The organism is Streptosporangium roseum DSM 43021 (assembly GCF_000024865.1).
Taxonomy (GTDB): domain Bacteria; phylum Actinomycetota; class Actinomycetes; order Streptosporangiales; family Streptosporangiaceae; genus Streptosporangium; species Streptosporangium roseum.
The window spans coordinates 8001085-8058755 of sequence record NC_013595.1 but is presented as its reverse complement, the minus strand read 5'-3'; the positions used below and the strand labels follow the sequence as shown (position 1 = coordinate 8058755).

General features: G+C 69.5%; 46 protein-coding genes, 3 tRNA genes and 3 rRNA genes (2 of these 52 only partly in view). 42 read left to right on the top strand and 10 right to left on the bottom strand.

The features are described 5' to 3' along the window. Nucleotides 1-1568: the 5' portion of a phytoene desaturase family protein gene (locus SROS_RS35205; protein ID WP_012893716.1), read on the bottom strand. The gene continues 19 nt to the left of window position 1, outside the view; the window shows 1568 of its 1587 coding nt (coding positions 1-1568); it begins with the start codon at nucleotides 1566-1568; the stop codon falls past the left edge of the window. A 262-nt stretch (nucleotides 1569-1830) separates the two neighbouring features. On the opposite strand from SROS_RS35205, the gene SROS_RS35200 reads away from it, so the two are divergent. Beyond that, nucleotides 1831-2517, top strand: a complete 687-nt coding sequence (locus SROS_RS35200) for a class I SAM-dependent methyltransferase (protein ID WP_012893715.1) — start codon at nucleotides 1831-1833, stop codon at nucleotides 2515-2517. Nucleotides 2518-2618: 101 nt separating this feature from the next. Here the strand turns inward: SROS_RS35200 and SROS_RS35195 are convergent, their stop codons facing one another. From SROS_RS35195 to SROS_RS35185, 3 genes are all read right to left on the bottom strand, one after another. Further along, nucleotides 2619-3191 carry a DUF3995 domain-containing protein gene (locus SROS_RS35195; protein ID WP_012893714.1) on the bottom strand — a complete coding sequence of 191 codons (573 nt, stop codon included), beginning with the start codon at nucleotides 3189-3191 and terminating at the stop codon, nucleotides 2619-2621. Beyond that, the gene (locus SROS_RS35190; RefSeq protein WP_043657469.1) at nucleotides 3178-3630 is read right to left on the bottom strand and encodes a hypothetical protein; all 453 of its coding nucleotides are present in this window, start codon (nucleotides 3628-3630) and stop codon (nucleotides 3178-3180) included. Before SROS_RS35190 ends, SROS_RS35195 begins: the two co-directional genes overlap by 14 nt. Before the next feature lie 317 nt (nucleotides 3631-3947). Further along, nucleotides 3948-4018: transfer RNA gene (locus SROS_RS35185), tRNA-Gly, on the bottom strand. 89 nt (nucleotides 4019-4107) lie between these two features. On the opposite strand from SROS_RS35185, the gene SROS_RS35180 reads away from it, so the two are divergent. Continuing rightward, a tRNA-Pro gene (locus tag SROS_RS35180) sits at nucleotides 4108-4181 on the top strand. Nucleotides 4182-4515: 334 nt separating this feature from the next. Here the strand turns inward: SROS_RS35180 and SROS_RS35175 are convergent. Continuing rightward, on the bottom strand, nucleotides 4516-5025 hold the full coding sequence (locus tag SROS_RS35175) for an ATP-binding protein (protein ID WP_245564384.1): 510 nt from the start codon (nucleotides 5023-5025) through the stop codon (nucleotides 4516-4518). A gap of 243 nt (nucleotides 5026-5268) precedes the next feature. Here SROS_RS35175 and SROS_RS35170 point away from each other — a divergent pair, with 243 nt between their 5' ends. The 5 genes from SROS_RS35170 (at nucleotide 5269) to clpX (ending at nucleotide 10895) form a co-directional block, all read left to right on the top strand. Beyond that, nucleotides 5269-6135 carry a helix-turn-helix domain-containing protein gene (locus SROS_RS35170; RefSeq protein ID WP_012893710.1) on the top strand — a complete coding sequence of 289 codons (867 nt, stop codon included), beginning with the start codon at nucleotides 5269-5271 and terminating at the stop codon, nucleotides 6133-6135. Nucleotides 6136-6343: 208 nt separating this feature from the next. Further along, entirely contained in the window at nucleotides 6344-7750 is a 1407-nt protein-coding gene (gene tig / locus SROS_RS35165) for a trigger factor (protein ID WP_012893709.1), read from the top strand. 370 nt (nucleotides 7751-8120) lie between these two features. Next, nucleotides 8121-8765 (top strand): ClpP family protease, encoded by a 645-nt coding sequence (locus SROS_RS35160; protein WP_012893708.1) that lies wholly within the window; start codon nucleotides 8121-8123, stop codon nucleotides 8763-8765. An 11-nt stretch (nucleotides 8766-8776) separates the two neighbouring features. Continuing rightward, nucleotides 8777-9421 (top strand): ATP-dependent Clp protease proteolytic subunit, encoded by a 645-nt coding sequence (locus SROS_RS35155; protein ID WP_012893707.1) that lies wholly within the window; start codon nucleotides 8777-8779, stop codon nucleotides 9419-9421. Nucleotides 9422-9614: 193 nt separating this feature from the next. Beyond that, nucleotides 9615-10895, top strand: a complete 1281-nt coding sequence (gene clpX, locus SROS_RS35150) for an ATP-dependent Clp protease ATP-binding subunit ClpX (protein ID WP_012893706.1) — start codon at nucleotides 9615-9617, stop codon at nucleotides 10893-10895. Nucleotides 10896-11003: 108 nt separating this feature from the next. Here clpX and SROS_RS35145 read toward each other — a convergent pair whose 3' ends face one another. Continuing rightward, nucleotides 11004-11753 (bottom strand): GntR family transcriptional regulator, encoded by a 750-nt coding sequence (locus SROS_RS35145; RefSeq protein ID WP_012893705.1) that lies wholly within the window; start codon nucleotides 11751-11753, stop codon nucleotides 11004-11006. Between the two features lie 80 nt (nucleotides 11754-11833). Between SROS_RS35145 and SROS_RS35140 the strand changes: the two genes are divergently transcribed. The 28 genes from SROS_RS35140 to SROS_RS35005 all read left to right on the top strand — a co-directional run bounded on the left by SROS_RS35140 (nucleotide 11834) and on the right by SROS_RS35005 (nucleotide 46978). Further along, nucleotides 11834-14419, top strand: coding sequence for a valine--tRNA ligase (locus tag SROS_RS35140; RefSeq protein WP_012893704.1), 2586 nt, complete (start codon nucleotides 11834-11836; stop codon nucleotides 14417-14419). Between the two features lie 563 nt (nucleotides 14420-14982). After that, nucleotides 14983-16507 (top strand): 16S ribosomal RNA (locus tag SROS_RS35135). 389 nt (nucleotides 16508-16896) lie between these two features. Continuing rightward, nucleotides 16897-20023: ribosomal RNA gene (locus SROS_RS35130) — 23S ribosomal RNA — on the top strand. A 74-nt stretch (nucleotides 20024-20097) separates the two neighbouring features. Continuing rightward, nucleotides 20098-20214: ribosomal RNA gene (rrf, locus tag SROS_RS35125) — 5S ribosomal RNA — on the top strand. Together the 16S, 23S and 5S rRNA genes form the textbook arrangement of a ribosomal RNA operon. 123 nt (nucleotides 20215-20337) lie before the next feature. Then, nucleotides 20338-21630: a bifunctional folylpolyglutamate synthase/dihydrofolate synthase gene (locus SROS_RS35120; RefSeq protein ID WP_043653596.1), complete on the top strand. Its 1293-nt coding sequence runs from the start codon at nucleotides 20338-20340 to the stop codon at nucleotides 21628-21630. 26 nt (nucleotides 21631-21656) lie between these two features. Further along, nucleotides 21657-21995, top strand: a complete 339-nt coding sequence (locus tag SROS_RS35115; RefSeq protein WP_012893702.1) for a DUF4233 domain-containing protein — start codon at nucleotides 21657-21659, stop codon at nucleotides 21993-21995. 11 nt (nucleotides 21996-22006) lie between these two features. Then, complete coding sequence (locus SROS_RS35110) at nucleotides 22007-24010, top strand: MFS transporter (protein WP_012893701.1); 2004 nt, start codon at nucleotides 22007-22009, stop codon at nucleotides 24008-24010. A gap of 95 nt (nucleotides 24011-24105) precedes the next feature. Beyond that, nucleotides 24106-24516 (top strand): nucleoside-diphosphate kinase, encoded by a 411-nt coding sequence (gene ndk / locus SROS_RS35105; RefSeq protein ID WP_012893700.1) that lies wholly within the window; start codon nucleotides 24106-24108, stop codon nucleotides 24514-24516. A gap of 194 nt (nucleotides 24517-24710) precedes the next feature. Further along, nucleotides 24711-25742 (top strand): rod shape-determining protein, encoded by a 1032-nt coding sequence (locus SROS_RS35100; RefSeq protein ID WP_012893699.1) that lies wholly within the window; start codon nucleotides 24711-24713, stop codon nucleotides 25740-25742. Between the two features lie 23 nt (nucleotides 25743-25765). Then, nucleotides 25766-26695, top strand: coding sequence for a rod shape-determining protein MreC (mreC, locus tag SROS_RS35095; protein WP_245564382.1), 930 nt, complete (start codon nucleotides 25766-25768; stop codon nucleotides 26693-26695). Between the two features lie 2 nt (nucleotides 26696-26697). Next, nucleotides 26698-27228, top strand: a complete 531-nt coding sequence (gene mreD, locus SROS_RS35090; RefSeq protein ID WP_012893697.1) for a rod shape-determining protein MreD — start codon at nucleotides 26698-26700, stop codon at nucleotides 27226-27228. 67 nt (nucleotides 27229-27295) lie between these two features. Next, on the top strand, nucleotides 27296-29359 hold the full coding sequence (gene mrdA, locus SROS_RS35085; protein WP_043653586.1) for a penicillin-binding protein 2: 2064 nt from the start codon (nucleotides 27296-27298) through the stop codon (nucleotides 29357-29359). Between the two features lie 55 nt (nucleotides 29360-29414). Next, nucleotides 29415-30578: a rod shape-determining protein RodA gene (gene rodA, locus SROS_RS35080; protein WP_012893695.1), complete on the top strand. Its 1164-nt coding sequence runs from the start codon at nucleotides 29415-29417 to the stop codon at nucleotides 30576-30578. A 114-nt stretch (nucleotides 30579-30692) separates the two neighbouring features. After that, nucleotides 30693-30917 (top strand): hypothetical protein, encoded by a 225-nt coding sequence (locus SROS_RS35075; protein WP_012893694.1) that lies wholly within the window; start codon nucleotides 30693-30695, stop codon nucleotides 30915-30917. Between the two features lie 103 nt (nucleotides 30918-31020). After that, nucleotides 31021-32448, top strand: a complete 1428-nt coding sequence (locus SROS_RS46420; protein WP_012893693.1) for a hypothetical protein — start codon at nucleotides 31021-31023, stop codon at nucleotides 32446-32448. Continuing rightward, a complete protein-coding gene (locus SROS_RS35065) occupies nucleotides 32445-33341 on the top strand; it encodes an aminoglycoside phosphotransferase family protein (RefSeq protein ID WP_012893692.1) in 897 nt (298 codons plus the stop codon). Before SROS_RS46420 ends, SROS_RS35065 begins: the two co-directional genes overlap by 4 nt. A gap of 18 nt (nucleotides 33342-33359) precedes the next feature. Further along, nucleotides 33360-35270, top strand: a complete 1911-nt coding sequence (locus SROS_RS35060) for a TIGR03960 family B12-binding radical SAM protein (protein ID WP_012893691.1) — start codon at nucleotides 33360-33362, stop codon at nucleotides 35268-35270. A 103-nt stretch (nucleotides 35271-35373) separates the two neighbouring features. Beyond that, nucleotides 35374-36153, top strand: coding sequence for a TIGR03936 family radical SAM-associated protein (locus SROS_RS35055; protein ID WP_012893690.1), 780 nt, complete (start codon nucleotides 35374-35376; stop codon nucleotides 36151-36153). A 95-nt stretch (nucleotides 36154-36248) separates the two neighbouring features. Next, nucleotides 36249-39017: a ribonuclease E/G gene (locus tag SROS_RS35050; RefSeq protein ID WP_012893689.1), complete on the top strand. Its 2769-nt coding sequence runs from the start codon at nucleotides 36249-36251 to the stop codon at nucleotides 39015-39017. A gap of 219 nt (nucleotides 39018-39236) precedes the next feature. Next, nucleotides 39237-39539, top strand: a complete 303-nt coding sequence (gene rplU / locus SROS_RS35045; protein WP_012893688.1) for a 50S ribosomal protein L21 — start codon at nucleotides 39237-39239, stop codon at nucleotides 39537-39539. A 19-nt stretch (nucleotides 39540-39558) separates the two neighbouring features. Next, complete coding sequence (gene rpmA / locus SROS_RS35040; protein ID WP_012893687.1) at nucleotides 39559-39816, top strand: 50S ribosomal protein L27; 258 nt, start codon at nucleotides 39559-39561, stop codon at nucleotides 39814-39816. Between the two features lie 104 nt (nucleotides 39817-39920). Then, complete coding sequence (obgE, locus tag SROS_RS35035; protein ID WP_012893686.1) at nucleotides 39921-41273, top strand: GTPase ObgE; 1353 nt, start codon at nucleotides 39921-39923, stop codon at nucleotides 41271-41273. A gap of 74 nt (nucleotides 41274-41347) precedes the next feature. Further along, entirely contained in the window at nucleotides 41348-42472 is a 1125-nt protein-coding gene (gene proB / locus SROS_RS35030; RefSeq protein ID WP_012893685.1) for a glutamate 5-kinase, read from the top strand. A gap of 17 nt (nucleotides 42473-42489) precedes the next feature. Then, a complete protein-coding gene (locus tag SROS_RS35025; protein WP_012893684.1) occupies nucleotides 42490-43779 on the top strand; it encodes a glutamate-5-semialdehyde dehydrogenase in 1290 nt (429 codons plus the stop codon). After that, a complete protein-coding gene (locus SROS_RS50210) occupies nucleotides 43758-44090 on the top strand; it encodes a hypothetical protein (RefSeq protein ID WP_148269297.1) in 333 nt (110 codons plus the stop codon). Before SROS_RS35025 ends, SROS_RS50210 begins: the two co-directional genes overlap by 22 nt. Before the next feature lie 112 nt (nucleotides 44091-44202). Beyond that, nucleotides 44203-44394 carry a hypothetical protein gene (locus SROS_RS35015; RefSeq protein ID WP_012893683.1) on the top strand — a complete coding sequence of 64 codons (192 nt, stop codon included), beginning with the start codon at nucleotides 44203-44205 and terminating at the stop codon, nucleotides 44392-44394. Further along, nucleotides 44391-45041, top strand: a complete 651-nt coding sequence (locus SROS_RS52430) for a DoxX family protein (RefSeq protein ID WP_012893682.1) — start codon at nucleotides 44391-44393, stop codon at nucleotides 45039-45041. Before SROS_RS35015 ends, SROS_RS52430 begins: the two co-directional genes overlap by 4 nt. A 152-nt stretch (nucleotides 45042-45193) precedes the next feature. Next, nucleotides 45194-46978, top strand: a complete 1785-nt coding sequence (locus tag SROS_RS35005) for a serine/threonine-protein kinase (RefSeq protein WP_012893681.1) — start codon at nucleotides 45194-45196, stop codon at nucleotides 46976-46978. A gap of 125 nt (nucleotides 46979-47103) precedes the next feature. Here SROS_RS35005 and SROS_RS35000 read toward each other — a convergent pair whose 3' ends face one another. Beyond that, nucleotides 47104-48129 carry a M48 family metallopeptidase gene (locus SROS_RS35000; protein WP_012893680.1) on the bottom strand — a complete coding sequence of 342 codons (1026 nt, stop codon included), beginning with the start codon at nucleotides 48127-48129 and terminating at the stop codon, nucleotides 47104-47106. A 74-nt stretch (nucleotides 48130-48203) separates the two neighbouring features. Between SROS_RS35000 and nadD the strand changes: the two genes are divergently transcribed. The 5 genes from nadD to SROS_RS34975 all read left to right on the top strand — a co-directional run bounded on the left by nadD (nucleotide 48204) and on the right by SROS_RS34975 (nucleotide 53482). Further along, nucleotides 48204-48824, top strand: coding sequence for a nicotinate-nucleotide adenylyltransferase (nadD, locus tag SROS_RS34995; RefSeq protein WP_012893679.1), 621 nt, complete (start codon nucleotides 48204-48206; stop codon nucleotides 48822-48824). A gap of 136 nt (nucleotides 48825-48960) precedes the next feature. After that, a complete protein-coding gene (gene rsfS / locus SROS_RS34990) occupies nucleotides 48961-49368 on the top strand; it encodes a ribosome silencing factor (RefSeq protein ID WP_012893678.1) in 408 nt (135 codons plus the stop codon). Continuing rightward, a complete protein-coding gene (locus SROS_RS34985; protein WP_012893677.1) occupies nucleotides 49365-49997 on the top strand; it encodes a histidine phosphatase family protein in 633 nt (210 codons plus the stop codon). The genes rsfS and SROS_RS34985 overlap by 4 nt, the downstream gene beginning before the upstream one ends. A 124-nt stretch (nucleotides 49998-50121) precedes the next feature. Beyond that, nucleotides 50122-50194 (top strand) — tRNA-Ala (locus tag SROS_RS34980). Between the two features lie 117 nt (nucleotides 50195-50311). After that, nucleotides 50312-53482, top strand: coding sequence for an AfsR/SARP family transcriptional regulator (locus SROS_RS34975; protein ID WP_012893676.1), 3171 nt, complete (start codon nucleotides 50312-50314; stop codon nucleotides 53480-53482). Nucleotides 53483-53595: 113 nt separating this feature from the next. Here SROS_RS34975 and SROS_RS34970 read toward each other — a convergent pair whose 3' ends face one another. Further along, entirely contained in the window at nucleotides 53596-54576 is a 981-nt protein-coding gene (locus tag SROS_RS34970; protein WP_012893675.1) for a helix-turn-helix transcriptional regulator, read from the bottom strand. Between the two features lie 63 nt (nucleotides 54577-54639). Here SROS_RS34970 and SROS_RS34965 point away from each other — a divergent pair, with 63 nt between their 5' ends. Continuing rightward, complete coding sequence (locus tag SROS_RS34965; protein ID WP_012893674.1) at nucleotides 54640-55089, top strand: hypothetical protein; 450 nt, start codon at nucleotides 54640-54642, stop codon at nucleotides 55087-55089. Nucleotides 55090-55102: 13 nt separating this feature from the next. Here the strand turns inward: SROS_RS34965 and SROS_RS34960 are convergent, their stop codons facing one another. Together SROS_RS34960 and SROS_RS34955 are read right to left on the bottom strand one after the other, a co-directional pair. Continuing rightward, on the bottom strand, nucleotides 55103-56443 hold the full coding sequence (locus tag SROS_RS34960) for a sensor histidine kinase (protein ID WP_012893673.1): 1341 nt from the start codon (nucleotides 56441-56443) through the stop codon (nucleotides 55103-55105). Next, nucleotides 56440-57117, bottom strand: a complete 678-nt coding sequence (locus SROS_RS34955) for a response regulator transcription factor (RefSeq protein WP_012893672.1) — start codon at nucleotides 57115-57117, stop codon at nucleotides 56440-56442. Before SROS_RS34955 ends, SROS_RS34960 begins: the two co-directional genes overlap by 4 nt. Before the next feature lie 50 nt (nucleotides 57118-57167). On the opposite strand from SROS_RS34955, the gene SROS_RS51385 reads away from it, so the two are divergent. After that, nucleotides 57168-57671 carry the 5' portion of a hypothetical protein gene (locus tag SROS_RS51385; protein WP_169369447.1) on the top strand. 168 nt of this gene lie beyond the right edge of the window, so 504 of the gene's 672 nt are visible here — the first part of the coding sequence; it begins with the start codon at nucleotides 57168-57170; the stop codon falls past the right edge of the window.

The window sequence follows — 57671 nt, the reverse complement described above, 5'->3', positions numbered from 1 at the left end:
GCCGGGACCGGGGTCCACCAGGGGCTGAGGCCGAGGTCCTCGGCGATGGCGTTGGCGCCGTTGTAGCCGGGGGCCCCGGAGACCGAGCCGCCGGGATGGCTGCTCGCGCCGCAGAGATAGAGGCCGGTGATCGGGGTGCGATACTGCCCGAGTTCGGGGACGGGCCGGTTGCCGCCCAGCTGGGCGGGCTCGTAGGCGCCGACGTGATGACTGCCGCGGACCATGTTGACGCAGTGCCGTTCTATGTCGAGTGGAGAGAAGACCCGTTTGCCGAGTACGGCGCCCCGGGACAGGTTGGGGGCGTATTCCGACCATTCGGCGAGCAGCAGCTCGCCCACCTCCTCACGTTGCCGGTCCCAGTTCCCCGCGTCGCCGTCGAGGTCGTAGGGGGCCCATGGCCACCAGAAGGCCACGTGCTTGCCGTCCGGGGCGTAGGAGGGGTCGAACAGCGAGGGACACGCGCCGTTGCCCGCCAGCCGGTCGGGCAGCCGTCCCTCGTGGATCTGGTCGAAGGTACGGCCGAGCTGCTCGCTGTCGTCGGCGCCCAGGACGACCAGGAAGGCCCGGTCCACATCGGGCTCGAACTCGGCCGCCAGGTAACGCGGCGCCTCGTCCAGTGCCAGGTGCAGGGTGACCAGGCTGTGCCCGGCCCACTTGTAGTTCTCGACCTTGGCCGCGATGTCGGCGCCGAAGTTCTCCGGGCCCGCCAGCCGTACCGTCTGGGGGGCGTCCACCGCGCTGGCCACGAACCGCCGCGCGCTGAGGACCTCGCCGGTGGCGAGCTTGACCCCGACGGCCCGGCCGTCGTCGACCAGGATCCGCTCGGCGTGCGCGCCGGTGACCACGATGCCGCCGTGCTCCTCGATGACGCCGCGCAGCGCGTTCGCGACGTTGACGGCGCCGCCCACGGGCACGCCGAGCCGGGCGATGCGGGACAGCAGGCGCGGCAGGAAGCCGCCGGTCCCGGGCACGTTCTCGATCGAGATCGCGTGCAGGAAGGACTTGAACAGCACCCTGACCTGCTCGCTCTCGAAGTTCTTGTCCACCGCCTCGTACAGCGACAGCGGCATGTAGCTCAGCAGGTCCCGGCCCAGGTCGCCCCGGAGCCGTTCGGCGAGCACGTGCGGCGGCAGCGGTCCGGAGTACAGGAAGCCGTTCATCAGGTCCCTGGCCGCCTCGGCGTAGCGCTCGTACAGCTCCAGCCACCGGTCGGCGTCGGCGCGGGAGAAGCGCGCGAAGGACTCGGCGGTGCGCTTGGGATCGGTGTAGACCGTGATCGCGCGGCCGTCCCGGAAGATCGTGGAGTGCTGGGTCTCGGGGTAGACGTAGCGCAGGCCGTACCGCTGGAGTTCGAGGTCGGCCGGGACCGGGCCCTCTTCCAGGAAGTGGTAGCTGCTGTGGGTGTTGTGCCGGAAGCCGGGGAGGGTGAGCTCCTGGGTGCTGCAGCCGCCGCCCGCCTCGTCGTTGCGCTCGACGACCGCTATGGACAGGCCCGCCCTGGCGAGATAGGCGGCGCACGTGAGCCCGTTGTGACCGCCACCGATGATCACGCCGTCGAACCCCGTCACGTTCTCCTCCAGTGCGACTTGACTGCCGTTCAGGAGAATCGTAAAGAATGATCTACGGCTGGGTCCGCGTTTGACTGAGATTCATCGATATTTCTTGATCTCAACCATATGGTCCCGATATGTGGCGTCATCGTCAAGATCGCCCTGCCGGTGCCCGTCTGACGCCTGCCGCGCCCGGAGCCCGCGCGATCCCGCCGGAGGCCCGCCCCGGGTTCGCGAGCCGCCTGCGCGATCTTCCGGACTGTCGCGCAGGATGGTGATCGTGACTTCACGGAGGCTCTATCACGGCACCGGCCCGGGAACGATCACGCCGGACGGCTGCGCGGTCGATCACTACGCCATGCTCACCCCCAAGGGTGAGCCCGAACACATTCACGCGGCGATCCCCGAGGGGGCGTCCATCCTGGAGCTCGGCTCGGGCACGGGCCGGATCACCCACAGCCTGCTGGCGCTCGGGCACGAGGTGGTCGCCGTGGACGAGTCACCCGAGATGCTCTCGCACATCAGGGGGGCCGAGACGGTCTGCTCGTCCATCCAGTCACTGGCGCTCCACCGGAAGTTCGACGTCGTCCTGCTCATGTCGTTCGTGATCGAGACGGCCGACGACGGACTCCGCCAGGCGTTCCTGCGCGCCTGCCGCGAGCACGTCGCCGACGACGGGTGCGTGATCCTGCAGCGCCAGCCCCCCGAGTGGTACGACACGATCCAGCCCTTCGAACGGGCCGGTGACGACGGCCGTGTCGTCCGCATGACCGAGGTCAGCCGGCCGGAGCCCCACGTCCTCCACGCCACCATGGAATACACGGTGGGGGAGCGGAAATGGACCCACACCTTCGTCAGCAGGCGCCTTGACGACGACTTCCTCGAGGCGGCACTCGGCGAGGCGGATCTGACGATGTCCGGATTCCTGAACGGAGACCGGGGATGGGTGCGCGCGGTGCCACGCTGACGGCTCACCGCCCGAGGGGCGCCGCGCCCCTCGGGCGGGCATCCACAGGTTGGAAGACCGTGGTCCGCGCCGCTTCGACCTGCTACGCCGCAGGTCACGGATCATTTCGCCGTGTCCGCGAGTCGCCGTGGTCCCCTCTTGACCGCCTTCCCGCCGCCGCTGCCGGCGGGCGAGCCGCGCCGGTGTAGCCGCCATCCGGCCGTCGCCCAGCACAACCCCCAGAGCAGGAAGAACGGCGACCACAGCAGCAGATCCCAGCGCGCCAGGGTGTGAGCCAGCGCGGCGTGCTCGACCGGGGTCGGGCGGACCCCGGTCAGCAGCAGTGTGTCGCCGACGAAGCCGAACCCCAGCACCCCGATCGACCGGACGATCATGAAGGCCCCCAGCGTCCAGACGATCGTGAGCAGCAGCCGGCGCGGGACTCTCGCGCCCCAGGGCCGTACGGTGGCCAGCGCGACGATGACACCGACCAGCGCGGCACCGGCCAGCAACCAGTGGCTCGCCACGAACAGGGGATCACGGGCGAGCAGCTGTTCGCGCAGGTGCGGGGGTAGCGGGTCCTTGTCGGCCAGCGCGTTGGCCCCCAGCGCCTGGGCGAGCTTCATCGATCCGTACGCCGCGGCGCACACCGCCGCCCCGTACGCGCCCACCCGCGCCCGATCAGCCCGCGACACGTCGCGTCGCCGCCGCGTAGGACCGGGTCATCTCCAGGAACAGCCCGATCACGAGGATCCCGAGGACTCCGTGGTACCACTGCCAGCCCACACCCATGCCGACGAACCCGTCCACGACCATGATCCCCGCGCCGCCGCCGACGGCCAGCAGCATCCCGGTCAGCACGAGCAGCATCAACGTTCTCGGCACCCTGCGCCCCAGCGCCGTGACCGTGGCGATGGCGACACACGCACCCAGCACGCCGGACGCGGTCGCGAGCCACTGCGCGGTGGCCGCCTCCATGAAATAGCTCCCGGTCTCGGCCGCCGACACGGGCGGCCCGCCCGGGAACCCGAGCCGGGCCTGCAGGGCGAAGGCCGCCTTCCCCGCGGCGTAACCGAGGAACAGCACCGCCACCGCGTAAGCCGGCCAGCTTCGCGGGCGCTCAGAATCATCCATGACTGCGACCGTAGAGACCGCACACCGGGCCTCCCTCCCCATGGCGGGGGAGGCGCCTCCCCCCAGAAGGGGAACTCTCCCCGGATCGAGCCGGCGCTCGCCACGGCACCGCGGCGAGATCACTCGCGGGCGGGTCGCGAAGGGGTCGGCTGCCTCGTGGAAGGGCCGCGATCGTGAGCGGGCGAGCATTCGAAAGGGCCGGTACGGCGGGCACGGAGGCCATCGGGCACGCCACGGGCACGGAAGATCGTAAAGTTTTGCCGGAAAGCAGAAGGCCAGGTCTCCGGATACCGGTTGACCTGGCCTTCTGTCATCTGAGCGGACGACGGGAATCGAACCCGCGTAGCCAGTTTGGAAGACTGGGGCTCTACCATTGAGCTACGTCCGCGCGAGCCGGTGTCAGTCTGGTCTAGACTTCATCCGGTCGTCAGGGCGTAATCGTACCGGAGTTCCGGAGCGAGCGCGTACCCGACGGACCGGGGTGTGGCGCAGCTTGGTAGCGCACCTGCTTTGGGAGCAGGGGGCCGCAGGTTCAAATCCTGTCACCCCGACACGTATGGCGAGCTAGAGGCCGTCTCCGATCTCCGGGGGCGGCCTTTTCCGTTCTCCGGGCGGCGGATCGCATGGCCGGAATCGGACGTGCGGCGGCGCTCCACGGCGGATCGTGCGGCGAGGCCGCGCGGGGAAGGCCATACGGCCGAGGCCTACGGGGGCGGGCCGTACGGGAGGTTCTGTGGGGCGGGCCGTACAGGGGCGGGCCCTACAGGGGCGGGCCCTACGCGGGCGGGAGTGGAGCGGGCCGTACGGGGAGGCGCTGTGGGGCGGGCCGTACGTGGGCAGGGCGTGCCGGGGGCGCTGCAGGGAGCGGGCCGGGCTGCGAGCGGGTCAGACCGTGCCGCTGAAGAGGGCCCAGACGGCCTTGCCGCCGCGGTCGAGGTGGTCCCAGCCCCAGCACTGGCTGTAGGTCTCCACGATGTAGAGGCCCCTGCCGTTCTCGGAGATGAAGTCCGGCTCCTTGGGGGTGGGGACCTCGTCGCTGGGGTCGGCCACGGCGAGCAGCACGTGGGGCGACAGGTGCAGCAGCATCAGGGTGATCGGGGTGGTCTCGATCTGACTGGGCGGGCACAGCGCGTAACGGACCGCGTTCGTCACCAGTTCCGAAACCACTAGCGCTGCGTCATCACTCAGTTCCGAAAGACCCCAGTCGCTCAGTGTCGATCGGGTCACATCTCGCGCGGTCTTCACGGAATCGGCCTGCCGGGGGAGCGGGCATGCCGTGGCGTCGGAGTGGTTGGCCCCGAGCAGCTCGTCGAAGCCGACATCACGAGTCGCCTGCAGGTAGTCGGCAGCCGATTTAGGCTCCTCCACCATCCTGCCGGTACCTCCCGCTGTCATCGTGAGTCTCCGTGCCAGTTGTGAGTTTTCAGAGCCTGTGCACCATAAGCCCAATATGCACTAGGCCATCATGGGTCACCGGAAGGTCCGCTGCAAGACCCAAATGCACGTGCAGTTGCAATGTGCAGCAGCATGGGCGGTTACGACAGGAGGTTGGCGAATCGGACACGGTGTTGAGACCTTGTCATCGAGGCCGGAAGTGGTGACACTGTGTGCGCTGGCCCAAGTGAAGAGGGAGGCGAAGTGACGCAGGTTCAACAGGGATCAGGTCCCACAGCTCTGCGTATCCTTTTGGGCTCCCAACTGCGCCGGCTGCGTGAGGCCAAGGGTCTGTCACGGGAAGAGGCCGCGCACCTGATCCGGGGCTCCGAATCCAAGATCAGCAGGATGGAGCTCGGACGGGTCGGCCTGAGAGAGCGCGATGTCGCCGACCTGCTCACCTTCTACGGGGTGGAGGACGAGGCGGCCCGTTCGGCGGTGATGGACCTCCTGCTCAGGGCCAACGAGCCCGGCTGGTGGCACCGGTTCAACGACCTGCTGCCCTCGTGGTTCCAGACCTACGTCGGCCTGGAGGAGGCGGCCTCCCGGATCCGCACCTACGAGGTGCAGTTCGTGCCGGGCCTGCTCCAGACGGAGGAGTACGCCAAGGCGGTCATCACCGCGGGGAGCGCCGGGGTCGCCCCCGAGGAGATCACCCGCCGCGTCGACCTGCGGATGGAGCGCCAGCAGGTGCTCGACCGCCCCGACGGGCCGTTCTTCTGGGCGGTCATCGACGAGGCGGCGCTGCGGCGTCCCATCGGGGGTACCGAGGTGATGCGGGCCCAGCTGGAACACCTGCTGGACCTCATGCGCCAGCCCAACATCACGATTCAGGTGATGCCGTTCAGCTTCGGCGGCCACAGCGCGGAGGGCGGAGCCTTCAGCGTGTTGCGCTTCCAGGACCAGGAGCTCCCCGACGTGGTCTACGTCGAACAGCTCGCCAGCGCGCTCTATCTGGACAAACGAGAGGAAGTCGACCGCTACAGCGAAGTCATGGAGCGGTTGTGCGCTGTCAGCACCACCCCGGGGGAGACCACCGAGATCCTGAGGCGCATCATCAAGGAGAACTGAACAAGCAGCGGTCGCTCCGAGGTGTAGGTCTGCCCTAGACTGGCCAGCGGCGCTGGACACCCGCCACAGTGGAGCATGCCCTAATCTCGCATGTCTCGACGGCTGTGCCCGGTGCCGCTCATGTGGGCGCGGCGCGCGAGCTTGCCGCGGTAGCCGTACGACTTGACGCGCCCGCGATCACTCGAAGCTTGATCAAGGAGACCACCCCGTGAAGACCGCTGTGGAGGAGCTCAGCCCGACTCGGGTCAAGCTCACTGTCGAGGTGCCGTTCGAGGAGCTCGGCGAGAGCCTGCAGGCGGCGTACAAGAAGGTCGCGCAGCAGGTGCGCGTTCCCGGCTTCCGCCCCGGCAAGGTTCCGGCCCGGATCATCGAGCAGCGTTTCGGCCGCGCGGTGGTGCTGGAGGAGACCCTCAACGACGCCGTGCCGAAGCTGTACGGCCAGGCCGTCGACGCGAGCGACATCTTCCCGGTCAGCCAGCCGGAGATCGAGGTCACCAAGATCGAGGACGGCGAGCAGGTCGAGTTCACCGCCGAGGTGGACATCCGCCCGAACTTCGACGTTCCCGACTTCCAGGGCCTCGAGGTGACCGTCCCGGTCGCCGAGGTATCCGACGAGGACGTCGACGGCCAGCTGGACGGCCTGCGCCAGCGCTTCGCGACGCTGACCGGTGTCGAGCGCGCCGCCGCCAACGGCGACTACGTCGTCATGGACCTCGCCGCCGCGATCGACGGTGTGAACATCGAGGAGCAGCAGGCCAACGACGTCTCCTACGAGGTCGGCGCCGGCTCGGTGCTGCAGGGCCTGGACGACGCGCTGGTCGGCATGTCCGCCGGTGACACCAAGGAGTTCACCACGAGCCTGGTCGGCGGCGAGAACGCCGGCGAGGAGGCCGTGGTCACCATCACCATCAAGAGCGTCAAGGAGAAGGTCCTCCCCGAGCTCGACGACGAGTTCGCCCAGCTTGCCAGCGAGTTCGACAGCCTCGACGAGCTCAAGGACAGCATCCGGGAGCAGGCCCGTCGCAACAAGCTGATCGACCAGGTCGTCCAGGCCCGCGAGAACGCTCTGGACGCCCTCCTCGCCAAGATCGACATTCCGCTGCCGGAGAGCGCGTTCAAGGCCGAGGTCGACAACCGCAAGCACAACCTCGAGCACCAGATCGCCGAGAGTGGCCTGAGCAAGGAGGCGTACTTCCGCCTCTACCAGACCACCGAGGAGGAGCGGTACGCCGAGTTCGACGAGAACGCCGCCAAGGCGCTCAAGACCGGCTTCGTCCTTGACAAGATCGTCAAGGCCGAGGAGCTCGGTGTCAGCGAGCAGGAGCTGACCAACTTCGTGGTGCGCCGCGCCATGCAGATGAACGTCGCCCCGAACACGCTCGCCCAGCACCTCGCCGACAACGACCAGCTCACGCTGGCCATGGTCGAGATCGTCCGGGACAAGGCCAAGAGTGTCGTCGGTGACGCCGCCAAGGTGACCGACGAGGCCGGCAACGAGGTGGACCTCAAGGCCATCTACACCGAGATCAACGGTGAGGAGTCCGCGGAGGAGGACGCCGAGGAGTCGAACGAGAACTCGGCTGACAAGCCCGCCGAGGCCGAGGCCGCCAAGTAGGCTCCGCCGCGACGCGCCCGACGCCCCCCGACGTGCCTGGCACGGAGGGGGGCCTCGTCGTTTCCCGGTGTCGCCTCCTCCGTCCCGGCGAGGGACGAGCGGCCGTCTGGACGGCACTGAGGGGCCGCGGGCCGTACCCGAAGGCGATGCTTGCCCCGGAAACGGTGGTTCCGCGCCCGGGGACCCGGCGCCGACACGCTGGTCGGCCTGGGCGGAAACTGGTCCTGAAGGGCTGTCTGAAGGGGCTTGGGACGGGGTGGTGAGCATGCGCCGTCAGCGAACAGCACCTGGAGGGGGCATGTCCGGTGGGCGGCGCGCGTTAAGGTCACAAGCAAAGCCAATCGATTACGACGCATCGGAAGGTGACGCTGTGACCAGCCCGCCGACCTTCTACCAGCCGACCGGCTCCGGGCCCGAGTCGATGAGCCAGCCGAACGGCTCGTTCAGGCTCGAAGACCAGCTCTACCAGCGGCTGCTGCGTGAGCGCATCATCGTGCTGGGCACCCAGGTCAACGACGAGATCGCCAACCGAATCTGTGCCGAGCTGCTCCTGCTCGCCGCGGACGACCCGGACCGGGACATCTGGCTGTACATCAACTCGCCAGGCGGATCGGTGACCGCCGGTATGGCGATTTACGACATGATGGAATACGTGCCGAACAATGTGTGCACGGTCGCGATGGGTCTGGCCGCTTCCATGGGCCAGTTCCTCCTCTGCGCCGGCGAGAAGGGCAAGCGCTACGCCCTGCCGCACGCCCGCATCATGATGCACCAGCCGTCCGGAGGCATCGGCGGTACCGCCGCCGACATCGCCATCCAGGCGGAGCAGATGCTCTACGTCAAGAAGACTCTTGCCGAGCGCATCGCCTTCCACACCGGTCAGCCGCTTGACCAGATCGAGGCCGACTCCGACCGCGACCGCTGGTTCACGGCGGAAGAGGCCAAGGACTACGGCTTCATCGACCAGGTCGTCCGTAGCGCGCGGCAGGTGCCCTCCACGGGCGCCGTCTCCTGAAGGGGCACAAGGTGAGTGAGTTGATCCGGCCGGGAGACATCAACGGCCGTTATGTTCTTCCCTCCTTCGTCGAGCGCACGTCCTACGGCGTCAAGGAGATGAACCCGTACAACAAGCTGTTCGAGGACCGCATCATCTTCCTCGGCGTGCAGGTGGACGACGCGTCGGCCAACGACGTCATGGCCCAGCTGCTGACGTTGGAGTCCCTCGACCCCGACCGTGACATCAGTGTCTACATCAACTCGCCGGGCGGGTCGTTCACCGCCATGATGGCGATCTACGACACGATGCAGTTCGTCCGGCCGGAGATCCAGACCGTCTGTCTCGGGCAGGCGGCCTCGGCCGCGGCGATCCTGCTGGCCGGCGGTACGGCCGGCAAGCGGTTCGCCCTGCCGAACGCCCGCATGCTGATCCACCAGCCCTCCACCGAGGGTGGCGGCCAGGGAAGCGACATCGAGATCCAGGCGCGGGAGATCCTGCGCATGCGTTCGCAGATGGAGACGATCCTGGCCCGGCATTCGGGCAAGACGCCCGCCGAGGTCCGCAAGGACATCGAGCGCGACAAGATCCTCGATGCCGAGGAGGCCAAGGCGTACGGGCTGATCGACGACATCATCCCGTCCCGCAAGAAGCTGGCCAAGGCCATAGCCTCTTAATGAGGCCCATCGCACCGGAACGGTGCCCAATTGGGCACGTTCCGGTGCGACTCGCCGCTAGGGGGCTCACTGAGGGCTCAGAAGACGGTAACGTCGAAACCTGAGCGGGATGACTTTTCGTACCGGGTATCGGGCCGGTCGGAAGAAACGGACCGCGGCAGCCAGAGCGGTCCCACGCAAAGGAGTATCTGGGGTGGCACGCATCGGCGACGGGGGAGACCTGCTGAAGTGCTCTTTCTGTGGGAAGAGCCAGAAGCAGGTCAAGAAGCTCATCGCCGGACCCGGCGTATACATCTGCGATGAGTGCATCGATCTCTGCAACGAGATCATCGAAGAGGAGCTCAGCGAGTCCTCGGAGCTCAAGTGGGACAGTCTGCCCAAGCCCAGGGAGATCTACGAGTTCCTCGACGCCTACGTCATCGGTCAGGACCAGGCGAAGAAGGCACTCTCGGTGGCGGTGTACAACCACTACAAGCGGGTGCAGTCCGGTGAGCGCGGGCGTGACGACGGCATCGAGCTGTCCAAGTCCAACATCCTGCTCCTGGGCCCGACCGGATCCGGCAAGACACTGCTCGCCCAGACGTTGGCGAAGATGCTGAACGTGCCGTTCGCCATCGCCGACGCCACCGCCCTGACGGAGGCGGGCTACGTGGGCGAGGACGTCGAGAACATACTTCTCAAGCTGATCCAGGCCGCTGACTACGACGTCAAGAAGGCCGAGACCGGCATCATCTACATCGACGAGGTGGACAAGATCGCTCGCAAGAGCGAGAACCCCTCGATCACCAGGGACGTCTCCGGTGAGGGCGTGCAGCAGGCCCTGCTGAAGATACTGGAGGGCACCACGGCGAGTGTGCCGCCGCAGGGCGGGCGCAAGCATCCCCACCAGGAGTTCATCCAGATCGACACCACCAACGTGCTGTTCATCTGCGGTGGTGCCTTCGCCGGGCTCGAAAAGATCATCGAGTCCCGGGTCGGCAGGAAGGGCATCGGCTTCAACGCCATCATCCACTCCAAGGAAGACGTCGACTCCTCCGACATCTTCGGCGACGTCATGCCCGAGGATCTGCTGAAGTTCGGCATGATCCCCGAGTTCGTCGGCCGTCTTCCGGTGATCACCAGCGTGCACAACCTCGACCGCGACGCGCTCATCCAGATCCTCACCGAGCCGCGCAACGCCCTGGTGAAGCAGTACCGCCGTCTGTTCGAGCTGGACAACGTCGAGCTGGAGTTCACCGACGACGCCCTGGAGGCCATCGCCGACCAGGCGATCCTGCGCGGCACCGGCGCGCGTGGCCTGCGGGCCATCCTGGAGGAGGTCCTCCTGTCGGTGATGTACGAGGTGCCCTCCCGCCAGGACGTGGCCCGTGTCGTCATCACCCGCGAGTCGGTGCTGGAGCACGTCAACCCGACGCTCGTGCCGCGTGACCAGCTCAACAAGCAGCAGCGGCCGCCACGCGAGAAGTCCGCGTAACCCGTCCGCACGGCGACGCCCCCGCAGAGTCACTCTGCGGGGGCGTCGCCGTCTCCGCGGTACGGCCCCCCCTGACCGGATCGGCCCGTGCGCGGGGAGAGGGCCGCCTCAGCGGGAGGGGACGGAGGAGCGGATGAGGGTGCTGGCCCGCACCGAGGTGTGCACGGTGAAGGCGACGGCGTCGCCGAGATAGCGGTCGTCGGACCACTCCAGCGGGCGGTTGTCGGGGTCGGTGGTACGGCGGAGCTCGCGCAGCAGGGCGCTGTGGGGGCGGACGCCGAGCAGGCGGGCGTCCTCGGCCTCGGCTGTGATCGCGCTGACGGTGTGCTCGGCGTGGGCGAACACCACGCCGAGCTCCTCCAGCCGGGCGGTGACGGACTCGTCGCCACCCTCGGCGGCGATCCCGCCGACGAGGGCGCCGATCCGTTCCACGTAGGCGGTGCGCTCGACCATCACCGGCCGGCCGGACAGCAGCCGGACGCGGGTCAGGTGGTAGATCCGGGTGCCCGGAGAGAGCCCCAGCCGCTCGGCCTCCAGCTCCGTCGGCTCGCGCCGGACCAGCTCCACCATCCGTACGCCCGGGGTCTCGCCGATCGACGCCGCCCACCGGGAGAAGCTGTGCAACTGGCTGAAGCTCTGCCTGGGGGCCGGTCCCAGGACCAGCCGCCGGGTGCCCTTGCGCGAGGAGATCAGCCCATCGGCCGCGAGCACGGTGAACGCCTGGCGGACGGTCCCCCGCGAAGCCCCGTGCCGCTCCGCCAGCTCGCTCTCCGACGGCAGCCGGGATCCGGGCGGGTAGGTCCCGCCGGCGATGCCGGCACGTAGCTCGTCGGCAAGCCGCCGGTAAAGAGTGGACATGTATAAATAAGCTAGAAGATGTATAGACACCTTTCAAGACTTGAGAGCATGGGACATCGACCACCCGGACGTCCCTAGAATTGGACACCGTGACGACGCCAGAGCTGCCCACCCAGTACACGCCCGCCGACGTGGAGACCCGGAGCTACGAGCGCTGGGTGTCGGAGGGATATTTCACCGCGGACCCGAGCAGCGAGCGCGAGCCGTACAGCATCGTCCTGCCCCCGCCGAACGTGACCGGTGTCCTGCACATCGGCCACGCCCTCGACCACTCCATCCAGGACGCGCTGACCCGCCGCGCCCGCATGCGCGGCCAGGAGACGCTCTGGCTGCCGGGCATGGACCACGCCGGCATCGCCACCCAGAACGTCGTCGAGCGTGAAATCGCCAAGGACGGCCTGTCCCGGCACGACCTGGGCAGAGAGGCCTTCGTCGAGCGCGTGTGGCAGTGGAAGGAGGAGTCCGGCGGCCGGATCCTCGGCCAGATGAGGAAGCTCGGCGACGGCGTCGACTGGTCGCGCGAGCGCTTCACCATGGACCCCGGGCTCTCCCGCGCCGTCCAGACGATCTTCAAGAAGCTCTTCGACGACGGGCTCATCTACCGCGCCGAGCGCATCATCAACTGGTGCCCGCGCTGCCTGACCGCGCTGTCGGACATCGAGGTGGAGCACAGCGAGGACGAGGGCGAGCTCGTCTCGATCCGGTACGGCGACGGCGACGACTCCATCGTCGTCGCGACCACCCGCGCCGAGACCATGCTCGGTGACACCGCCGTGGCAGTGCACCCGTCCGACGAGCGTTACGCGCACCTGGTCGGCCGGGAGGTCGAGCTCCCGCTCACCGGCCGCCGGATCCCGGTCGTGGCCGACGAGCACGTCGACCCCGCCTTCGGCACCGGCGCGGTCAAGGTCACCCCGGCGCACGACCCGAACGACTTCGAGATCGGCCGCCGCCACTCGCTGCCGTCCATCACGGTCATGGACGAGCGCGGTGTGATCACCGCCCACGGCCCGTTCCAGGGACTGGACCGCTTCGAGGCCCGGCCCGCGGTCGTGGCCGCCCTGCGCGAGCAGGGCCGGATCGTCGCGGAGAAGCGGCCCTACCTCCACTCGGTCGGACACTGCTCGCGCTGCAAGACCGTGGTGGAGCCCCGGCTCTCGCTGCAGTGGTTCGTCAACGTCTCCCCGCTGGCCAAGGCCGCCGGTGACGCGGTCCGCGACGGCCAGACGAGGATCCACCCGCCGGAGCTGGCCAAGCGCTACTTCGACTGGGTCGACGACATGCACGACTGGTGCATCTCGCGGCAGCTGTGGTGGGGCCACCGGATCCCGGTCTGGTACGGCCCGGCCGGCGAGGTCGTCTGCGTCGGGCCGGACGAGGAGTCGCCCGCCGGATACGTCCAGGACCCGGATGTCCTCGACACCTGGTTCTCCTCCGGCCTGTGGCCCTTCTCCACCCTGGGCTGGCCGGACAAGACGCCGGAGCTGGCCAAGTTCTATCCGACCTCCGTCCTGGTCACCGGCTACGACATCCTGTTCTTCTGGGTCGCCAGGATGATGATGTTCGGCATCTACGCGATGGACGGCCGGCCCCCGTTCCGTACGGTGGCCCTGCACGGCATGGTCCGTGACCAGTACGGCAAGAAGATGTCGAAGTCGTTCGGCAACGTGGTGGACCCGCTCGACTGGGTCGAGCGCTTCGGCGCCGACGCCACCCGCTTCACGCTGCTGCGCGGTGCCAACCCCGGCTCCGATGTGGCGATCAGCGAGGAGTGGGCCGGAGGCTCCCGCAACTTCTGCAACAAGATCTGGAACGCCACGCGCTTCGCACTGATGAACGGCGCGGCGGTCGGCGAGCTCCCGGTCGAGGAGCTGACCGCGGCCGACAGGTGGATCCTCTCCCGGCTCCAGGAGGTCGTCGCGTCGGTGGACGCGGCCTTCGAGGACTTCGAGTTCGCCAAGGTCTCCGACCTGCTGTACCACTTCGCCTGGGATGAGGTCTGCGACTGGTACGTGGAGCTCGCCAAGATCCAGATCGCCTCGGGCCAGGAGCACACCCGGCTCGTGCTGGGCCACGTCTTCGACTCGCTCCTGCGGCTGCTCCATCCGCTGGTGCCGTTCGTCACCGAAGAGCTGTGGCGGGCGGTCACCGGGGGTGAGTCGATCGCCGTCGCACCGTGGCCGACGGTCCGGGAGTCGTTGCGCGACCCCTCGGCCGAGGAGGAGGTCCTCGCCGTCCAGGGTCTGGTCACCGAGGTCCGCAGGTTCCGTTCCGACCAGGGTCTCAAGCCCGGCCAGCGGGTCGCCGCACGCCTGTCCCTGGCCGGTACGGCCCTCGCCTCGCACGAGGGCGCGATCCGATCGCTCCTCCGGCTCGACCAGCCGTCGGAATCCTTCGCCGCCACGGCCCGCCTCGATGTGAGCGGGATCGTCGTGGAGATCGACACGGCGGGGACGATCGACGTGGCGGCCGAGCGCAAGCGCCTGGAGAAGGATCTCGCCGTGGCGCGGAAGGAGGCCGCACAGGTGGCGGCCAAGCTCGGCAACGAACAGTTCATGTCGAAGGCGCCCGACGACGTGGTGACCAAGGTCCGGGCCCGTGCGGCTCAGGCCGATCAGGACATCACGCGGCTGGCCGCCCAGCTGGCGGCGCTTCCCGCCGGCTGAGCACGCATCCGAGGTGCGTTCTTGATCGGGAGCCCGGAGTCCGTTGACTCCGGGCTCCCGCGTTTGGAAGCCGCTGGCCCAGGGAAGACCTAGTTGTTACCGCGAAGTGGGTCATGGCAGCCCTAGTGGACTGCTAGAGTTCATCAAGCAGGACGAGCTCCTGCACCCCCCTCTAAAAGATCACCGAAAATCCGGTCCTGTCTGCACGGTTGGACAGAGGTTGGATGTCGGAGTAAGTTAGAAGGGTTGCTCCGGAAACGGGGTGGTCGGAATTCTGGTAAGTCCAGCTAGATCAAGTCAAGTGGTTCGAAACGGGCCGGTTTGACACGAAAAAGCGGGCCTGAAAGAATAAAGACACAACGGAACGAACGAAACGCCCCGAAGTCGGGACCACGGTCACGGCGACGGAGAACGCGTCCGTTTCTTGAGAACTCAACAGTGTGTTAAAAGCCAGTGCATGAAGCACAACCCCGTCCAACCCATTTTTAGTGGGGGACGGATTCCTTTGGTTGATACATCCGATGCGAATCGGGTGCTTTCAGCTGGGAAAACCTTTCAAACATTGTTTGGAGAGTTTGATCCTGGCTCAGGACGAACGCTGGCGGCGTGCTTAACACATGCAAGTCGAGCGGAAAGGCCCTTCGGGGTACTCGAGCGGCGAACGGGTGAGTAACACGTGAGTAACCTGCCCCTGACTCTGGGATAAGCCCGGGAAACTGGGTCTAATACCGGATACGACCACTTCTCGCATGGGATGGTGGTGGAAAGTTTTTTCGGTTGGGGATGGACTCGCGGCCTATCAGCTTGTTGGTGGGGTAACGGCCTACCAAGGCGACGACGGGTAGCCGGCCTGAGAGGGCGACCGGCCACACTGGGACTGAGACACGGCCCAGACTCCTACGGGAGGCAGCAGTGGGGAATATTGCGCAATGGGCGAAAGCCTGACGCAGCGACGCCGCGTGGGGGATGACGGCCTTCGGGTTGTAAACCTCTTTCAGCAGGGACGAAGTTGACGTGTACCTGCAGAAGAAGCGCCGGCTAACTACGTGCCAGCAGCCGCGGTAATACGTAGGGCGCAAGCGTTGTCCGGAATTATTGGGCGTAAAGAGCTCGTAGGTGGCTTGTCACGTCGGGTGTGAAAGCTTGGGGCTTAACTCCAGGTCTGCATTCGATACGGGCTGGCTAGAGGTAGGTAGGGGAGAACGGAATTCCTGGTGTAGCGGTGAAATGCGCAGATATCAGGAGGAACACCGGTGGCGAAGGCGGTTCTCTGGGCCTTACCTGACGCTGAGGAGCGAAAGCGTGGGGAGCGAACAGGATTAGATACCCTGGTAGTCCACGCTGTAAACGTTGGGCGCTAGGTGTGGGGACCTTCCACGGTTTCCGCGCCGTAGCTAACGCATTAAGCGCCCCGCCTGGGGAGTACGGCCGCAAGGCTAAAACTCAAAGGAATTGACGGGGGCCCGCACAAGCGGCGGAGCATGTTGCTTAATTCGACGCAACGCGAAGAACCTTACCAAGGCTTGACATCGCCCGGAAACACTCAGAGATGGGTGCCTCTTCGGATCGGGTGACAGGTGGTGCATGGCTGTCGTCAGCTCGTGTCGTGAGATGTTGGGTTAAGTCCCGCAACGAGCGCAACCCTTGTTCAATGTTGCCAGCACGCTCCTTCGGGGGTGGTGGGGACTCATTGGAGACTGCCGGGGTCAACTCGGAGGAAGGTGGGGATGACGTCAAGTCATCATGCCCCTTATGTCTTGGGCTGCAAACATGCTACAATGGCCGGTACAGAGGGTTGCGATACCGTGAGGTGGAGCGAATCCCAAAAAGCCGGTCTCAGTTCGGATTGGGGTCTGCAACTCGACCCCATGAAGTCGGAGTCGCTAGTAATCGCAGATCAGCAACGCTGCGGTGAATACGTTCCCGGGCCTTGTACACACCGCCCGTCACGTCACGAAAGTCGGCAACACCCGAAGCCCGTGGCCCAACCAGCTTGTCTGGGGGGAGCGGTCGAAGGTGGGGCTGGCGATTGGGACGAAGTCGTAACAAGGTAGCCGTACCGGAAGGTGCGGCTGGATCACCTCCTTTCTAAGGAGCATCGACTGCGGCCACCTGGTGGTCCGTGGTCCATGTCATGTCTGCAGGCGAACGTTCTGCACGTGACGCGCTCATTAGTGGAGCACTGGCTACTCAACCGGACCGCATTCGCCGGGCCGCTAGTACCGCCTGTCTCTTCTTCGGAGGAGCTGGGAGTGGGAACGCCGGCTGCGGAGGGTCGGACTGGTTGGACACACTGTTGGGTCCTGAGGAAACGGACCGGGCGGGCCCGCTGAGGCGGGCTTGCTGTCTGTTTGACCTCGTGCGGGACCGGCCTTCTGTCACATCGGCCTGGGTGTTGTCCCGGGTGTCTGGTGGCGGGTGCGGTTCGGTCGCTGTTTGTTGTTTGAGATTTGCATAGTGGACGCGAGCATCTTTGTGGCCAAGTTTTTTAGGGCACACGGTGGATGCCTTGGCATCAGGAGCCGATGAAGGACGTGGGAGGCTGCGTTAAGCCCCGGGGAGTCGCCAACCTGACTTTGATCCGGGGATGTCCGAATGGGGAAACCTAGCACCAGTCATGTGGTGTTGCCTCCGCCTGAATGTATAGGGCGGTTGGTGGTAACGCGGGGAAGTGAAACATCTCAGTACCCGTAGGAAGAGAAAACAAATAGTGATTCCGTGAGTAGTGGTGAGCGAAAGCGGAAGAGGCTAAACCGTATGCGTGTGATAGCCGGCAGGCGTTGCGTGTGCGGGGTTGTGGGACCCTCTGGGAGAGGCTGCCGCTTCTCCAAGCAGTGAGAAATCGATGGGATAGCCGAAGTTTCTGGGAAGTTGCGCCGTAGACCGTGAGAGCCGGGTAGGCGAAATCTTGTCGACTGTTTGAGGGGATCCCAAGTAGCACGGGGCCCGAGAAATCCTGTGTGAATCTGCCAGGACCACCTGGTAAGCCTAAATACTCCCTGATGACCGATAGTGAACAAGTACCGTGAGGGAAAGGTGAAAAGCGCCCCGGTGAGGGGTCGTGAAATAGTACCTGAAACCGTGTGCCTACAAGCCGTAGGAGCGTAGACGTCTTCGGGCGTCTGTGATGTGACTGCGTGCCTTTTGAAGAATGAGCCTGCGAGTTATGGTGTGTGGCGAGGTTAACCCGTGTGGGGGAGCCGTAGCGAAAGCGAGTCTGAATAGGGCGTTTGAGTCGCATGCTGTAGACCCGAAGCGGAGTGATCTAGGCATGGGCAGGTTGAAGCGCGGGTAAGACCGCGTGGAGGACCGAACCCACCAGGGTTGAAAACCTGGGGGATGACCTGTGTTTAGGGGTGAAAGGCCAATCAAACTCCGTGATAGCTGGTTCTCCCCGAAATGCATTTAGGTGCAGCGTTGCGTGTTTCTTGCCGGAGGTAGAGCACTGGATGGCTAATGGGCCCGACAAGGTTACTGACGTCAGCCAAACTCCGAATGCCGGTAAGTGAGAGCGCAGCAGTGAGACTGCGGGGGATAAGCTCCGTAGTCGAGAGGGAAACAGCCCAGACCACCGACTAAGGCCCCTAAGCGTGTGCTAAGTGGGAAAGGATGTGGAGTCGCAGTGACAACCAGGAGGTTGGCTTAGAAGCAGCCATCCTTGAAAGAGTGCGTAATAGCTCACTGGTCAAGTGATTCCGCGCCGACAATGTAGCGGGGCTCAAGTACACCGCCGAAGTCGTGGCATTCACGCATTAACCTGGCAGCTTGTCTGTCTAGGTGTGTGGATGGGTAGGGGAGCGTCGTGCGGCCGGCGAAGCAGCAGAGTGATCTAGTTGTGGAGGCCGTGCGAGTGAGAATGCAGGCATGAGTAGCGAATCAGAAGTGAGAAACTTCTGCGCCGGATGACCAAGGGTTCCTGGGCCAGGCTAATCCGCCCAGGGTAAGTCGGGACCTAAGGCGAGGCCGACAGGCGTAGTCGATGGACAACGGGTTGATATTCCCGTACCCGCTACGATGCGCCAATACTGAATCCAGTGATACTAAGGGTCCTTAACTCGGTTGTCCCTTCGGGGACGGCGTCAGAGTGAACGCCTGGCCTGATCTGGTAGTAGGTAAGCGATGGGGTGACGCAGGAAGGTAGCCCAGCCCAGGCGATGGTAGTCCTGGGGTAAGCATGTAGGGAGAGAGGTAGGCAAATCCGCCTCTCATGTATCCTGAGATGTGATGCCGAGCCGATTGTGGCGAAGTGGGTGATCCTATGCTGCCGAGAAAAGCCTCTAGTGAGTGTCGTGGCGGCCCGTACCCGAAACCGACTCAGGTGGTCAGGTAGAGAATACCAAGGCGATCGGGTGAACTGTGGTTAAGGAACTCGGCAAATTGCCCCCGTAACTTCGGGAGAAGGGGGGCCTTCGCTGGTGATGAACCTTTGCGTTCGGAGCTGGTGGGGGTCGCAGAGGCCAGGGGGAAGCGACTGTTTACTAAAAACACAGGTCCGTGCGAAGTCGTAAGACGATGTATACGGACTGACGCCTGCCCGGTGCTGGAACGTTAAGGGGACCGGTTAGCTGCAGTAATGTGGCGAAGCTGAGAACTTAAGCGCCAGTAAACGGCGGTGGTAACTATAACCATCCTAAGGTAGCGAAATTCCTTGTCGGGTAAGTTCCGACCTGCACGAATGGCGTAACGACTTCCCCGCTGTCTCAACCGCAGACCCGGCGAAATTGCACTACGAGTAAAGATGCTCGTTACGCGCAGCAGGACGGAAAGACCCCGGGACCTTCACTACAGCTTGACATTGGCGTTTGGAACGTCTTGTGTAGGATAGGTGGGAGACTGTGAAGCTGTCACGCTAGTGGCGGTGGAGTCATTGGTGAAATACCACTCTGGTCGTTTTGAACGTCTAACTTCGGTCCGTGATCCGGATCAGGGACAGTGTCTGGTGGGTAGTTTAACTGGGGCGGTTGCCTCCTAAAGAGTAACGGAGGCGCCCAAAGGTTCCCTCAGCCTGGTTGGCAATCAGGTGTCGAGTGTAAGTGCACAAGGGAGCTTGACTGTGAGACCGACGGGTCGAGCAGGAGCGAAAGCTGGGACTAGTGATCCGGCGGTGGCTTGTGGAAGCGCCGTCGCTCAACGGCTAAAAGGTACCCCGGGGATAACAGGCTGATCTTCCCCAAGAGTCCATATCGACGGGATGGTTTGGCACCTCGATGTCGGCTCGTCGCATCCTGGGGCTGGAGTAGGTCCCAAGGGTTGGGCTGTTCGCCCATTAAAGCGGTACGCGAGCTGGGTTTAGAACGTCGCGAGACAGTTCGGTCCCTATCCGCTGCGCGCGCAGGAGACTTGAAAGGAGCTGTCCCTAGTACGAGAGGACCGGGACGGACGAACCTCTGGTGTGCCAGTTGTTCCGCCAGGAGCACGGCTGGTTGGCTACGTTCGGAAGGGATAACCGCTGAAAGCATCTAAGCGGGAAGCTCGCCTTGAGATGAGGTCTCCCACCACGTGAGTGGGTAAGGCCCCCAATAGACGATTGGGTTGATAGGCCGGAGGTGGAAGCACAGTAATGTGTGGAGCTGACCGGTACTAATAGGCCGAGGACTTGACCACAAAGCTTTTTGCTCGCGTCCACTATGCGATTCTGAAACAGCAGGCACCGTGTGTGTTTGACAGTTTCATAGTGTTACGGCGGTTATGGCGAAGGGGAAACACCCGGTTACATTCCGAACCCGGAAGTTAAGCTCTTCAGCGCCGATGGTACTGCACCGGGGACGGTGTGGGAGAGTAGGTCGCCGCCGGACAATCTTTTACAGGAGAAGGCCACCCCTTGGGGTGGCCTTTTCTGTTTTACGGGCCGGTGAGGGGTCCGGCCGCGAGGTCAGTAGGCTTGGGACGTGGACTATCGAGCGGTTGAACTGGCAATCATGGAACGCGGCGTCGAGTGGAACTTCGAGCCCACCCTCGACAGGATCGCCGCGCTCATGGACGTGCTCGGTTCCCCGCAGCACTCATACCCCGTCGTGCACGTCGCCGGGACCAACGGCAAGTCGAGCACGACCCGCATGATCGAGACCATTCTGCGCGAGCGGAACCTGCGCGTGGGCCGCTTCACCAGCCCTCATCTGATCTCCATGCGTGAGCGGATCTCCGTGGACGGCGCCCCGCTGAGCGAGGAGCGTTTCGTCGAGGTCTACGAGGACATCGCGCCCTACCTCCAGATGATCGACGCCCAGGGCCGCCGGCTCTCCTTCTTCGAGACCCTGACGGCGATGGCCTTCGCAGCCTTCGCCGACGCCCCCGTCGACGTCGCGGTGATCGAGACCGGCATGGGCGGCAGCTTCGACGCCACCAACGTCGCCGACGGCGCCGTGGCCGTCATCACCCCCATCTCCCTCGACCACGTCGACTATCTCGGTCCCGACATCGCGACGATCGCGGGGGAGAAGGCCGGCATCATCAAACCCGGGGCGACGGCCGTGCTCGCCCAGCAGGAGCTTCCCGCGGCCGAGGTGCTGATGCGCAGGGCCGCCGAGATGGGCGCCACCGTGGCACGTGAGGGGCTGGAGTTCGGCGTGCTCGGCAGGGAGCTGGCGATCGGGGGGCAGCTGCTCCGGCTGCAAAGCCTCAAGGGGACCTACGACGAGGTCCTGCTCCCCCTGTACGGCGCCCACCAGGCGAGCAACGCCGCCTGCGCGCTGGCCGCGGTCGAGGCGCTGACCGTCGGAGACGACCCCCTCGACCCCGAGCTGGTCCGGCAGGCGTTCCTGCAGGTGACCTCGCCGGGCAGGCTCGAGGTCGTACGGCGGGGCCCCACGGTGCTGGTGGACGCCGCGCACAACCCGGGCGGGATCCAGGCGACCCTGGAGGCCGTCCAGGAGTCGTTCGACTTCGCCAAGCTCATCGCCGTGGTGGCGGTGTTCGAGGACAAGGACGTCCAAGGCATCCTGGAGCTGCTGGAGCCGATGGTGGACGAGATCGTGGTGACCCGGAACTCCTCGCCCAGGTCCATGGACGTGGACGAACTCGCCGCGCTCGCCGAGGAGATCTTCGGGCTGGACCGGGTCCACCAGGTCGAGCGGCTGGACAGTGCCATCGACCGGGCGATCGGGATGGTGGACGCCCTGGGCGAGTTCAGCGGGGCCGGAGTGCTGATCACCGGGTCCGTGGTCACCGCCGGGGACGCGCGGCTTCTTCTCAAGGCGGGCGAGGCCACGTGAGCGGGGCGACGGCGGGAAGGCGAGAGATGATCACAGTTACTCCGGGCATGCGCCGGCTCTGTGCCAGCGTGCTGGGCATGGAGGCGATCGTCATCGGGCTGTTCACACCCGTGGCGATCAACACCCAGAACGTCGAGCCGACCGTCGCGGTGACCGTCGGGATCGGTCTGGCGGTCCTGTGTGTCCTGGTCGCGGGCATGTTGAAGCGCCCCCTCGCGTACATCATGGGAAGCGTGATCCAGGTGCTCGCCATCGCCGCGGGCTTCCTGGTCCCGACCATGTTCTTCCTGGGAGCGATCTTCGCCGCACTGTGGATCACGGCGATATTCGTCGCTCGCCGTGTCGAGGGCGTGACTTCCCGCTAAAGTCGGCCAACATGGCCGTCCCTCCCACTCAACCGACCCGGGCGGTGACCGCCGGGCCCAAGGGCGTGGCGCGCCCGCTCGGTGTCTCCGCGGTGCTCGACGTCATCCTCGGACTGCTCGTCGCGGTGGTTCTTCCGCTGGCGATCGTCGCCATCCCCAACACCATCTCGGTGGTGGCCACCCTGCTCCCGCCTGAGATCTCGCAGATAGCGATGGTGCGGGCGCACGGGCTGGCGCTGCCCGCGATGGTGCTGACCGTGCCGCCGGCCGCCATCGCCGTCCGCCGGATGCGGGCGGCCCCGCTCCTGGTCGCCGGCCTGACCCTGCTCGCGGTGGCGGACGCGGCGGGGGGTTACGCGGACTCCACGTTGCTGGTGGGGGTCCTGCGGGTCCTGCACGGGATCGGCGCCGGCCTGCTGGTGCCCGCGACCCTGGCAGCGGTCTGGGAGCGGTCGCCGCTCCTGCGGGCGCTGTGGGGAGGCATGCTCGCGGTGAGCCTCCTGACCGCGCAGGCACTCGCCCTGTGGCCTCTTGACGAGGTGAGGTCCTGGCGGGTCACGCTACAGCCGTACCCGATGCTCACGGGCGTCGCGCTCGCGCTGGCGGCCGTCTATCTCGTGCTCTGGATGAAGAGGGGACAGGGCGCCCCGGCGGGCGGCGGGACGGACGTCGCCGAGGGCGGACGCCTGCCCGTGGCGATGGTGCCCGCCGTGGCCATCGCCGCCCTGGCCCTGGGCAGCACCTTCGACTGGCCTCCGGATCTGCTGATCGGCGCGGCGCTGCTGTCCATCCTCGTGCTGTTCGGGCTCGCCTCCCTGAGAATCCTGGGCGGTGCCGGCGGCCAGGTGCCCGCTTACACGATGCTGGCGGTGGGCGTCGTCGTCCTGCCCACCGCGGCCCAGGTCACCTACGTGGAGCTGGGCGGGCTGGGTGGTCCGGGCCTGTCCGGGCTCTGGCCGGCCTTCGTGATCGCGGGGGTCGCGGGCGTCGCCGCCGCGGCGCTGGTGAGCCGGCTGGGCGACGGCGCCGTGTCCCTCGCCGGCGCGGGCGGCCTGGTGCTCGTGGTGGCCGGGCTGTGCGCGGTCCGGTTGCTCCTCCCCGCCCCCGGCGGGCCCGCTCCCATCGTCCCGCTGACGCTGCTCGGGGTCGGCGCCGCGGTGGCTCTCACCTCCGCGCTGCGCTCGTCCGGCCCCGGCGCGGCGCTCTTCGCACTGTCGCTCTTCTTCCCCGCGGTGCTCTCCGGCTTCCTGCTGGGCAGCGGGGTCCAGTTCATGAGCCTGAAGGACGCGGCGACCTCGCAGGCGCTGGTCGACGGGTTCGTCGATGCCCTCCATCTGTGGGCTCTGATCGGTGGCGGCCTGGTGGTCGCGGTGATCGTGCTCTGCTCCGTCCTGGCACGCCGTTCCCCGGTGCCCGCATCTGCCACGGCGGACACCGCGGCCGGGGACAGCCTGCCTCCGGGTGGGCGGGCGCCCGCCGAGGGACTGCCCGCCGGGCGGCCCTCGGCCGATCAACCCGCCGGGGGACTCGGCGGCTCCCGGGTCCAGCCGCCTTCAGCGACCGCGGCGGCCGCCTCGGCTCCACCTCCGGCCAGCCCGGCTCCACCTTCGGCCAGCCCGGCTCCACCCTCGGCTTCCCCGGCTCCGGCCGCTCCACCCTCGGCTTCCCCGACTCCGGTCGATCCCCCCTCCGCCGCTCCAGCCCCGGAGGCGGTCAAGCGGTCGCGCCGGTCCGCCGGACGCGCCACCGGACCGGTGATGGTCCCCGAACCCGCCCCCGAGCTGGAGCCTCTGGCCGGGCCGCAGCCACCATGGCCCGCTCCCGCGGCGCGGGCGGAGCCGGAGGCCGGTGGGGAAGGCGACAGGCCCGGCCGGGACGGATCCGAACCGGGCGCCGAGCCGCGGCCGGATCCGCGCTCGGAACCGCGGCCGGACAAGACCGGCACGCTGCCGGTGGTTCCGCCGCCCACACCGTCTCCGGAGGACGCGCTGGGAGACGGGCCCGCCCGCACCTGACACCGCCGAACACGGGGAAACGGGCCGGGGGCGGTAAACTTCGCGCGTTCATCGCAGTCCGCGAGTCAATCCTTCCTGTTCAAAGGAGAACTTCAGTGTCCGAGCGCACTCTTGTCCTGATCAAGCCCGACGGTGTCGCGCGCGGTCTCATCGGCGACGTGATCGCCCGGGTCGAGCGCAAGGGCCTGAAGGTCGTGGCGCTGGAGCTGCGCACCCTGGACGTCGACACCGCCAAGGCGCACTACGCCGAGCACTCCGAGCGGCCCTTCTTCGGCGAGCTGGTCGAGTTCATCACCTCCGGTCCGCTGGTCGCCCTGGTGCTCGAGGGCCCCCGGGCCATCGAGGCCTTCCGCGCCCTCGCCGGCCTGACCGACCCGGTCAAGTCCGCCCCCGGCACCATCCGCGGCGACCACGCCCTGGAGATCGGTGAGAACGTGGTCCACGGCTCCGACTCGCCCGAGTCCGCCGCCCGCGAGATCAAGATCTTCTTCCCGGACCGCTTCTAGGAATTCTCCACATCCGGCGCCGTCGAGCCTCGTCAACCCCCTGGGGTTGACGAGGCTCGACGTATTTGACGCGTCTTAAGATTTTCCTGGAACTGGCGGGCTCATTGCGCTCAGGGGTGGGTACGTCACGTTACGATTCGAGTGCGTTCTGTAGTTTTCGCCGACGATCCCACGGGAGGAGGGCCGCCTTCCCCATGAGCAGCAAGCTTTCTTTTCTCGGCCGCGACATGGCAGTCGACCTCGGCACCGCCAACACACTCGTCTACGTCCGGGGACGCGGCATCGTGCTCAACGAACCCTCCGTCGTCGCGATCAACACGACCACAGGGAAGATCGTCGCCATCGGCATCGAGGCCAAGCGCATGATCGGCCGGACGCCTGGCAACATCGTGGCGATCAGGCCGCTCAAGGACGGCGTCATCGCCGACTTCGACGTCACCGAGCGTATGCTCCGCTACTTCATCCAGCGGGTGCACAAGCGCCGCCATTTCGCCAAGCCTCGCATCATCATCGCGGTGCCGAGCGGGATCACCGGGGTCGAGCAGCGGGCGGTCAAGGAGGCCGGCTACCAGGCGGGGGCGCGTCAGGTCTACATCATCGAGGAGCCGATGGCGGCCGCGATCGGCGCGGGGCTCCCCGTGCACGAGCCGACCGGCAACATGGTGGTCGACGTCGGCGGCGGGACCACCGAGGTCGCGATCATCTCGATGGGCGGTGTGGTGACCAGCCAGTCGATCCGGGTGGGCGGCGACGAGCTGGACCAGGCGATCATCAGCTTCGCGAAGAAGGAATATTCGCTCATGCTCGGCGAGCGGACCGCGGAGGAGATCAAGATGGCGATCGGCTCCGCCTGCGTGCTCCCCGAGGAGGGGCATGCCGAGATCCGGGGTCGCGACCTGGTCAGCGGTCTGCCCAAGACGATCATCGTGTCGGCCCACGAGATCCGCAAGGCCACGGAGGAGCCGGTGAACGCGATCGTGGACGCCGTCAAGACCACCCTGGACAAGTGCCCGCCGGAGCTCTCCGGTGATCTGATGGACCGGGGGATCGCGCTGACCGGCGGTGGCGCGCTCCTCAAGGGCCTGGACGAGCGGCTCAAGGACGAGACGGGCATGCCGATCCACCTGGTGGACAACGCCCTCGACTCCGTCGCGCTCGGCTCGGGCAAGTGTGTCGAGGACTTCGACGCCTTGCAGCAGGTCCTGGTCCCGGAGCCGCGGCACTGATGAAAGACACGCGCCGGGCACGGATGAGCCTAGGACTGCTGCTGGCCGCGGCGCTCGTGGTCATGACCGTGGACCATCGGGCGGGGGACGACTCTCCCTTCGGCCCTCTCCGCGGGGCCGGTACGGCTCTGTTCGGCACCGCCGAGAGCGCGGGGGCCGACGTCATCCGGCCGGTCGGCCAGTTCTTCGAGACGATGGTGGGCGCGCCCGACGCGCAGCGCCGCATCGACGCGCTGAGCGCGGAGAACCAGCGGCTCAAGCGTGACCTGGTGGCGCAGAGCCTGGACCAGCGGCACTCCGCCGAGCTGCGCCGGCTGCTGGGGGTCGCCGGGACCGCCGGATACAGGATCGTTCCCGCCCAGGTGATCGCCCGGCGTGGCACGCCCGGGTTCGAGGAGGCCATCGAGCTCGACGTGGGCAGCGCCGACGGGGTGCGCTCGGAGATGACCGTGCTGAACGGCGACGGCCTGGTGGGCCGGGTGGTCCAGGTGGGGACGTCCACCTCGACCGTGGTGCTGCTCAGCGATCCCGCCTCGGCGGCCGGGGCGCGGCTGGAGGGGAGCAACGAGATCGGGGTGGTGCACGGGGTCGGGGAGAACGGCCGCCTGGTCCGGTTCCGGCTGCTCGACTCGACCGCGCAGATCGTTCCGGGCCGCCGGATCCTGAGCTTCGGCTCCCAGCGTGGCGTGCCGTACGTGGCGGGGGTGCCGATCGGGGTGGTGGAGCGGGTGGAGGCCACGCCGGGGGAGCTGACCCGGATCGCCTACGCGCGGCCGTACGCCGACCTCACCGCGCTGGACGTGGTCGGTGTGGTGGTGCAGTCGCCGCGGCGCGACCCGCGTGACGCGGTGCGGCCCGACGGGCCGCGCAAGAGCGCTCCCTCGCCGAAGCCCGTCCCTTCGCCGAAGCCCGAAGCGTTGCGCGGGCCCGGCTCGGCGGGGAGGGGGATCTGACGGTGGGCGGTCGTGACGTGCTCTCGGTGGGGGTGTTCCTGCTGGTCATGGTCTTCCAGGTGACGGTCGTGAACCGGCTGCCGCTGCCGGGGGAGGGCGCGCCCGACCTGGTGCTGCTCACCGTGGTGGGCTACGCGCTGGTCCGCGGGGCCAACGCCGGCGCGGTCATGGGTTTCTGCGCGGGGCTGGCCAGCGACGTGCTGCCGCCCGCCGCGCACGTGCTCGGGCAGCACGCGCTGGTGCTGTGCCTGATCGGGTTCATGGCCGGGCGGGTGGTGGAGAGCTATCCGGACGCCGGGCAGCTCACGACACTGGCCTGTGCGGTCGCCGGTCCGCTGGTCGCCGCGGGGGTCGGCGCGCTGCTCGGTGACGATCGGATCAGCCGGTCCATGCTCACGGCGACGCTGCCCCAGGCGGTCCTCTACAACCTGCTGGCCGCGCCGCCGGTGGTGTGGGCGGTGACGAGAGTCGTCCGGGGGCCCCGGGTGCGGACCATCCAACCGGCGGGATACCTGGCGCGGGGGCGGACATGAGCCGGCGGGCCGCCGGGCACGGGGTCCGCGGATCCCGTCCGGGCGCGCCGGCGTGCGAGGAGCGGACATGATCCGGATGCGGGGCAGGCTGGTCGTGTTGCAGGTGCTGGTGGTGTCGTTGCTGGCACTGCTGGCCGTACGGCTCTGGCAGGTGCAGGTGGTGCGCGGCGACGAGTTCGTGGTGGCCGCGACCGAGACGCGCACCCGCGACGTGGTCGTGCCCGCGGTGCGCGGGCAGATCCTCGACTCGGCGGGACGGCCGCTGGTGCGCAACCGGACCAGGCTCGTGGTCTCGGTGGACCGGACGAGCCTGAACCGGATGGAGGGCAACGGCAGGGGGGTGCTCCAGCGGCTGGCCACGGTGCTGGATCGCCGGCCGGCCGACCTGCGCGAGCGCATCAGGGCGTGCGGTCCCGGAATCGCCAGACCCTGCTGGCCCGGCTCGCCGTACCAGCCGATCCCGATCGACGACAACGTCACCACCCGTGAGGCCCTGCAGATCCTGGAGCGGCAGGAGGAGTTTCCCGGGGTCACCGCCGAGGTGCAGGCGGTGCGGGAGTATCCGGGCAGCAGTGCGGGCGCGCAGGCGCTCGGCTACCTGCAGCCGATCACCCAGGCCGAGATGGACAGGCGCGCCGGGTCCAAGGCGGTCTTCTCCGGGGTGGACCTGGTGGGCCGTGACGGCCTGGAGTCGGTGTACGACAGCGCGCTGCGCGGGGTGCCCGGGATCCGGCGGATGCAGGTGGACCGGCTCGGCAAGGTGATCGGCGTGGAGCGGCAGGTGCCGCCGACGCCCGGGGACACGCTCATCACCAGCATCGACGCCAAGGTGCAGGCGGTGACGGAGAAGGCCCTGGCCGAGGCGATGAAGTCCGCCCCCAAGGCCGACGGCGCGGCGGCGGTGGTGCTCGACGCGCGGACCAGCCGGGTGATCGCGCTGGCCAGCGCGCCGACCTACAACCCGGCGATCTGGACCGGCGGCATCTCCGAGGTGGCGTACCAGCGGCTGCTCTCCGGCAAGACCGGCAAGCCGCTGGTGTCGCGGGCCATCAAGGGGGAGTTCGCGCCGGGTTCGACGTTCAAGGTGTCGTCGGTGGCGGCGATGCTCAAGGACGGCTATCCGCTGAACGGCCAGTACGACTGCCCGGGCTCCTTCATGGTGGGCAGCCGGCCGTTCAACAACTTCCGGGGGATCGGGCTCGGCACGCTCACCCTGCACACGGCGCTGGTGAAGTCCTGCGACACGATCTTCTACAAGGCCGCCTATGAGCAGTGGCTGCGTGACGGCGGGCTGAAGCCGAAGGCGAAGACCAAGGAGCCGATGGCGACCATGGCGCGTGCCTTCGGGTTCGGCCGTCCCACGGGCGTCGACCTGCCGGGCGAGTCGGCCGGGCGGATCCCCGACCGGCACTGGAAGAAGGACCTGTGGTCGGCGACCAAGGCCGACAACTGCAGGCACGCCAAGATCGGCTATCCGGACGTGGCCAAGAGCGACCCCAGCCGGGCCGCCTTCCTCAAGCAGCTGGCGTACGAGAACTGCCTGGAGGGTTACCAGTGGCGGCCGGGTGACGCGGCGAACTTCTCCATCGGACAGGGCGACGTCCTGGTGACCCCGTTGCAGCTCGCGGCGGCCTACGCGGCGCTGGTCGGCGACGGCAGGCTGCGCAGCCCCCGGCTCGGCTGGGCGCTGGTGCGGCCGGACGGCACCATGGTCAAGGAGATCAAGACGCCGGTGGTGCGCAAGCTGCCGATCTCCGCCAAGGAACGGGCCTACATCAAGGGGGCGCTGAGCGAGGTCGCCTCCGACGGCACGGCCGCCGGGGCCTTCGTCGGATTCCCCATGGACAAGGTGAAGATCGGCGGCAAGACCGGCACCGCGGAGGTCTACGGCAAGGCGGACACCTCCTGGTTCGCCTCGTTCGCGCCCGCCGACAAGCCCCGGTTCGTGGTAGTCGTCATGGTCTCCCAAGGGGGGATGGGCTCCCAGACCGCCGCTCCGGCCGCCCGGAAGATCTACGAGGGCATCTACGGCTTCACGCCCACCGGGGACAAGGCCCCGGCGGCGCTGCCGGCTCACCGGCCCGCCTCCGAGCCGCCGATGATCAAACGGGACGGCACGGTGGCTCGATGATCTGCGTGACGGTGGGGCGGGCCCGCTGTCTGCCCCGTGCGGCGGCGGTGGCGCGGTGACCCGCGCGACGGCCGCGCCGCGGCGCGGGTCCTTCACACGCAGGGCGGTGACGGCGTCCTCGGCGGTGCGCCGGATGGACGGGGTGCTGCTGGTCGCCGTCGCGGCGCTGGCGGTGATCGGCACCATGCTGGTCTGGTCGTCCACCAGGACCTGGGCGCCCGGATCCACCGGCCTGGTCAAGAAGCACATCCTCAACCTCTGCATCGGGACCGTGCTGACCGGCATGGCGGCGATGGTGGACCACCGGAGGCTGCGGGCCTACGCGCCCCTGGTGTACGGCCTGTCCCTGCTCGGGCTGTTCCTGGTGATCACGCCTCTGGGCTCCACCGTGAACGGAGCCCACTCGTGGATCATGGTGGGCGGGGGGTTCGCTTTCCAGCCGTCGGAGTTCGCCAAGCTCGGCCTGGTGCTGATGCTCGCCATGCTGATGGCCCAGCCCGCCGCGGGCACCGACCGGCCGCGCGGCCTGGACGTCGGGATAGCGCTGGTGGTGGGCGCCTTCACGATGGGCCTGGTGATGCTCCAGCCCGACCTGGGCACCACGATGGTCCTCGGCGTGATCACGGCCGCCGCGCTCGTCGTCGCCGGGGTCCGCAAACGCTGGATCGGGGGCCTGGCCCTCCTCGTGGTCGGCGGGGCCGTGGCCGTGTGGTTCCTCGACGTGCTGGAGCCGTACCAGATCGCCCGGTTCACCGCCTTCCTCAACCCCGCCAGCGACCCGCGCGGCGTCGGCTACAACAGCACCCAGTCGCTGATCGCCATCGGGTCCGGGGAGCTGTTCGGCAAGGGGTTGTTCGACGGCGGCCAGACCACCGGGCGCTTCGTGCCCGAGCAGCACACCGACTTCATCTTCACCGTGGCGGGGGAGGAGTTCGGCTTCCTCGGCTCGGTCACGGTGGTGGCCCTGCTCGGCGTGATCCTGCTGCGCGGGATGCGCATCGCGCGGCAGTGCGACGACCGGTTCGGCACGCTGACGGCCGGGGTGATCGTGTGCTGGCTGGCCTTCCAGTCGTTCGTCAACATCGGCATGACGATCGGGATCATGCCGATCACCGGCCTTCCCCTGCCGTTCGTCTCCTATGGCGGCACCGCGACCTTCGCCAATATGATCGCCATCGGATTGCTCCAGGCCATCCACATACGCGAGCAGTCCTTCTAGGCCGGCCGACATGAGAGCCGTCCGCATGTCGGTGACGCCGGATTCTCACTGGCGTGCCGGGAGTCAAGCGAACATTCTGGGAACGACGCCAGAACTCGCGATGACGGAGGGGTCGTGACATCGGAGCTCGCCGAGCGGCAACGGGCACTGGAACTGCTGCGTACCGCCTTTCCCGACTATCGGATCGTCTTCAGCAAGGGCCGCTGGGCCGCGGTGTCGGCGGGCAGCCCGCCGGCGGTCTGGTTCGCCGAGACCCCGAGCAGCCTGTGCGGGCAGCTCTTCCAGGCCCAGCTCCGCAACGGCGGGACGGTCGGGCCCTTCGGCGGTAGCGGTTCATGAGGGGCGCGCTCTCCCGGACCGGCGGCCGGCTCTCAGGTGCACCCCGGGACGGCCGGAGCACTACCGTGGCGGCGATCCCTTCGGAGCACGGCGGGGAGAGCCGATGACCCAGAGCACACGTGGTGGCGACCGCGCCGCGCTGGCCTGCGCGACGATCATCCGTAACCGGACGCTGGCCTCCCTGTCCGGCCCGCCGTCCGCGGCGGTCATCCAGCGGATGGTCGACGAGATCCATGCCTGCTGCCCGCAGCAGACCAGGTTCAAATGCCGCAGGCTCGCGCACGGATGGACCGTGGAAGAGGCCATCGAGCACTTCCACGCCCTGTGCGACCGGGAGGGCGTCAAGCGGCGCGGGCTGACCGAGCGCTCCTGGCGGGAGTGGGAGGCGGGGGCACGGCCCGATAGGGACTACACCGACCTGCTGTGCAGGCTGTACGAGACCGGGCCCGTGCAGCTCGGCTTCGCCCACGACTACACCCCCGACGACCTGCGGTCCGGGCCGTCCGCGCCGCCGGTCCTGGACCTGATCACGGAGGCGGCCGACGAGGCGGGCGCGCACGCCGAGGAGGCCGAGGCGAGCGAGCTGGGCTCGGGCGCGCTGGAGCGGCTGCGCACCCAGGTGATCTGGGTCGGCAAACGCTATGTCGCGGAGGCCCCGCTGCCGCTCTTCGTGGAGATGCGGGAGCTGCAGGAGCGGACCCGCAGGGCGCTGGACAAGCGCATCCATCCGGGCCAGGCCAGGGAGCTCTACTTCCTGACCGGCGCGCTGTGCGGGCTGATGGCCAATGTCAGCATGGACATGGACCGCCGGATCCCCGCCGACACCCTCGCCCGGGCCGCGTGGACCTACGGCAAGGTGGCGGGGCACGCGGCGCTGATGGGGTGGGCGCGTGGCATGCAGGCCTCGGTGGCGCTGTGGGACCGGCGCTACAGCGACGCGGCCAAGTACGCGGAGGAGGGGCTGACCTCCATGAACGTGGGTTCCGGCGCCACCCGGCTGCACATGTTGCGGGCCCGCTCGTACGCGCTGCTGGGCCGTGGCAGGGAAGCCGCGGAGGCGCTCCGCCAGGCGGCCGACGTCCGGTCGGCCGGCGCCGACGAGCTGCACGACGAGATCGCCGGGGAGTTCGCGTTCCGCCCGGCCAAGGAGCACTACTACGCGGCGGTCACCCACCTGCACCTCGGGTTCTCGGCGGCGGCCATCGAGTCGGCGGGCGCGTCGCTGTCCCTGTACGCCTCCGGAGATCCGGAGAACCGCTCCTACGGCTGCGAGTCCATGGCCAGCGCCCACCTGGCGATCGCCCACCTCATGGAGGGCGACGCCAGCGGAGCGGAGGGCGCCATGGCGCCGATCCTGGCGCTCCCGCCCGACCGGCGCATCGGCAGCCTGGGCACGACCCTCGCCACGGGTCGCGCCCTGCTCTCCGCCAGACCCGGGGGAGCCCACATGGCCAGGCAGATCGAGAGTTTCTGCGCCGTGGGCCTGCCCCAGCACGCCCGGCAAGCGATCTCAGACAGGAGCGGACGATGACGATTGCCGCCGGAAGCTCGCTTCTCACCCGGGCGGCCGAGGCGCTCGGCCACGCCTGCCGGGAGGCCGGGCTGGACAGCGCCGGTTTCACGCTGCTGCGCGACTTCGCCAACACCGTCTACCACCTGCCCGCCGAGCAGGCGGTGGTACGGCTGGCGCAGGCGACCACGCCGGGCAAGTTCGACCGGCTGGTGACCTCGGTCCGGGTCACGCGCTGGCTGGCGGAGCAGGGGTTCCCCACCATCCGGCCGCTGAACGTCAGGCAGCCGGTCGTCGCGGAGGGATTCCTGGCGACCTTCTGGCACCACGAGGAGCACATCGGGCCGCCGCCCGATCCTGCGCAGCTGGGACCGCTGCTGCGCAGGCTGCACGACCTGCCGTCCGTGCCGTTCGAGCTGCCGACCCACGACCCCTTCGGCGCGGTGCGCCGGGCGATCCTGGCCGGCCGCGCGCTCGGCGAGGACGACCGCGGCTGGCTGCTCGAACGCTGCGACACGCTCGCCGAGACCTACTACGAGCGGCTGGAGTTCGCTCTGCCGTACGGGCTCACCCACGGCGACGCCCACCGCGGGAACATGATCCGCACCCGTGACGGCTTCCTGCTGTGCGACTGGGACGGGGTGTGCGCCGGGCCGCGGGAGATCGACCTGATCCCGACCCTGCAGGGGATCCGGTTCGGGCTGACCGAGCGGCAGCGGTCCAATTTCAGCGAGGCCTACGGCTACGACGCGACGCGGTGGGAGGGTTACCCGGTGCTGCGGGACATGCGCGAGCTGCAGACCCTCACCGCCGTGCTGCGCAACGCGCACCGTGATCGCAGGGCCCACGACGAGCTGCGGCACCGCCTCGACTCGCTGAGAGGGGGAGACGACCGCCTGTGGCACCCGTTCTAGGCGGATAGGCTTGACGGCATGTCTGTCGAGTCGTTGTTTCCCCGCCTGGAAGCGCTTCTGCCCAAGGTGCAGAAGCCGATCCAGTATGTCGGAGGTGAGCTCAACTCGACCGTCAAGGACTGGGACGAGACCACGGTGCGCTGGGCTCTGATGTACCCGGACGCCTACGAGGTGGGCCTGCCCAACCAGGGCGTGCAGATCCTCTACGAGATCCTCAACGAGATGCCCGGGACGCTGGCCGAGCGGACCTACGCGGTCTGGCCCGACCTTGAGGCGCTCATGCGTTCCGAGGGTGTTCCCCAGTTCACGGTCGACGCTCACCGGCCGGTGCGGGCGTTCGATGTGTTCGGGCTGTCGTTCTCGACCGAGCTCGGTTACACCAACATGCTCACCGCGCTGGACCTGGCTGGTATCCCGCTGGAGGCCGCGGACCGGGGTGACGACGATCCGATCGTCCTCGCGGGCGGTCACGCCGCCTTCAACCCCGAGCCGGTCGCCGACTTCCTCGACGCCGCGGTTCTGGGCGACGGGGAGCAGATCGCCATCGCGATCACCGAGGTCATCCGCGAGTGGAAGGCCGAGGGCTCGCCCGGCGGGCGCGACGAGCTGCTGATGCGGCTGGCCGAGTCCGGCGGGGTCTACGTGCCCAAGTTCTACGACGTCGCCTATCACGCCGACGGCCGGATCCAGCGTGTCGCGCCCAACCGGTCGGGCGTGCCGTGGCGGGTCCACAAGCACACCGTCATGGATCTGGACGAGTGGCCCTATCCGAAGAAGCCGCTGGTCCCGCTGGCCGAGACCGTGCACGAGCGGTTCAGCGTGGAGATCTTCCGCGGCTGCACCCGCGGCTGCCGGTTCTGCCAGGCCGGGATGATCACCAGGCCGGTCCGGGAGCGCTCGATCACCACGATCGGCGACATGGTCGAGGCGGGCGTCAAGGCGTCCGGGTTCAACGAGGTCGGCCTGTTGTCGCTCTCGTCGGCCGACCACTCCGAGATCGGCGAGGTCGCCAAGGGCCTGGCCGACCGCTACGAGGGCACCAACACCTCGTTGTCACTGCCCTCGACCCGGGTCGACGCCTTCAACATCGACCTGGCCAACGAGTTCTCCCGCAACGGCCGCCGGTCGGGTCTGACGTTCGCCCCGGAGGGCGGCTCCGAGCGGATGCGCAAGGTGATCAACAAGATGGTCACCGAGGAAGACCTCATCCGGACCGTCACCACCGCCTACACCCAGGGCTGGCGGCAGGTGAAGCTCTACTTCATGTGCGGTCTGCCCACCGAGGAGGACGCCGACGTCCTCGGCATCGCCGACCTGGCCAAGAAGGTCATCAAGGCGGGCCGTGAGGCCACCGGGTCGCGTGACGTCCGCTGCACGGTCTCCATCGGCGGGTTCGTGCCCAAGCCGCACACCCCGTTCCAGTGGGCGGCCCAGGCCGACCACGAGACCGTGGACCGCAGGCTCAAGGCGTTGAAGGACGCCCTGCGCGGCGACAGGGAGTACGGCCGGGCCATCGGCCTGCGCTATCACGACGGCAAGCCCTCGATCGTGGAGGGCATGCTCTCCCGGGGCGACCGCCGGGTGGGCAAGGTCATCCGCGCGGTGTGGGAGGGCGGCGGCCGGTTCGACGGCTGGAGCGAGCACTTCTCCTACCAGCGCTGGATGGAGGCGGCGGCCAAGTCCGGCGTCGATGTCGACTGGTACACCACGCGCGAGCGCGAGGAGAACGAGGTCCTGCCCTGGGACCACCTCGACGCCGGCCTCGACCGCGAGTGGCTCTGGCAGGACTGGCAGGACGCCGTCAACGATGTCGAGGTCGAGGACTGCCGCTGGACGCCGTGCTACGACTGCGGCGTCTGCCCCACCATGGGTACCGAGATCCAGATCGGGCCCACGGGGAAGAAGCTGCTGCCACTGACGGTTGTCTGAGATAGGCCGTGCGTGAGCACGGCCTATCCTGAACTGACGACCACGACTTGGGAAGGACGACACCACCCTGAAACCCGCTCCCGATGGGCCTCCGCCCGCGCCCGTGGTGCAGCGCCTGCGTGTTCGCTACGCCAAGCGCGGCCGCCTGCGTTTCACCAGCCACCGTGACATCTCCCGGGCCGTGGAACGCGCGGTCCGGCGCGCCGACGTGCCGGTGGCGTTCAGCGCGGGCTTCTCACCCCACCCCAGGATCTCCTATGTGGGCGCGGCCGCACCCACCGGAGTCGCCAGCGAGGCCGAATACCTCGAGATCGGCGTGACGCGAGAGTGTGATCCCGACCGGTTCCGTGCCGCGCTGGACACCTCCCTCCCACACGGTCTCGACGTGCTCGACGTCGTCGAGGCGGGCGCCGGCAGCCTGGCCGACCGGCTGGAGTGCTCGGCGTGGGAGATCCGGCTGCCGGAGGCCGACGCCGCCCTCGCCGGGGTGGCGGTCGAGCGGTTCATCACCACCGAGCGGGTCGAAGTGGAGCGCCTCACCAAAAAGGGGCCGCGCCGCTTCGATGCGCGAGAGGCGGTGCTGAGCCTCGAGGTTATTGAGGGAACTGAGACAACAGCAGGTCAGGCGTCCAGTCAGCCATGTGTCATACTTCGCATGGTTGTACGGCACGCAACTCCTGCCGTTCGACCCGACGACGTTCTTACTGGATTGCGTCTTGTGGCTGACTTCGCGCCGCCGGTGCCCCCCGAGGTGACCAGGCTGGCGCAGGGCCCGCTGGACGTGCGCACCGGTAAGCCCGCCGATCCGTTCGACCTGGACCGCGACAGTACGCGCGGCGGCGAAACGGAACCGGTGGGCCAGTACGTCGGCGGCGACCTATAGGACTTGGCGCCGGGCTCAGGCCCGGCGTACAGCGAGAGACGAGAGCTCCCGCGCGGCGCGGAGACGCGCCCGGGAGCTGACGGGAGAGCGCCCGCATGCTCGACAACGAGCCCAACGTCGGGGCCAATGGCCCCGATGGGGACATGACGGAGAAGACAGAGCCGACGCGCCGTCGGCGGGTCGCCAGCCGGCCCGCCGGGCCTCCGCCGGAGGACCCAGAGCCCGCCCCACAGGTGGTGGCGGCCGTGGAACAGCCCTCCGCGCCGGTGGCGACGGAGCCTGAGACCCCGGTGGTGACCGCGGAGCCCGAGGCTCCCGCGGTGACCGCCGAACCTGAGCCCGCGACGGCTCAGCCCGAGCCCGAGACGGCTCAGGAGACGGCGCCCAAGCGCGCCACCCGGCGCAAGGCGGCCACGACGGCCTCCACGGCGCCGGCCACGACGCCCGCCCGGCGCAGCCGCGCCAAGAAGGCGGCTCCCGAGCCGGTCGCCGAGGAGGCTCCCGAGCCGGTCGTGGAGACCGCTCCCGAGCCGGTGGCGGAGGAGGCCCCCGCGCCGGTGAAGCGCAGCCGTACCCGCAGGAAGGCCGTCCAGCAGGACGTGCCGGCCGAGCCGGAGCCGGTGGCCGACATAAGCGAGGCCGAGGCCGAGGAGGTCGCGGCGTCGCTGCTGCTCGCGATGCCCGCCGACGAGGCGCTGGACGACGAGCCCGCCGGTGAGGACGTCGTCGAGGAACGGCCGGGGCTGTTCGTCGACCCGTTCGGACTGGCCGCCCAGGAGCGTGCCGAGGTCCCCTCGGTGACCTTCCAGGCGCCCGCCGCGGTGTTCCAGCCGCTGTTCCAGGCCCCTGACCCGCACCGGGCCGAGCAGCCCGCGGCCCGCACCGCCCCCGCGCAGCAGCAGCCCGCCCCGGTGCAGCAGCCCGAGCCGGAGCCCGCCGAGGTCGAGGCCGAGACCGCCGAAGAGCCCGAGGACGACGACACCGAGGGCGACGACGAGGCCGGTGGCCGTCGCCGTCGCCGCCGCAGGGGCGGCCGCGGCCGGGGCAAGACCCGCGAGCTGGACGAGTCCGAGGACGACGACTCCGACCAGTCCGAGGACGCGACGGCGCCCGAGGCCGAGCAGGACGAGGACGAGGCCGGCGGTTCGCGCCGTCGCCGCCGCCGTCGCCGCAGGGGCACCGAGGAGGCCGGCGAGGTCCAGGACGACCCGCCGAACACCGTGGTGCGCATCCGCGCGCCCCGCGCCGGACGCAGCACCTCGGTGGACGAGGTGCAGAGCGTGCGCGGGTCGACCCGCCTGGAGGCCAAGAAGCAGCGCCGCCGTGAGGGGCGTGAGCTCGGCCGGAGGCGTCCGCCGATCATCACCGAGTCGGAGTTCCTGGCCCGCCGGGAGTCCGTCGAGCGCGTGATGGTGGTCCGCCGCACCGGCGGCCGGACCCAGATCGCGGTGATGGAGGACGGCGTCCTCGTCGAGCACTACGTCAACCGCGAGGCGAGCCAGTCCTACGTGGGCAACGTCTACCTCGGCAAGGTGCAGAACGTCCTGCCGAGCATGGAGGCGGCGTTCGTCGACATCGGCAAGGGCCGCAACGCGGTGCTGTACGCCGGTGAGGTCAACTTCGACACCGCGGGGCTGGAGGGTCAGCCCAAGCGGATCGAGGTGGCGCTGAAGTCCGGCCAGTCGGTGCTGGTCCAGGTCACCAAGGACCCGATCGGGCACAAGGGCGCGCGGCTCACCTCGCAGATCAGCCTCCCCGGCCGTTACCTGGTCTACGTGCCCGACGGCTCGATGACCGGTATCAGCCGCAAGCTCCCCGACAAGGAGCGCACCCGTCTCAAGAGCATCCTGAAGAAGGTGATGCCGGAGAACGCCGGGGTCATCGTCCGTACGGCCGCCGAGGGCGCGTCGGAGGAGGAGCTCGGCCGTGACGTGGCCAGGCTGTCGGCCCAGTGGGAGAACATCCAGCGCAAGGCCAAGTCGGCCAGCGCGCCGGAGCTGCTGTCCTCCGAGCCGGACCTGACCGTCCGGGTGGTCCGCGACGTCTTCAACGAGGACTTCACCTCGCTGGTCGTGGCGGGCGACGACGTGTGGGAGACGGTTGACGAATACGTCCGCTATGTCGCCCCGCACCTGGCCGACCGGCTCTCCCGGTGGGAGGACGGCGCCGACGTCTTCGCCGCCTACCGGATCGACGAGCAGATCGCCAAGGCGATGGAGCGCAAGGTCTGGCTGCCCAGCGGAGGCTCGCTGGTGATCGACCGGACCGAGGCCATGACCGTGGTCGACGTCAACACCGGCAAGTTCACCGGCCAGGGCGGAAACCTCGAGGAGACCGTCACCCGCAACAACCTGGAGGCGGCCGAGGAGATCGTCCGCCAGCTCAGGCTGCGGGACATCGGCGGCATCATCGTCATCGACTTCATCGACATGGTGCTGGAGAACAACCGGGACCTGGTGCTGCGGCGGCTGCTGGAGTGCCTGGCCCGCGACCGGACCAAGCACCAGGTCGCCGAGGTCACCTCCCTCGGTCTGGTGCAGATGACCCGCAAGCGGGTCGGACAGGGCCTCCTGGAGGCCTTCTCCACCGTCTGCGAGTGCTGCAACGGCCGCGGCCTGCACGTCTCGACCGAGCCGGTCGAGAGCAAGCCCGAGCCGCGCGGCACCCAGGGCAAGATGGCCGTGGAGAAGGCCGTCGCGGACAAGCTCGGCAAGGACGCCGGCCACGCTGTCGCGGCCGGTGACCAGTCCGGCCGTGATACGGTGACCGATGCGCTTGATGACGTCCCAGCAGAGGACGCACAGGGCATACAGGCTTCCGGCCGGGGGCGGCGACGCTCCCGCAAGGCCAAGTCGGCCGATTAGGTCGGCAACCAAGTAAGGCCATGTCGGCCGTCAGGCCGGCAACCTCCGACGTTCCGCCCGGTTCGCTCAGGACACCGGTAATCCGGTACCCTGGTGAACCGGTGCGCTCATGGCGCGCCCTGTTCGCGCGCCTACCCGGTTCGTCGGTCAAACCAGTGACCATAGCCGGATGCGGGGCGCAGCATCCAGCGAGCAAGTAGTCAGAAGAAGGGTTCCGCGGTGTACGCGATCGTTCGTTGCGGCGGCAGGCAGCAGAAGGTCTCCGTCGGTGACGTCCTCGAGGTGGACAAGGTCGCCGGCGAGGTCGGTTCCACGGTTTCGCTGCCGACGGTGCTCGTCGTCAACGATGGCGACGTGACCACCGAGACGGGCAAGTTCCTGGTCGCCGCCGAGATTCTCGGTGAGACCAAGGGTCCGAAGATCCGGATCCTGAAGTACAAGAACAAGAGCGGCTACAAGAAGCGCCAGGGTCACCGCCAGCGTTACACGCAGGTGAAGATCACCGGCATCAACCAGGCCTGAGTTTCGGGAGTTTTGCGAGATGGCACACAAGAAGGGCGCGTCGTCCACTCGGAACGGCCGTGACTCCAACGCCCAGCGGCTCGGTGTGAAGCGCTTCGGCGGTCAGCTGGTCAACGCCGGCGAGATCATCGTCCGTCAGCGTGGCACCCACTTCCACCCGGGCGACAACGTCGGACGCGGTGGCGATGACACGCTGTTCGCGCTGGCCGCCGGTCACGTGCAGTTCGGTGTCAAGCGCGGTCGCCGCGCGGTGAGCATCGTCCCGGTCGCGGAGTAGATCCGCACCGACAGACGTTAACGGCAGGGGTGGATCGCATACAGCGGTCCACCCCTGTTGGTGTTGTAAGCGGGTATGCCCGCAGATGGGGTAGGAGGGCAGACATGCCGGACTTTGTGGACCAGGTGGTCCTGCACATCAAGGCCGGTGACGGGGGACATGGCTGCGCCTCTGTGCATCGGGAGAAGTTCAAGCCGCTGGGCGGCCCCGACGGAGGCAACGGCGGCCGCGGCGGCGACGTGATCCTGGAGGTCGACCCCAACACCGCCACGCTGCTGGAGTACCACCGCCGCCCGCACCGCAAGGCCGACAACGGCCGGCAGGGCTCGGGCGCCAACCGCGACGGCGCCAACGGCGGCGACATCATCCTCGCGGTGCCCGACGGCACCGTGGTCAAGGACGCCGTCAGCGGTGAGGTCCTGATCGACCTGGTCGGCGCCGGCACCCGCTACGTGCTCGCCGAGGGCGGCCACGGCGGGCTCGGCAACGCGGCCCTGGCCTCGGCCAAGCGCAAGGCCCCCGGCTTCGCGCTGCTCGGCGAGCCCGGCGACGAGCTCGACGTGATGCTGGAGATGAAGAGCGTCGCGGACGTGGCGCTGGTGGGCTTCCCGAGCGCGGGCAAGTCCTCCCTCATCGCCGCCCTCTCCGCGGCCCGGCCGAAGATCGCCGACTACCCGTTCACCACCCTGGTGCCCAACCTCGGCGTGGTGACCGCGGGCGACACCATCTTCACCGTCGCCGACGTGCCCGGCCTCATCCCGGGCGCATCGGAGGGCAAGGGGCTGGGACACGAGTTCCTGCGCCACGTCGAGCGGTGCAACACGCTCGTCCACGTGATCGACTGCGCCACCATGGAGCCCGGCCGCGACCCGATCAGCGACTACGAGGCCATCGAGGCCGAGCTGAAGGCGTACGGCAAGCTGGAGGACCGTCCCCGTCTGGCGGTGCTCAACAAGGCTGACGTGCCCGACGCCCGCGAGCTGGCCGACATCGTCCGGCCGATGCTGGAGGAGCGGGGCCTGCGGGTCTTCTCGATCTCCGCGGCCACCCACGAGGGCCTCAAGGAACTGACCTACGCCATGGGTGAGATGGTCGCCGCCGCCCGGGCCGCCGCGCCCGTGGTCGAGCCGACCCGCCTGGTCATCAAGCCCAAGCAGCTCGGCGACACCGGCTTCACCGTGCGCAGGGTCGACGACAACACCTTCCAGGTCACCGGGGTCAAGCCGGAGCGGTGGATCCGCCAGACCGACTTCACCAACGACGAGGCCGTCGGCTACCTGGCCGACCGGCTGGAGCGGCTCGGTGTCGAGGAGGAGCTCACCAAGGCCGGGGCCACGGCCGGGGCCGAGGTGATCATCGGTTCCATGGAGAACGGCTACATCTTCGACTGGCAGCCGACGCTCAACGCGGAGGCCGTCCACCAGGGGCCGCGCGGCACGGACAACCGGCTCGGATAACCTGCTCTCCCCTGCAAGCCCCTGCGAAATCATGGCTCCCGCGAAAGGTGCGTGTCGTGGACTCTGTGCGTGTCATGGACTCTGTGCGCGATCGGATCCGTACGGCCTCACGTCTGGTCGTGAAGGTGGGTTCGTCCTCGCTCACCACCGCGCAGGGGATGATCGACGTCGACCGGGTGGACGCTCTGGTCGACGTGCTCGCCGCCCGGCGCGGGACCGGCACGCAGATCGTGCTGGTCTCCTCCGGCGCGATCGCGGCCGGCCTCGGCCCGCTGGGCCTGTCCAGCCGGCCGCGTGACCTCGCCACCCAGCAGGCCGCCGCCTCGGTCGGCCAGGGGGTGCTGGTCGCCCGATACACCTCCTCCTTCGCCCGGTACGGCCTGCGCGTGGGCCAGGTGCTGCTGACCGCCGACGACATGATGCGCCGCTCGCACCACGTCAACGCCCAGCGCACGCTGGGCCGGCTGCTGGAGCTGGGCATCGTCCCGGTGGTCAACGAGAACGACACCGTGGCCACCGACGAGATCCGCTTCGGTGACAACGACCGGCTCGCCGCCCTGGTGGCGCACCTGACCCGTGCCGACGCGCTGGTGCTCCTGTCCGACGTGGACGCCCTCTACGACGGCGATCCCCGCCGTCCCGGCGCCCGCAGGCTCGGCGACGTGCGCGGCCCGGAGGACCTGGTGGGGGTCGAGCTCGGCAAGGGCGGCGCGGTCGGCACCGGCGGAATGGTCACCAAGGTGCAGGCGGCCAGGATCGCCACCGGAGCCGGCGTGCCCGTGGTCCTGACCGCCGCCGCGCACGCCGCCCAGGCCCTCGCGGGTGTCGACATCGGCACCTGCTTCCATCCGGACGGCCGCCACCCCGGCACCCGCCTGCTCTGGCTGGCCCACGCCACCACCGGCCGCGGGCGGCTCCACCTGGATCCCGGTGCGGTCGAGGCCGTGGTGGGCCGCCGCAAGTCGCTGCTGCCCGCCGGGGTCACCGCTGTGGAGGGGGACTTCGCCGCCGGGGACCCGGTGGACCTGTGCGGACCGCTGGGCCGGGTGGTCGCCCGGGGACTGGTCAACTTCGACGCGGTGGAGATCCCCGGTCTGCTCGGCCGTTCCACCCGCGAGCTGGCCACCAGCCTCGGTCCGGAATATGAACGCGAGCTGATCCACCGTGACGACATCGTCATACTGGAGTCCCACCACTAGTTCCATGGGAGCGCGAGATGTCCGAGGACTTCCTGAAGGTAGCCCTGGCGGCTAAAGAGGCCGCCGCCGAGCTGGCCCCGCTGCCGCGGGCACCGAAGGACGCCGCGCTCCGCGTGATCGCCGACGCGCTGGTGTCCCGGGCCGCCGAGATCGTCGCGGCCAACGCGCTCGACGTGGAGAGGGCCCGGGAGGGCGGCCTCTCCGAATACATGATCGACCGGCTCCGGCTCGACGTGGCCCGGGTCGAGGCCGTCGCGGAGGCGGTCCGACAGGTCGCCGACCTGCCCGACCCGGTGGGTGAGGTGATCAGGGGCAACACGCTGCCCAACGGGCTGGAGCTGCGCCAGCTCCGGGTGCCGCTCGGTGTGATCGGCATCATCTACGAGGGCCGTCCCAACGTGACCGTGGACGCCGCCGCGCTCTGCCTGAAGAGCGGCAACGCCACCCTGCTGCGCGGCTCCTCCAGCGCCTACGAGTCGAACACGGTCCTCGTCAGGATCATGCAGGACGCGCTGGCGGGCACCGAGGTCCCGGCGGGAGCCGTGCAACTGGTCCCCGGCCTGACCCGTGACTCGGTCAAGGAGCTCATGCGGGCCCGCGGGCTGGTGGACGTGCTGATCCCGCGCGGCGGGGCCTCGCTGATCAACTCGGTGGTGGAGGAGTCGACGGTCCCGGTCATCGAGACCGGCGTGGGCAACTGCCACGTCTACGTCGACGCCGACGCCGACCAGGACCTGGCGGTCGAGATCCTGCTCAACTCCAAGGTGCAGCGCCCCTCGGTGTGCAACGCCGCGGAGACGTTCCTGGTCCACGCGGCCGTGGCCGACACCTTCGTGCCGCGCGCGCTGGCCGCGCTGGCCGCGGAGGGCGTGACGGTGCACGGCGACGACCGGATCGCGGCCTACGGTGACGTGGTGCCGGCCGGCGAGGAGGACTTCAGCGTCGAGTATCTCTCGCTGGACATCGCCGCCGCCGTGGTCGATTCGCTGGAGGATGCGGTCGCGCACATCAGGAAGTACGGCTCGGGCCACACCGACGCGATCGTCACCCGCTCCGTCAGCGCGTCCCGCAGGTTCGTCGCCCTGGTCGACTCCGCGGCCGTGGCGGTCAACGCCTCGACCAGGTTCACCGACGGCGGCGAGTTCGGCTTCGGCGCGGAGATCGGCATCTCCACCCAGAAGCTGCACGCGCGCGGCCCCATGGGCCTGCCCGAGCTGACCTCCACCAAGTGGGTCTACACCGGCGAGGGGCATCTGCGCACCGGCGCGGGCACGGTCATCGCCTCGTGCGCGGCCGGCGCCGAGTAGGAGACGGGCCGGAGGGTCACCCGGGAAACCCGGGAACGGGTGGTCGTCTCCGACGCCCCGGCACTCCGCCTGCGGGCCGCGGGAGGGCATTCCCGTGCGAGACCACCGGCGCCGACGTCCGCTACCCGCTGGAGCAGGCCAACCACCGGCTGCGCGAGCCGCTGGTCCCCGAGGTCGTGCTCGGCGTCTACGCCGGCCTGCGCCCGCTGGTGGACCGGCCCGACCGGCAGAAGACCCAGGCGATCAGCCGCGAGCACGTGGTCAGGGAGGTCGCGGTCCGAGGGCGGCCGCCTGGGCGGGGGCGTTGGTGAGGCCGGTGCTCCGGCGTTTCGCCGGCGGCCTGGTCCAGCGCCCCTGTCGTCACTCAATGTAGTGGCGTGTCGCTCCATGTAATCGCGACTGCTTGTGGTTTGACTGGACTTCATGGAAATCGTAGTTGCGTTCCTGTTTGTCGTCCTGGTGTTGTCCGGTCTCGACCGGATGATGCTGTGGCTGGAGCGCCGGGGACATGTGAACTGGCGGCGCACCGCCCGCCGGAACCTCTCGGCCGAGCCCACGGCCGAGCTGGACAGCCTGCTGATGAACTCGGCGCACGAGCCCGCGCACCAGACATGAGACGGCTCCTGTACGACCTGGCCGCGCTGATCGCGCGGTTGGTCCTCGGCGTGGTCTTCATCGCCCACGGATGGCAGAAGCTCAGCAGCGGGGGCATCGACGCCACGACCGCCGGGTTCGCCACGATGGGTGTTCCCATGCCCCGCGTGGCCGCGACGTTCGCCATACTCGTCGAGCTCGGCGGGGGAATCCTGCTCCTCCTGGGCCTGCTGACCCCGCTCGTCGGTTTCCTGATCGCCGTGGACATGCTCGGCGCGTTCATCTTCGCGCACATGGGCAAGGGCGTTTTCGTGTCGGAGGGGGGGTTCGAGCTGGTGGGGGCCCTGGGCTCGGCCGCGCTGCTGCTGGCCGCCGGGGGAGCGGGCCGGTTCAGCCTGGACCACCTGATCTTCGGCCGCCGCAGGGATCGCCTCCGGGAGACCGAGCACCCTCCGGCGTACGTCCCGCCGATCGCGGCCGAGCCCCTGCCGCGGATCTCGCCGGCCACGGAGCGCCCGCAGCCGCCGCAACAGCCGCCCACGGAGCGACCGCAGCCACCGCCTACGGCGGAGCAACCGCAGCCGCCGGCCACGGAGCGGCCAGGACCGCCGGCCCCACCGTCCGGCCCCCGTACCGAGCCACCGGACGCCGAGCCCCCGCCACGCTGATCTTCCAGCGGGTACGGCGCGCCTCCGGACATTCGTCACACCTGCCCGCTATGGTGTTGTCTCCTATGGCTGGAGGGCAGGGAAGCGCGCGGAAGCGGGCGACCCGATAGGCACAGCGGTCTTGGACCCATGTGGCCGATGCAGGAGGTCACGTGGGTCGTCCCGGGCGCGTCGGCCCCTACACGCTGGCGGAACGCCTTGGCCGGGGTGGCATGGGCGAGGTCTACCGCGCCACCAACCGCCGGGGCGAGAGCGTCGCGCTCAAGATGCTCCACGAGATCGTCGACGCCGACTCGGAGGCCAGAATACGACTCGAGCGCGAGGTCCGCGCCCTCCGCCGGGTCGAGAGCCCCTACGTCGCCCGTGTCGTCGACGCCGACCTCGCCTGCGAGCGGCCCTATCTGGTCATGGAGCACATCGAGGGAGACACCCTCCTCGATCGGGTACGGCGCAGCGGCCCGCTCAAGGGGAGCAGCCTGGTCACCCTCGCCCAGGGCCTGGCCGCCGCACTGTCGATCATCCACGCGGCGGGGGTCGTCCACCGCGACCTCAAGCCCGCCAACGTGCTCGTCAACGCCGAGGACGAGCCCGTCCTGATCGACTTCGGCATCGCCCAGGTCCTGGACGCCACCCGGCTCACCCTGACCGGCACCTTCCTCGGCACCCCGAGCTACGCCGCCCCGGAGCTGTTCGTGGACGAGCCCGTGGGCGAGCCCGCCGACGTGCACGCCTGGGCGGCCACGGTGGCCTTCGCCGCGACCGGACGCCCCACCTTCGGTCGGGGCACGGTCGAGTCACAGATGTACGCCATCCTCAACGGCCAGGCCGACCTCGCGGGCATCCCCGCGGCGCTGCTCCCCCTGATCCGGGCCGCCCTCCACCGCGAGGCGGCGAAACGCCCCACCGCGGCCCTTCTCGCCGCCCGTCTGGCCCGTCTCGCCCGTGTCACCTCGCCCGAGCGTGCGCCGTCGAAGGCGGTCAGGCAGGGCGGGGAGAAGACCGGCGTCATCCCGCCGAGGAAGCCGGAGCCGCGGGTCAGGTCCGGGGCCAAGGCGGAGGAACCCGTGCGGAGCGGCCGGGCGGCACCCCGGGCGGGCGAGTCCGATCGCGGGGCACGGCCGGCCGCGGGCGGGGAGGGGACTCCGCGCGCGGGCCGTCCGGCCGCCGTCACCGGCGAGCCGTCGCGGACGGGCCGACCGGCCGCCGGAGCGGACGGGGCCGCACGTGCCGCCCGTCCGGTCGCGGGCGGGGACGGAGCGACCCGTGGCGGGCGTCCGCCCTCCGGGGCGGGCGAGACATCCCGGGGGGGCCGGACGGCGTCCGGGGGGACGGGAGGCAAACCCGTCCGGGGGACGCGCAAGGGACGGCAGGCGGACGGCGCGCAGGGCTCGGAGGGCGCGACCGGCGGCAGGGCGGGGCCGTTGCCCGCGGGGAACGGCGCGCTGCTCCTGCTGGCCGTGCTGGCCGTACCGTGCGTGGTGGCCACGGTGATCTGGCCGCTGGCCACCTTCGCCGTCACCGGGCTCTTCGCCGTCCTGGCCCGCACGATCTGGGCCGGGCGCTGGCTGGTCAGGAAGCGCAAGTCGGCCAGGGTCCGGGGCGTCCTGCGGGTCGTGGGCTTCCCGCCGACGTTCGTGGTGTCGCTGGTGACCGCGCTGGCCTGGCCGGGGCTGCCCGCCGCGGCCCTCGCGGGCCTCGTGCTGTGGCTGGTCCTCGGCGCCTCGCTGCCGCCGGAGTGGTGGCTGCGCCCCGCTCCCGTCGCGGTCGCCGGCATCGTGTTCGGCGTGGTCTGCGGGGGGATCATCGGCCGCGAGGTCGAGCGGATCAGCTCCGTGATCCCCGAACTCCGCAAGGAGGGCCTGCGGGCGCTGGCCGTACTGGGCGGGTTCGTCGCCGTGTGCGCGGCGGCCGTGCGGGCGATCGCCCTGCTGGTCTGAGGGCGGGGGTTCCCCGCCGGTGGACCGGTGGTCTCCGTCGGCGGATCCGCGGGTGGGGGGGCGGGACGGATCTGCTGGCAGGAAGGTCCAGAAGATGGGCTTCTGGACCTTTTCCCGGGTTCCGCCTAGTTGCCGTCGCGGCGGGAGAAGCGGTTGAAGATGCGCTCTCCGGCGTTGACCGCGCCCTCGGCCACGTCACGCAGGACGCCGATGAAGGGGTCCTGGGACTGCGACCAGGACTCGCGGTAGGAGCGGGCGGCGGCCTTGATCTCTTCGGAGATCCTGGCGTTGGAGTCGTCGGCCCGGCGGGGGTATTCGCCGCCGATGATCGTTTCGTACTCGCCGCCGCGGCGCCACTTGTCCAGCTCGGCGACCCGGGAGACCGCGAAGGGGTGGGTGGTGCCGAGCAGGTTGAGGACCTTGAGCAGGCCGTCACGGACGTCGCCCGCCGTGTCGTACTCGCGTGCCTGGTCGAGGAACGCCTCGATGTTCATCTCGTGCAGGCGCGATCCGCCGGCGAGCTTCATCAACGCGCGCAGCGCGGCGTCGGTGTCCTGGCCGCAGAGCAGGCCGCCACGGTCGGCGGAGAGCTCGGACTTGCGGTGCCACTCCTCCAGGCCGGCGACGATCGCGCGCAGGCCGATGTAGCCGAGCGGGATCCAGGCGACCCGGGTGGCCAGGCGGGTGAGGATGTCCAGCATGGTGCGGTAGACCGCGTGGCCGGAGAGGATGTGCGCGGTCTCGTGGCCGATGACGAAGCGCTGCTCCTCCTCGTCCATCAGGTCGAGCAGGCCGGTGCTGACGACGATGAACGGGTCGTCGAAGCCGATCGCCTTGGCCTGGACCAGCGGGCTCTGCTGGACGTAGACCTCGGGGATGCGGTGAAGGTCGAGTGTGTAGGCGGCGTCACGGCCCATGTCGTGCAGCGCGCGGAACTGGGTGTCGCTGGTGCGTACGGCCGAGGCGAGGTAGATCAGGCGCAGGCGGCGCTCGCTGACCAGTCCGGACATCTGCTTGAGCACCGTGTCGAACCCGCTGAGCGAGCGCAGAGCGACCAGCGCGGACCGGTCAGCGGGATGTTCGTAGGCACGCGAGCTGATTCCGGGAAGCTGCACGCGGTTGCGATCCGGGGTGGTGGTCATGTCCGGCATGCTACGTCGGAGGCGCCTGGCACGCGCGGGGGGTGACTAAAAGCCGTGCATGGCTTACGCGTATGGTCCGTTGCATGATGAACGCGCCTACCGGCCAGGGGAAGCGACGTCTGGGCGTCATGGGCGGCACCTTCGACCCGATCCACCATGGTCACCTGGTCGCCGCCAGCGAGGTCGCCCACCACTTCGACCTCGACGAGGTGGTCTTCGTCCCGACCGGGCGTCCATGGCAGAAGGCCGACAAGACGGTCTCCGCACCTGAGGACCGCTATCTGATGACGGTCATCGCGACCGCCTCCAACCCGAGATTCTCGGTGAGCCGGGTGGACATCGACCGTCCCGGCCCGACCTTCACCATCGACACGCTGCGGGAGATCGCCGCCGCCTGGGGCCCGGACGTCGAGCTGTACTTCATCACCGGAGCCGACGCCCTCGCCCAGATCCTGAGCTGGCGTGACGTCGAGGAGCTGTTCACCATCGCCCACTTCGTCGGCGCCACCCGGCCCGGCCACATCCTGCACGACCCGGGGCTGCCGAAGGGAAAGGTCAGCCTGGTGGAGATCCCGGCGCTGTCCATCTCGTCCTCGGAGTGCCGGGAGCGGGTCGCCTCGGGACAGCCCATCTGGTATCTCGTGCCGGACGGTATCGTTCAATACATCAACAAGCGTGGTCTCTACCGCTACGTGAGCCCCTGATCGGACCGCCGACTCGTCTGCGGCACGGAATCGGGTGCACACGACAGGCGTTGTACCTATGGCGTCTCTTCAACGAGCGCCCGATCGGGCACCCTGATAGGTGACAGCGCCGACTACAGGAGGACTAACCGACACCGTGACCGCAACCGACAGATCCGTCCAGCTCGTGAGGCTCGCCGCCGAGGCCGCGGCAGACAAGCTGGCCGATGACATCCTCGCCTACGACGTGAGCGAGCAGCTCGTCATCACCGACGCGTTCCTGCTCTGCTCCGCCACCAACGACCGTCAGGTCCGTGCCATCGTCGACGAAATCGAAGACCGGCTGCGGATCGAGGCCGACGCCAAGCCCGTCCGCCGTGAAGGCGAGCGTGAGGGCCGCTGGGTTCTCCTGGACTACATCGACATCGTCGTCCATGTCCAGCACGAGGAGGACCGCACCTTCTACGCGCTCGAGCGCCTGTGGAAGGACTGCCCCTCCATCGCCCTGCCGGACAGCGTGCGGCAGGCAGCCGCCCAGCGAGCCCGCGAGGCGGTAACTGAGTGAGTCGCCGTGTCGTCTGTCTGAGGCATGGCCAGACGCTCTGGAACGCCGAACACCGTTTCCAGGGCCACAGCGACATACCGCTGGACGAGACCGGCGTGGCGCAGGCGGCCCGCGCCGCCTCGTTGCTCGCCTCCCTCCGCCCCGACATGATCGTCTCTTCGGACCTTCAGCGGGCCCTGACCACCGCCTCGGCACTGGGCCGGGTCACCGGCCTGGACGTGGCCGTGGACAAGGACCTGCGCGAGCGTGGCGGGGGCGAGTGGGAGGGGCTCACCCGCGATGAGATCTTCGCCGGCTGGCCCCGTGAGTACGCCGCCTGGAACGCCCCCGGCGGCGAGGAGGTCGCCGACGTCGCGGAAAGGGTGTCGGCGTCGATCCGCCGCTGGGCGGCCGAGCTCGACTCCGACGGCCTGCTGGTGATCGCCTCCCACGGGGCGGCGATCCGGCTCGGCGTCTCCAGGCTGCTGGGTCTGCCGCCGGAGCTCTGGTCCGCCCTCGGCGGCCTGGGCAACTGCTCGTGGTCGGTGCTGGAGGAGGGGCGCAAGGGCTGGCGCCTGCTCGAGCACAACGCGGGAACCCTGCCCGAGCCGATCCAGAGCGACGACAGTCCCGAGGTCACGCAAGACTGATCCGTGGTACGGCTTGCGCCCGAAAATGGCGGGCGCGAGCCGTACGGCCGTCGATTAGGTGAACGTACGGGTCTCCCTATATGCTTCCGAAGCGCCGCAACGAGAGCACTCGGAGCGGTGACCAGGGGCTATGGCGCAGCTGGTAGCGCGCCTCCATGGCATGGAGGAGGTCTGGGGTTCGAATCCCCATAGCTCCACAGCATCAGCCGCCCTCGACCGGTGTGAAAGCGCCGGTCGAGGGCGGCTTTCGTCGTTCCGGCCACCGGCCGGTGCCCGCCGCGCGGGATGACCCGCCACGCACGATAATCGGTGCCATGTGGGTCGGCGTGCTCGGCGCGATGGAGGTGCGGGACACCGCGGGCGACCCGATCGCCGTGGGTGGCACACAGGTGCGGGCGCTGCTCGCGATGCTGGCGTTCGACGCCGGGCGGGTGGTCACCGCCGAACGGCTGATCGACGGTCTCTACGGCGAGGAACCGCCGGGCAACGCCGCCAACGCGCTCCAGTCCCAGGTCTCCCGGCTCCGCCGGCTGCTGGGGCGCGGCGGCGCGGTGGAGTTCCACCCGGCGGGCTACCGGCTGGCGGTGCGGCCGGAGGACGTCGACGCGCACCGGTTCGAGCGGCTGGCGCTGGAGGGGCGCCGGGCCCTGGCCGCCGGTGACCGGCCGCGCGCCGTCACCCTCCTGCGCGAGGCACTGGCCCTCTGGCGTGGGCCGGCGCTGCCTGACGCGGGGGACGCGCCGTCCGTGCGCGCCCAGGCCACGCGCCTGGAGGAGATGCGCCTGGCGGTCGTCGAGGAGCGCGTCGAGGCCGAGCTGGCGGCGGGCGCGCACCGGACGCTGGTGGCGGAGCTGCGGGACCTGGTGGCCGCCCACCCTCTCCGGGAGGGGCTGCGAGGACAGCTCATCCGCGCGCTGTACGGCAGCGGGCGGCAGGCCGAGGCGCTGGCCGCCTACGAGGAGGCCCGGCGGACCCTCGCCGAGGAGCTCGGGGCCGAGCCCACGGCCGAGCTGGCCGCGACGCATCTGGCCGTGCTGCGGGGCGAACCGTTTCCCACCGCCCCGGCCGCCCCTCAGCCGGACGCCCCGGCCGTACGGCAGGCGCTCCCGGCCCAGCTCACCAGCTTCGTGGGACGGGAGCGGGAGATGGCGCGGGTCGCCGCGCTCCTGGAGGAGGGGCGTCTGGTCACCCTCACCGGGCCGGGGGGAGCGGGCAAGACCCGGCTGGCCGTGGAGGCGGCGGCGCGGCAGCCGGGTGAGGTCTACTTCGCCGACCTCGCGCCGCTGGGGGAGGGGGACGAGGTGGCCCAGGCGGTGTTCGGCGTGCTGGGGCTCCGCGAGAGCGGGCTCACGCCGGTGCCCGACCGGCCGCCGGCCGACTCCGTCGAACGGATGATCGCCGCGCTCGCCGGCCGGCAGGTCCTGCTCGTCCTCGACAACTGCGAGCACCTGGTGGAGGCCGCCGCCGGGCTGGCCGGGCGCCTGCTCGGCGCCTGTCCCCGGCTGCGGGTCCTGGCCACCAGCCGGGAGGCGCTGGGCATCACCGGCGAGAGCCTGTGCCCGCTCCCCTCGCTCGCGGTGCCGCCTCCGGGCACGCCGGCGCCGCAGACGCTCGGCTATCCGGCGGTCCGGCTCTTCGCGGACCGGGCGGTGGCCGTGCTTCCGGGATTCACCGTCGACGGGGCGAGCGTCGAGGCCGTCCTGCGGATCTGCCGGGCCCTCGACGGGCAGCCGCTGGCGATCGAGCTGGCCGCGGCGCGGCTGCGGTCGCTGCCGGTGGCCGAGGTGGCCGCCAGGCTGGACGACAGGTTCCGGCTGCTGTCGCGCGGCAGCCGTACCGCGCAGCCGAGGCACCGCACGCTGCGCGCGGTGGTGGAGTGGAGCTGGGAGCTGCTCGACGAGACCGAGCGGACGCTGGCCCGGCGGCTGACAGTCTTCTCCGGAGGGGCCGGCCTGGAGGCGATCGCGGCGGTGTGCGGGCTGCCCGACGACGAGGTGGTCGAGCTGCTGACCGGGCTGGTGGACAAGTCCCTCATCGAGGTCTCCGGGGCCCGCTATCGCATGCTCAACACGATCCGGGCGTTCTGCGCCGAGCGGCTGGCCGAGGCGGGGGAGGTGGAGCGGTTCCGCCGCTCGCACGCCGACCACTTCCTCGACCTGCTGCTGGCCGCCGAGCCGCGCCTGCTCACCGCCGGCCAGCTGGAGTGGCTCGCGTCGCTGGACGCCGAGCGCGACAACCTGCACGTCGCGCTCCGCCGGGCGGTGGACACCCTCGACGTGGAGCGGGGGCTCCGGCTGCTCGCCCCCCTGACGCTCTACTGGTGGCTGCGCGGGCTGCGCACCGAGGGGGCCACGCGTGCCCAGGAGCTCATCAGGGCGATCGGCACCCGGCCGCCGGACGGGCTGGAGGAGGAGTACGCGCTGTGCGTCCTGAGCATCGTGCCGGGCGGATCCCACAGCGAGTTCGGCGTCCATCTGGAGAACGCCGTCGAGGCGATGGTCGGGAGCGGGCGGCCGCTCCGGCGTCCCTTCCTCACCATGATGTGGGGGATGGTGGCGGGGATCCCCGACGAGGCGTCCCCCGGTCTCGCCGAGCACCGGCGCAGGCTGCTGGGGGCCGATCCGTGGAGTCAGGCGCTCAGGCTCGTCGGCGAGGGGCTCATGAGGCTGTACGCCGGACGGATGGACGAGGCCGAACGCGATCTGGCCGCCGGGCTGGCCGGTTTCCGCGCGATAGGGGAGCGGTGGGGGCTGGCGCTGACTCTGGGCGAGCTGGTCAAGCTCGCCGAGTGGCGGGGTGACTCCGCGCGGGCCTCGGCGCTGTGTGACGAGGCGCTGGAGCTGGCGCGCGAGCTCGGCGCGGACGAGGACATCGCCGAGCGGCTGTGCCAGCGCGCGGGTGTGCGGACGGGTGTGGGCGACCTTGAGGGAGCGCGCCGCGACGCCGAGCGGGCGGCCGTGCTCGCCCGCCGGACGGGGGCGTCGGAGATCCTCGCCAGGGCCGACCAGATGCTGGGCCGCGTCGCCCGGCTACGGGGTGAGCCGGGCGAGGCCAGGAGGCTGTCGGAGGCGGCGCTGGCCGAGTGCCCGGCCGGGTGGTTCGGCGCCGAGGAGAGCCGCACCCACATCATGATCGAGCTCGGCCTGACCGCGGAGGCCGGAGGCGACGCCCCCACGGCCCTGGCCTGGTACCGGCGGGCGCTGGCCGTGGCGTCCAGCCAGCGCAACATGACCACGGTCGCGCTGGTGACCGAGATGCTGTCCGGGGTCGCGCTGCTGGAGGACGACGGTGAGCGGGCCGCGCTGCTGCTGGGCGCCGGTACGGCGGTACGCGGGACGGCGGTCGCCGGGGACGCCGACGTCGCCCGGTTGAAGACCGCCGCACGGGAGGCGCTCGGCGACGAGGGCTACGAGAAGGCCTACGGGCGGGGGGTGTCCCTGACCAGGGAGGAGGCGCTGGCGCTGGCCGGGGCTCCGGTGGCCTGACGCTCTTCCTCTCGTCTGCCCGAGGTCGTCTGCCCGAGGTCGTCTGCCCGGGGTCGTCTGTCCGAGGGGCAGGTCCGTGCCGCCGGAGAGGGCCGCTCGGGCGGTCACGGGGCTCATCCGGGTGTTTCGTAACGCCGCGCCAGGGACCTGGCGGTCTCCGCCATGAGGTCGCGGAGCTCGGCGGGGGCGACGACCTCCAGGTCCAGGCCGAACCGCAGGAATTCGCTCAGGGCGTGCCGGTGCGACTCGACGGGGACCGTGACCCGCGTCCAGCCGTCCGGGCCGGGAGGTTCCGCGGTGGCCTCGGCCGCCCGGAGGAGGGCCGGGCGGCCCATGTCGGGCAGGCGCTCCATCCCGTGCGGCGAGAGCCGGATGACGGCCTCCCCCCGGTGGAGCCGGGCCTCGAACTCCTCCAGGGCGCCGTTCCAGTGGGCGGCGAGGTCGAAGTCGGCGGGCCGCTCGAAGGACTGCGGGAGCGCGCGCAGCTCCAGGATCTGGGAGACCCGGTAGGTGCGGATGTGCCGGCCGCCGCGGGCGATGAGGTACCAACGGCCCGCCTTCAGCACCAGCCCGTACGGCTCCAGCGTGCGGACCACCTCCTGGGGGGCCTTCCAGCGGCGGTAGCGGATCTCCAGCCGGCGCTCGTCCCACACCGCCCCCGCGGCCGCCGCCAGGTGCGGGGTCTCGTCGGCGCCGTGGTACCAGGTGGGGGCGTCGAGGTGGAAACGCTCGCGGATCCGCCCGGCCCGGTCCCGCAGCTCAGCCGGGAGGGCGGCCATGAGTTTGAGCTGGGCGGCCGCCACCACCGCCCCCAGGCCCAGCTCGGCGGCGGCTCCCGGCATCCCCGCCAGGAACAGCGACTCCGCCTCGCCCGGGGTCAGGCCGGTGAGCCGGGTGCGGTAGCCGTCGAGCAGCCGGTAGCCGCCCGAGGGGCCGGCGTCGCCGTACAGGGGGACGCCGGCCGCGTGGAGCGCCTCCACGTCCCGGTAGACGGTCCGGACCGAGACCTCCAGCTCGGCCGCCAGCTCCCGGGCGGTCATCCTGCCCCGCGTCTGCAGCAGCATCAGGAGGGAGAGGAGCCGGCTCGCACGCACAATCTGAATTATTCCGAAAAACGCTGACAGTAGGTGTCAGTGACCTCCGCCTAGCGTTCAGGCATGAACGACTTCGACTTCCTCTTCGGCGCCTGGACCGTGACCAACCGCCGGCTTGTCAGCCCCCTGACCGGTAGCAGCGAATGGGACGAGTTCCCCGCCACGTCCGTCGCCCGGCCCGTCTTCGGCGGCGCGGCCAACGTCGACGAGATCACCTTCCCGACCAAGGGGTTCTCCGGATTCACCCTGCGGCTGTTCGACGTCGAGCGGGAGGAGTGGTCGCTCTACTGGGCCAGCAGCCGGACCGGCACCCTGTTCCCGCCGGTCGTGGGCCGTTTCGTCGACGGGCGCGGGGAGTTCTACGGCGACGACGCCCACGAGGGCACCCCCGTCAGGGCCCGGTTCGTCTGGTCGGAGATCACGCCTGACTCCGCCCGCTGGGAGCAGGCCTTCTCCGTCGACGGTGCGAAGACCTGGGAGACCAACTGGATCATGGAGCTGTCCAGGGCGTAGGCACGCGGAGGCCTCAGCGTGCCGCGCCCCTGCGCGGCCAGCCCTTGCCGACCAGCCGCCGGGTCCCGCGCGGGGTGCGCTCGCGCTGGTCGGTACGGAACCAGAGCTGCACGCTGGCCCCGCCCAAGGAGGAGGAGTCGATCCGCAGCGTGCCGCCGGACGACTCGGCGAGCTGGCGGGCGATGTCGAGGCCGAGGCCGGTGGAACCCGAGCCGCTGGCCCCGCGCCGCAGAGCCGTCTCGGGGTCGGGGATGCCCGGCCCCGCGTCGGCGATCAGCAGGCCCACCGTGCCGGAGCCCTGGTGCAGGGTCACCGTGAACGCCGTGCCCTCGGGAGTGTGCCGGAAGACGTTGCCGAGCAGCGCGTCCACCACGGCGCTGAGCTCGGTGGCCGCGACCGGGACCGGGACCGGATCCGACGCGCCGACCAGCTCGCACGGGCGCCGCTGGTCCTCGGCCAGGGCGGACCAGAAGGCCAGCCGCTCGCGCAGCACGTGTGCGGCGTCGCAGGAGACGGACTTCGGGGCGCGGGAGGGCTGGCGGGCGGCCGCGATGATCTGGTCCACCTCGGACTCCAGGCGGGCCAGGGCCTGGCGGCTCTGCTCGGCCTCCGGGCCCAGGTTGTCCAGGCTGAGCCGGAGTGCGGTGAGCGGGGTCCGCAGCCGGTGGGACAGGTCGGCGGCCATCTCCCGCTCGGCGGCGAGGAGCTGGACGACCCTGTCGGCCATGGTGTTGAACGCCTCTCCGGCGGAGACCAGCTCGGGTGGCCCCTCGGGCTCGATGCGGACGCTGAGGTCTCCGGCGCCCAGGGCGCCGGCGGCCCGGCCCAGGCGCTGGGTCGAGCGCACCACCCGCATCCCCAGCCGGTCGGCGACCAGCACCGAGCCGGCGACGAGCACCACCGCGACCCCGGTGAGCACCGCCCATGATTTGGTGACGCCCCGGGTGAGGTCCTGGGCGGGTACGAAGATCTCGATGACCACCGTCCGCCCGCCGTCCAGGACGACCGGGCGGAGCAGGAGGTAGCCGGTCTCGGTCCTCCCGGTCACGGCCCGGCTCAGCCGGGAGGCCGTGGCCACGCTCTCGCCGGGCGCCCGTACGGTGCCCACCGAGCCGCCGTCCGGGAGGTGGACCGCGATCCGGTCTCCCGCCCCGGTGCTGACCAGCGCGTGGGTCAGGCGGGCCGGATCCACGGTGATGGCCAGCACCGGGACCAGTGCCGACGCCTGCCGCTCGGCTTCGGCCATGGCCCGGCCGTGGGCGATCTCCTTGACGATGAGCCCGAGCGGGATCAGGAAGGCAAGGGCGATCATCGAGGCCCCGGCGACGGCGAGCAGGGCCAGGGTCCGCCTCACAGGGGAGTGATCAACATGACGCCGACGCCGCGCACGGTGTGCAGGTAACGGGGGGCGGAGGCGCTCTCGCCGAGCTTGCGCCGCAGCCACGACAGGTGGACGTCGATGGTCTGGTCGTCGCCGTAGGACTGCTGCCAGACCTCGGTAAGCAGCTCCTTGCGGGAGACGACCCGCTCGGCGCGGGCGGCGAGGTAGGCCAGCAGGTCGAACTCCCGCCGGGTCAGCGTGAGCGGCACGCCGTCCACGGCGGCCTCCCGCCGGTTGAGATCCACCGTGAGCCCGCCGATGCGCAGCACCGAGGGCGGGGGTGCGGCCCGGGCCCGGCGCAGCACGGCGTCCAGCCGGGCGTTCAGGTGGTCGCCGGAGAACGGCTTGACCAGGTAGTCGTCCGCGCCGGCCTCCAGCAGGCGGACGATCTCGGCCTCGTTGTCCCGGGCCGTGGCCACGATGACCGGGACGCTGGAGATGCTGCGGACCATCTTCAGGACCTCGGACCCGTCCAGGTCGGGCAGGCCGAGATCGAGGATCACCGCGTCCGGGGGGTTCTGGGCGATCTCCCGCAACGCGTCGAGGGCACGTCCCGCGCTGCGCACGACGTGCTGGCGCCTGCTCAGTTCCTGGATGATCGCGGAACGTACGTAGTCGTCGTCTTCCACCACCAGAACCGTCGCCATGCGACGTAACCGTAGTGAACAAAGAGACATGTGAGGTAATAATTCACCGCATGCGGCAAACGCTCGGTTTCATAGCGGTGTGGTGTGGAGCCACGGTGCTGGCGATCTCGGTCGCCTGGTTCGGCGTCAGCGACGTGCTGCACAGAGAGGTCTTCGACGACGCGAGGATCGAGCCGATCAACGCCGCGATCAGCCGGACGGGGGCCGCGCCGCTCCCCTCGGGGGCGCCCACCGGGCCGGTGCCCGTCGTCGGCACGCCCACCGTCTCGGCGACCCCGGACAGGTCCGCCCCCACCTCCCGCGTCACCCCGTCCGAGCCCGTGCGGAACAGCTCCCGGCCCAGGGCCACACGCGCCCCGCGGCAGCCCGTCCACATTCCGGTGCGCTCGAAGGACCCGGCGACCGCCGAACCGCGGCCGTTCACGACCGTTCCCGCGCCCGCGCCCGCGCCCGCGCCGACCGGACCGGCCGCCATGCCCGGCCCCTCCGCCGCGGCGGTTTCCGACGACAACGTCCGGGTCGTGAACGTCAAGGGTGGCTCGGTCTCGTTCGCT

What these genes read in the sequence shown, in the direction of transcription:
- SROS_RS34955 (WP_012893672.1), bottom strand. Translation starts at nt 57,117, where the DNA reads ATGGCGACGGTTCTGGTGGTGGAAGACGACGACTACGTACGTTCCGCG.
- nadD (WP_012893679.1), top strand. Translation starts at nt 48,204, where the DNA reads ATGATGAACGCGCCTACCGGCCAGGGGAAGCGACGTCTGGGCGTCATG.
- SROS_RS35065 (WP_012893692.1), top strand. Translation starts at nt 32,445, where the DNA reads ATGACGATTGCCGCCGGAAGCTCGCTTCTCACCCGGGCGGCCGAGGCG.
- rpmA (WP_012893687.1), top strand. Translation starts at nt 39,559, where the DNA reads ATGGCACACAAGAAGGGCGCGTCGTCCACTCGGAACGGCCGTGACTCC.
- SROS_RS35100 (WP_012893699.1), top strand. Translation starts at nt 24,711, where the DNA reads ATGAGCAGCAAGCTTTCTTTTCTCGGCCGCGACATGGCAGTCGACCTC.
- SROS_RS35000 (WP_012893680.1), bottom strand. Translation starts at nt 48,129, where the DNA reads ATGCCGGACATGACCACCACCCCGGATCGCAACCGCGTGCAGCTTCCC.
- SROS_RS34975 (WP_012893676.1), top strand. Translation starts at nt 50,312, where the DNA reads ATGTGGGTCGGCGTGCTCGGCGCGATGGAGGTGCGGGACACCGCGGGC.
- SROS_RS35190 (WP_043657469.1), bottom strand. Translation starts at nt 3,630, where the DNA reads ATGGATGATTCTGAGCGCCCGCGAAGCTGGCCGGCTTACGCGGTGGCG.
- proB (WP_012893685.1), top strand. Translation starts at nt 41,348, where the DNA reads ATGGACTCTGTGCGCGATCGGATCCGTACGGCCTCACGTCTGGTCGTG.
- SROS_RS35145 (WP_012893705.1), bottom strand. Translation starts at nt 11,753, where the DNA reads ATGTCCACTCTTTACCGGCGGCTTGCCGACGAGCTACGTGCCGGCATC.
- SROS_RS35050 (WP_012893689.1), top strand. Translation starts at nt 36,249, where the DNA reads ATGCTCGACAACGAGCCCAACGTCGGGGCCAATGGCCCCGATGGGGAC.
- SROS_RS35110 (WP_012893701.1), top strand. Translation starts at nt 22,007, where the DNA reads ATGGCCGTCCCTCCCACTCAACCGACCCGGGCGGTGACCGCCGGGCCC.
- obgE (WP_012893686.1), top strand. Translation starts at nt 39,921, where the DNA reads ATGCCGGACTTTGTGGACCAGGTGGTCCTGCACATCAAGGCCGGTGAC.
- mrdA (WP_043653586.1), top strand. Translation starts at nt 27,296, where the DNA reads ATGATCCGGATGCGGGGCAGGCTGGTCGTGTTGCAGGTGCTGGTGGTG.
- SROS_RS46420 (WP_012893693.1), top strand. Translation starts at nt 31,021, where the DNA reads ATGACCCAGAGCACACGTGGTGGCGACCGCGCCGCGCTGGCCTGCGCG.
- SROS_RS34965 (WP_012893674.1), top strand. Translation starts at nt 54,640, where the DNA reads ATGAACGACTTCGACTTCCTCTTCGGCGCCTGGACCGTGACCAACCGC.
- SROS_RS35120 (WP_043653596.1), top strand. Translation starts at nt 20,338, where the DNA reads ATGGAACGCGGCGTCGAGTGGAACTTCGAGCCCACCCTCGACAGGATC.
- mreC (WP_245564382.1), top strand. Translation starts at nt 25,766, where the DNA reads ATGAGCCTAGGACTGCTGCTGGCCGCGGCGCTCGTGGTCATGACCGTG.
- SROS_RS35060 (WP_012893691.1), top strand. Translation starts at nt 33,360, where the DNA reads ATGTCTGTCGAGTCGTTGTTTCCCCGCCTGGAAGCGCTTCTGCCCAAG.
- SROS_RS52430 (WP_012893682.1), top strand. Translation starts at nt 44,391, where the DNA reads ATGAGACGGCTCCTGTACGACCTGGCCGCGCTGATCGCGCGGTTGGTC.
- SROS_RS35175 (WP_245564384.1), bottom strand. Translation starts at nt 5,025, where the DNA reads ATGACAGCGGGAGGTACCGGCAGGATGGTGGAGGAGCCTAAATCGGCT.
- SROS_RS35115 (WP_012893702.1), top strand. Translation starts at nt 21,657, where the DNA reads ATGATCACAGTTACTCCGGGCATGCGCCGGCTCTGTGCCAGCGTGCTG.
- SROS_RS35015 (WP_012893683.1), top strand. Translation starts at nt 44,203, where the DNA reads ATGGAAATCGTAGTTGCGTTCCTGTTTGTCGTCCTGGTGTTGTCCGGT.
- SROS_RS35025 (WP_012893684.1), top strand. Translation starts at nt 42,490, where the DNA reads ATGTCCGAGGACTTCCTGAAGGTAGCCCTGGCGGCTAAAGAGGCCGCC.